The sequence below is a fragment of the Streptomyces sp. NPDC057623 genome (assembly GCF_042800355.1).
Classification (GTDB): Bacteria; Actinomycetota; Actinomycetes; order Streptomycetales; family Streptomycetaceae; genus Streptomyces.
The window spans coordinates 1-57671 of the sequence record NZ_JBHVGZ010000062.1; the positions used below are offsets into that span (position 1 = coordinate 1).

The following is a 57671-nucleotide window of genomic DNA, read 5'->3' on the forward strand; positions in this document are numbered from 1 at the left end:
CAACGGACCGCAGACCTCATCCCGACACCGCAGAAGTGAACAGCCAGCCCCACCGAGGTCCTCGACGTCTCACCGCTTACCGTGCACGAGCTCGTTAGTGCCACCTCGCACCGGGAAACCAACCGGCAACACCCCCGAAATCAACAATCTGTGCAAGGAGCCTACGGTCTCGCCCATGACAGAAACCGCGCCCGTACACCCCGTCGACGAGATCCCTCCCAAACGCCAGTTGGCCGCCTTCGGCCTCCAACACGTCCTCGCGATGTACGCCGGCGCCGTGGCCGTACCCCTGATCGTCGGCGGCGCGATGAAACTGCCGCCCGCCGACCTGGCGTATCTGATCACCGCCGACCTGCTGGTGTGCGGCATCGCGACCCTCATCCAGTGCGTCGGCTTCTGGCGGTTCGGTGTGCGGCTGCCGATCATGCAGGGCTGTACGTTCGCGGCCGTGTCGCCGATGGTGCTGATCGGTACGACGGGCGGCGGACTGCCCGCGATCTACGGCTCCGTGATCGTCGCGGGGCTCGCGATCGTGCTGCTGGCGCCGGTCTTCGGGAGGCTGCTGCGGTTCTTCCCGCCGCTGGTCACGGGCACGGTGATCCTCGTCATCGGTCTCTCACTGCTGCCGGTCGCGGGCAACTGGGCCGCGGGCGGCGTCGGTTCGGCGGACTTCGGTGAGCCGAAGAACCTGGCGCTGGCCGCCTTCGTCCTCGCGGTGGTGCTCGGTGTGCAGCGGTTCGCGCCGGCGTTCCTGAGCCGGATCGCCGTGCTGACCGGCATCGTGGTGGGGCTCGCGGTGGCGGTGCCGTTCGGGTTCACGGACTTCGACGGGGTCGGGGACGCCGACTGGGTCGGGATCAGTACGCCGTTCCACTTCGGGGCGCCCACCTTCGAGTTCTCGGCGATCCTCTCGATGCTGGTGGTGGCTCTGGTGACCATGACCGAGACGACCGGCGACTTCATCGCGGTCGGCGAGATGACGGACCGCAAGGTCTCGCCGCGTTCCCTCTCCGACGGCCTGCGCGCCGACGGCCTGTCGACCGTGCTGGGCGGCGTCTTCAACACCTTCCCGTACACGGCGTACGCGCAGAACGTGGGCCTGGTCGGCATGACCCGCGTACGCAGCCGCTGGGTGGTGGCCGTCGCGGGCGGCATCCTCGTCCTGCTCGGCCTGCTGCCCAAGCTGGGCGCGGTCGTGGCGGCCATACCGGCACCGGTGCTGGGCGGTGCGGGTCTGGTGATGTTCGGGACGGTGGCGGCGAGCGGCCTCAGGACCCTCGCCCAGGTGGACTTCAAGGGCAACGACAACCTGACGGTGGTGGCCGTTTCCGTGGCCGTGGGCATGCTGCCGGTCGGTGTGCCGACGATCTACGAGAAGTTCCCGGACTGGTTCCAGACGGTGATGAACAGCGGGATCAGCGCGGGCTGTCTGACGGCGATCACGCTGAACCTGCTCTTCAACCACCTGCCCGCCAAGGGGGGTGGTTCAGGCGCCGCCGAGGCGGGTGGCCTGGCGGGCGGCGGCGTCGAGAAGGCAGTCGAGAAGTCCCGGGAAGACGCCGTCTAGGTCGTCCTTGCGCAGGCCGTTCATCTTGGCCGTGCCCCGGTAGACCTGCTGGAGCACACCGCTCTCGCGCAGCACCCGGAAGTGGTGCGTGGTGGTGGACTTGGTCACCGGCAGGTCGAAGTGCGAACAGGAGAGCTCGTCGCCGACGGCGGCGAGCTCTCGCACGATCCGCATCCGCATCGGGTCGGACAGCGCGTGCAGCACGCCTTCCAGACGGATCTCCTCGCGCGTCGGATGCGGGAGGTCGCGGCTGCTGACAGCTGGGCTGGTCACGGCGGCTCCACTTCGTCGGATTCCCGCACCCGGGATTCCCCGTGCTCGGGCCCCCTCATTGTACGAGACCTCTCGTAGTTTGACACTTCCCGTACTACGATGCCTATCGTACGAGTCGACCGCTGGTCCCCGTGACGAATGGAGTCTGCCGTGAGCGCGCTCTTCGAGACCTACACCCTGCGCGATGTGACCATCCCGAACCGGGTGTGGATGCCCCCGATGTGCCAGTACTCGGCCGCGCCGGAGGGCCCCGAGGCGGGCGTCCCCGACGACTGGCACTTCGCGCACTACGCGGCCCGCGCGGCCGGCGGCACGGGCCTGATCATCGTCGAGGCCACGGGGGTCAGCCCCGAGGGCCGGATCTCCCCGTACGACCTGGGGATCTGGAACGACACCCAGGTCGAGGCGTTCCGCCGGATCACCCGCTTCCTGGTGTCGCAGGGCACCGTGCCCGCCATCCAGCTGGCCCACGCCGGCCGCAAGGCATCGACCGACCAGCCCTGGCGGGGCGGCGCGCCGGTGGGCGCGGACGCGCACGGGTGGCAGCCGGTGGCGCCGAGCCCGGTCGCCTTCGCCGAGGGGCACCCGGTGCCGGGCGAGCTGACGGTCGCCGGGATCCAGGCGATCGTGGGGCAGTTCGCGGACGCCGCGCGCCGCGCCCTCGCCGCCGGTTTCGAGATCGCCGAGGTCCACGGCGCCCACGGCTACCTGATCAACGAGTTCCTCTCGCCGTACTCCAACCACCGCACCGACGAATACGGCGGCTCGTACGAGAACCGCACCCGCTTCGCCCTCCAGGTCGTGGACGCCGTACGCGAGGTGTGGCCGGACGACAAGCCGCTGTTCTTCCGCATATCGGCGACCGACTGGCTGGAGGAGCAGGGCTGGACCGCCGACGACACGGTCCGCTTCGCCGCCGACCTCCGGGCCCACGGCATCGACCTGCTGGACGTCTCCACCGGCGGCAACGCGGCGGGCGCCCGCATTCCGGTCGGGCCGGGCTACCAGGTGCCGTTCGCCGCGCGGGTGAAGGCCGAGACAGGGCTGCCGGTCGCCGCGGTGGGGCTGATCACCGACGCCGAACAGGCCGAGAAGATCATCGCCAACGGGGAGGCGGACGCGGTCCTGCTCGGCCGGGAGTTGCTGCGCAGGCCGTCCTGGGCGCGAGAGGCGGCGCGGGAGCTGGGCGGGGACGTGCATGTGCCGGACCAGTACCACCGGTCCGTTTGATCGCCCGCTCCCAAGGGACTCGCCTCGGCCGGGATCATCCGGTCGGCAGGTGGTGCGGGACAGCCCGCTCCAGGTACGGCAGGGCGCGCTGCCCCGCCACCGCGAGTGCGATCGACGCGGCGACACCCGTCCAGGCGACCGGGCCGAGCGGGGTGCAGCCGAAGAGGGTGCTGAGGCCGGGGGTCTCCACCAGTACGAAGAGCACGGCCGCGGAGCCGAGGGCGGTGACGCGGACCAGGGGGCTGCCCCGGCGGTCGGCCAGGGTCTGGGCGAGCTGTGTGCCGACCACCGCGCACAGGGCCATCGTGGTGGAGCGGCGGGCGGTGCCCGGGGTGAAGCGTCCGAACAGCCAGGCGGACGTGGCGCCCAGCGTGGTGGTCACGGCGCGGTGCCGGATCTTGCTGATCAGCGGGGCACCCAGGAGTGAGGTGCCCAGGGGTTCCGTCGCCTGGACGGATTCCGCCTCCGCCCCCTCTGCCTCGGCCCCCTCCGGCTCCTTCGGCGTCACCGCCACCGCCATGGCCGGGAACAGGTCCGTGAACAGGTTCACCAGCAGCATCTGGCGGGTGGACAGGGGCGCCGCACCCGACAGCAGCGTGCCGAGGAGACCGAAGCCCACTTCCCCGGCGTTGCCGCCGATCAGGATGGCGATGGCGTCGGCGACGCTGTGCCACAGGGCCCGGCCCTCGGCGACCGCCTCGATGAGGACCGTCATGTCGTCGTCGGTGAGGACGAGGTCGGCCGCGTTGCGGGCGGCCGCCGAGCCACGGGCGTTGATGCCGACGCCGATGTCGGCGGCGCGGATGGCCGCCGCGTCGTTGGCTCCGTCGCCGACCATGCCGACCACCCGCCCGGCGTCCCGCAGCCCCTCGACGACCTGGAGTTTCTGCTCGGGCGCCACCCGGGCCACCACACCCATGTCGCTCAGCATCCGGGCGCGTTCCTCCCGGCCCGCGGACGCCAGTTCGTCGCCCGTGACCACCCCGGTGTCCTCGGGCCAGCCCAGTTCCGCGGCGATGGCGCGCGCGGTCTGCGGATGGTCGCCGGTCAGCATGACGGGTCGTACGCCTGCCTTGCGCAGGCCCTCGACCAGGGCCGTGGAGGTGTCGCGGGGGACGTCGGCGAGGGCGAGCAGGCCCGTGAACTCCAGCTCCTCCAGCGGCTGTTCCAGAACGCCGGCCGCTTCCGCCGTCGCGTCCAGCCGCCGCCGGGCCACCGCCAGAACGCGCAGTCCGTCCCCGGCCAGCTCCTGCGCCGTCTCGGATGCCGACGAGGGCAGGCCGGCGCAGGCCGGCAGCACCGTCTCCGGGGCGCCCTTCACCACGAGTACGGCGGTGCCGTCCTGTGCCTCGCCGACGGCGGCGGCATAGCCGCGGCCGGCCTCGAAGGGCAGGCCCTCGGTCTGGGACCACTCGGGGTCGGGACCGGCCGCGTCCAGCACGGCCTCGTCGGTGGCGTGCACGGGCCGGTCCGCGCCGCCGTTCAGCTGGGGGCAGGCACGCGCCGCGACCCGCAGCGTGGGGTCGTCCCCGTCCGGCCTGCGGACCGTGCCGTCGGCGTCCGCCACGCGGACCAGCCGGAGCCGGTTCTCGGTGAGCGTGCCGGTCTTGTCGAAGCAGATGGTGTCCATCCGGCCGAGCGCCTCAAGGGTGCGCGGGGCCCGGACGAGCACTCCCCGGTGGCTCAGCCGACGGGCGGCGGCCAGCTGCGCGACGGTCGCCACCAGCGGCAGCCCTTCGGGGACGGCGGCGACGGCCACCGCCACCCCGCCGCTGACCGCACGGCGCACCGGTGTGCCGCGCAGCAGGGACAGCGCGGTCACCCCTGCGCCGCCCGCGAGGGTCCACGGCAGCGCCTTGTCGGTGAGTTCCCGGAGCCAGGCCTGGACTCCCGCGGACGGTGGCGTACGGGCGGCGAGGGCCACGGCCCGGGATGCCTCCGTTCGCTCCCCGGTGTCCACCACGACGGCCCGGGCCTGTCCGGCCACCACGGTCGTCCCCTCGAACACCATGCAGCTGCGGTCCGGCACGGCGGCGTCCGGCGTCGGGTCGACCCCCTTGTCCGCCGCCAGGGACTCCCCGGTCAGCGCGGACTCGTCGACCTCCAGACCGTCCTCCCACACCAGCCGGGCGTCCGCGGGCACCACGTCGTCCGCGCGGAGCTCGATCACATCGCCCGACCCGAGCTTGGTGGCGTCCACGAGGTGCGGCCCGGCCTCGGGCTCCTCGCCCGTGACGCGCGCCTTCTGCTTCTGCTTCGCCAGCAGTCCGGACAGCGCCCGCTCGGCCCGCATCCGCTGGACGCCGCCGACCAGCGCGTTCAGGTCAAGGGCGCCGACAACGAGCAGCGCGTCGACGACGGAGCCGAGGATCGCCTCGGCCGCCGAGCCGACGGCCAGCACGGGGGTGAGGGGGTCGTCGAGTTCTCCGCGCACGGCCCGGGCTAGTCGCAGCGGCCCGGTCAACGGGGCGAACACCCGATGCCGTCCCATCGCCTGGACCGCCTCGCGCGCACGGCTCGTCGCCTGCTCGGGCAGGGTCGGTTGCGGGCCCTGCTGATGCTCCAGCCGTTCGCGGACCTCGGTGTGTTCCAGTTCGTGCCAGGCCACGCGCGGCCGGGGGCGCGGTGCACGGGTCACCGCCACGCCGAGGGCGGCACGCGCGCCGGTCAGCAGGGCCCATGCCGCGCTCGCGTCGACGGGCGTGTGCCGGAGCCCGGGCCACGGGGTGGGACGGCCACGCCGGGACCTGCCGATGGCCACCATGAGCCCGGACAGGGCGGCGCCGGACCGGGCCAGGACCTGCGACCTGCGGCCGACCCCGCGCGCGGCGGGGACCGCCCGCAGCAGCCGCCACACATCGGCCAGCCCGTGCAGGGCCAGCACATCCGCGCCCCAGACCACGGCCCCGTCCCGGTCGGTGAGGGCGACGGCCACATCTCCGGCGAGCAGCCCGGCGAGGATCTCCTCGTCGACCTCCGCCGGCCGGGCGACCGTGACCACCACACCGTCGTCCTGGGCGCGCAACGCGTTCACGACATCGCTCAACGACCGTTCGTCGCGCACCACTTGGTCGGCGAGATTGGCGAAGTCGGCCAGGGCGGGGTCGTCCACCATCACGACCCGCAGGCCGGCCCGCCGCGCCGCGTCCAGCACCGTCTCCGCCCACGGGTCCGCGTCGGCACCCGGCGTCCGCAGCGCGCTCGGATGCAGGACGACCGTGTCGGCCATCTCCAGCTGGCGCAGCCGCTCGGTGTCGCGCACCAGGACGCCCGCGCGGGACAGCGTGGAACTCAGTACGGCGTGGAAGGCGGCGGGGCCATAGCGGGCGGCCTTGGGGGATCCGGCGAGCACCGCCTCCGCCGCCTCGGTGCCGTCGTGCTTGACCAGCAGCGTGGCCAGCGCTCCCAGGAGGCTGCCGGTCTCGGCGTGCGCGGCGTAGGCCTGGGCCGGGGAGGCGCGCAGCGGCGGACGCGGCCACCGCTCTCCGGCCACGCTGCCCCGCTCCGGTGCGCAGACGTCGTCGTGGACCATGTCGAACGCCGCCGCGCGGGCGACGGTCTCCCCCAGCTGGAGCGAGCGCAGCGCGCCGTCGAGCACGAGGGAGGTCGGGGTGCGTCCGGCACCGTGGGCGGCCGCGTTCGCCATGGCCAGCAGGATGTCCATACGGGAGCGGCCGACCCGCGCCCTCAGCCATCCACGGAAGCGGGGGTTCTCCCGCAGCAGCGTCACCAGGGCGGTCAGCGACCGGGGTGAGGCCGGCAGCCGCAGACCGTATCCGATGAACGCGGTCGCGATGCCGGCCCCGTCGGCGGCGAGCGTCACGGCGGCGTCCCGTACTCCGGCCCGGTTGGCCGGGTGCGGGATCTCCTCGACGTCCTCGTCCGTCCGGGCCAGCCCGTGCCGGGCCGCGATCTCGCTCGCCTTTTCCAGCACCCGGTCGCCGGCGGACTCGTCGACGGCCGTCACCACCAGCCGGCGCAGTCCGCCGTCCCAGTACGCGAGGGCCACGTCGGGATGGGCGGCCAGGGCCGAGGCGACCTTGCGCGCGGCCCGCTCGGTCCCGCCTTCGCGTCGTACCCGGTCGGGCGCCTCGGGCCGCAGGGCGAGGTGGGTCCGGGTGCCGGACCGCCAGGGGTGCGGCCCCTGGGGCAGCGTGTCGCGGGCGACGCGCACGAACCGCGCCGCGGTGTCGGCGCCGCGTACCCCCGCCCGGGCCGTCCCGGCCAGCGCCCCCGCGGCGGCTCCCACCGCGGGGGCGGCCCCTCGGGCGAGCAGCCGGGGCCCGGCCGCGACCAACCCGGCCGCGGCGGCTGTCGGACGTGTGAGCAGTCCCAGAACCATCGCTCGCCCTCGCTCCACCTCGTTCGACGTGGCCTTCGGTGGGGCCCGGGTTCCCGCAAAACGGCATGTCATCCGTCTACGGGCGCCCGGTGACGCCGCGAGGTCGGGAGGGTCAACCGAGCGTGCAGGCCGTTGTGCCGAGTGTGAAGGCGCCGGGCGCCGCGCTGTTCCCGGTGTGGTTCGCCTGGTAGCCGATGCTGACGCTCGCCCCCGGTGCGAGCGCCGCGTTGTACCCGGCGTCGGTCGCCGTCACCGTGCCGGAGGCGGGGGTGTACATGGCTCCCCAGCCGTTGGTGATCGTCTGGCCGGCGGGCAGGGTGAAGCCGAGCCGCCAGCCGTTGATCGCCGTCGTACTCGTGTTGGTGATCGTGACGGAGGCGGTCAGGCCCGTGTTCCAGGCGTTGGTGGTGGCGGTCACCTTGCAGGCGCCGGGCTGCGGCTGGGGTGCGGGGCCGTCGCTGTCGAGGCCGAAGAAGGTGAGCACCCGGGCCGCCATGCCGGAGCTGTACAGGTTGTGGCCGACGCCCTGGAGGCTGATCGCCTCGACGGGCGCCCGGTCACCGGTGCCGCCGTAGCGGGTGCGGGTCCAGCCGGACTGGGGCGTGTCCGTGGCGGCGGGGGTCTGGCCGACGCCCTGCACGTTGGTCCACTGCTTGATCATCTCCCCGAAGTTGGGGTAGCGCAGGACGTCGTCCTGGGTGCCGTGCCACAGCTGCATACGGGGCCGGGGCCCGGTGTAGCCGGGGTAGGCGGCGCGGGCGATGTCGCCCCACTCCTGCGCGGTACGGGTGACCGTGCCCTGGGCGCACGCGCTGTTCCACTCGGAGCCGTCGGTGGTGGCGAAGCAGCCGAAGGGGACGCCGGAGAAGGCGGCGCCCGCGGCGAACACGTCGGGGTAGTCGCCGAGCAGGACGTTCGTCATCATCGCGCCGGAGGAGATACCGGTGGCGAAGACCCGGCCGGTGTCGGCGTCGTAGGTGCGGGTGGCCCAGTCGACCATGGACCTGATGCCGACCGGGTCGCTGCCACCGTCGCGCTTGAGCGCCTGCGGCGAGGCGACGTCGAAGCACTTGCTGCTGCGGGTGACGGACGGGTAGAGCACGATGAAGCCGTACTGGTCGGCGAGGGTGTCGTACTCGGTGCCGTTGTACATGTCCGGGCCGGAGCCGGTGCACCAGTGCACGGCCACGAGGACGGCCGGGTGGGCGGTGACGCTGTCCGGCACGTACACGTACATGCGCAGAGCGCTGGGGTTGGCGCCGAAGTCGGTGACCTCGGTGAGGGTGGCGGTGGGGACGACGTCGGCGGTCTCGGTGCGGGCGGAGGCCGCGGGGGCGGCCACGAGCAGGGCCGCGAGCAGCGGCAGGAGCGCTCCGAACAGGGCGACGAGTAACGCGTGGAGCGGTCTTCTCGGGGTGGTTCCGGTGCGGGTGGGCACGTCCTTGTCCCTTCTGGCGCTGAGAGTTCGGTCAGCAGGAGCTGTTCGTCCGGGTCACCAGGCCGAGCCTCCAGGGGAGTCGGGCGTGGTCGCCACTGGAGGCCGTCCACCGCGGGGTCCTCGACCGGGACGGCCGGATGTGTGGCCTCCAGTGAGCAGCGGGCCGCTGATCGACGTACGCATACGTGGAATCGGCATTGACTCGCCCTCTCACGGGGGAAGCATCCGGAGGGCATCGTGGCATGGACACGCTCATCATGGAAGCGCTCCCACATTCAGCTGGAAGAGAGCCCTTACCCCCTACCAGCACTGACGGAATTCTTCTGCGCAAAGCGTTGACCAGAAAGCGCTTGCCCCCTACGTTCCGTTCAGCAGGGTGACCGAGCCGCACGACCGCACCCCCCACATGGCCGCTCTGCCCGCTCGCGGTGTTCAACATGAAGCACATCGTTCACGTACATGATCGATAGGTCCTTCTGAAGGGACGCACCCGCATGCGCACTCTCCCCCCACGTGCACGGCCGCAAAGAGCCACTCTGGTGGCGGCCGCAGCAGCCGCCCTCGCCACCGCGGCCGTTCTGGTCCTGCCGCAACCCGCCGGGGCGGCCGAGAACTCGCCGATCGGATTCGGCGCCGGGACGACCGGCGGCGGCGGTTCCTCGGCGGTCACCGTCTCGACGCTGGCCGCCTTCAAGTCGGCGGTGACCGGCAACTCGGCCAAGGTCGTCCGGGTCAACGGCCTGATCTCACTGAGCGGTCAGGTCGACATCGGCTCCAACACCACCGTGCTGGGCGTGGGTTCGTCGTCCGGCTTCACCGGCGGCGGACTGCGACTGAAGAACGTCACCAACGTCGTCGTCCGCAACCTGAACATCAGCAAGCCGGTGGCGCCCGCCGACGGCATCACGGTCCAGGCGTCGACGAAGGTGTGGATCGACCACAACTCCTTCTCGGCCGACCGGGACCACGACAAGGACTACTACGACGGTCTGCTGGACATCAATCACGGCTCGGACAACGTCACGGTGTCCTGGAACACCTTCAAGGACCACTTCAAGGGTTCGCTCGTCGGGCACAGCGACAACAACGCGAGCGAGGACACCGGGCACCTGAAGGTGACGTACCACCACAACCAGTTCAGCAACGTCTACTCGCGCATCCCCAGCCTGCGCTTCGGCACCGGGCACTTCTACAACAACTACGTGGCCGGCGCGGACACCGCCTGCCACTCGCGCATGGGCGCCCAGATGCTCGTGGAGAACAACGTCTTCCGCGACACGAAGATCGCCGTCACCACGAACCGCAGCAGTGACGTGGACGGCCACGCCAATCTGCGCGGCAACGATCTCGGCGGGGCCGCGACCGAGATCTCCCAGGTCGGCACCTTCACCTCGCCGCCCTACAGCTACACCCCGGAGTCCGCGTCCACCGTCGTCGCCTCGGTGACGTCCGGCGCGGGCGCCGGAAAGATCTGACCACCCCCCAACTGGAGGAAGGCATCCGGGACATGACTTCACCAGCAAAGCCCCGCTCCCGCCGGCGCGCACTGACCGGCGCCCTGACCGCACTCGGCCTCTCTTCTGTCATGATCACGACAGTCGGTGCACCACCGGCGAGCGCCGCAACCTGGCCGACGCCCACCAGCAGCCAGCCGGTGAGCTCCACGATCTCCGTCTCCGGCGTCCGTGACGGCGGCATGGTCCGCTACTACGGCAGCGGCGACCTGGCCGGCGACGGCCAGGAGGAGGGCCAGGACCCGATCTTCAAGCTCGCGGCCGGCGCGACACTGAAGAACGTCATCATCGGCGCCCCCGGGGCCGACGGCATCCACTGCGAGGGCAACTGCACCCTCCAGAACGTGTGGTGGGAGGACGTCGGCGAGGACGCGGCCACCTTCCGGGGCGGCTCCACCTACACCGTGACCGGCGGTGGCGCCAAGAAGGCCGCCGACAAGGTCTTCCAGCACAACGGGCCCGGCACGCTGAACATCTCCAACTTCGCGGTCAGCGAGTTCAAGACGCTGTACCGCTCGTGCGGCGACTGCTCCACGCAGTACACACGCAAGGTCAACCTCAGCAACATCGAGGTGACCGGCACGGGGTCCACCGCGCGCCTCGTCGGCATCAACGTCAACCGGGGCGACGTGGCGACCCTGCGCGGCATCACGATCCTCAACGACTCCAGCCGCAAGGTCGTCCCCTGCCAGAAGTACAACAACAACACCGCGGTGGGTACGGGGCCGGACAGCACGAACTGCCTGTACTCCACGTCGGACATCACCTACAGGTAGGCCGCGCCCACATGTGGGTCCCGCATATGTCGATCCCGGACATGTGGTTCCCGCACATGTGGGTCCCGGACACCGGTAGCCCCCCACGGGGAGGGCGGCCGTACGGAGCGTCCCTGCACGGCGCTTCGTACGGCCGCCGCCGCATGTGGCGGCCACACGCGCGTGGGTCCCACAGCCGCCTCTCGGCCATCACGCGCGCGGATGCCCCGCAGCCTCCTCCCGGCCGTCACGCACGCGTGCGTCCTCGGCCAACTCCCGCCGGTAGTCGGCGTACACGTCCCGCAACCTCGCGCCCGGCCAGTCCGCCGGGAGGAGTTCGGGCGGCAGCACGGGGTCGGCGAGCAGGTGCCGCACGACGGCGGCGAAGGCGGTGAAGCGGTCGGACGGTCGCCGCGCGTGGGCGACACGGGCGAGCAGGGCGCGTCCCGTGCCGGCCCACGCGTCCAGCGGCCACAGGTTCGCGCTCAGCTCGGGTGCGGCGCGGTCGGGTCGGGCCGTGCAGCGTTCGGCGACCTGCCCGAGGTCGTCCGGCAGGGCGCGGAGCAGATTGGCCGGGCGCAGCCAGACGCCCTCCCGGAGCTCGGCGAGCCTGAGCCGGGTCAGCTCGGTGCGCAGTTCCGCGCGTTCGGCGGGGCCGCGCCCCGTGGCCGTGATCACGACCATCTCCCAGTCGCCGCGCCAGGGCCGGGTCTCGGGGTGGACCGCGTCGTCCTGCCGCAGCTGGCGTTCCAGCAGCCGGTCGCTGAGCCGGTACACCGAGTCCGCGCGCCGCAGATCGCCGGCCGTCACCATCCGGCTGAGCGCGGCACGCAGGGTGGATCCCGCGATCCCGAACGGCTCCACGCTGCGCACCAGGTCCCTCACCGGCAGCTCGGGCGGATGCAGACCCAGCAGCAGGCTCAGGACGACCGACCGGGCGGACAGCGGGCGCAGCTCCACCTCGTCGGCCTGCGGTGACGTGTTGTTCGGCATGGCCACGACTGTACGGGCCCGGACAGTGGCGCCGTATTACAGGATTGCTGCGACCGCAGCTGTAGTGCAACATGGACGACATGGTCTCGATACCCGCGCAGGAACAGTCCGCAGTCACGCCGCGGCGGCCCGGAACGACGCAGGAGCTGTCCGGGCAGTACGCCACCCACGACGTCACCAACCAGCCCCCGCCCCTGGCTCCGTACGACGCCTCCGAGGACACGGCGCTGCTCGAAGGGCTGCGGCGCGAGGGGGCCGGGTGGGCCGAGGAGGACATCCGCCGGCTCGGCCTGCGGGCGGGGAGCGTCGAGGCGCAGGAGTGGGGCGAGCTGGCCAACCGGCACGAGCCCGAGCTGCGTACGCACGACCGGTACGGCCATCGCGTCGACGAGGTCCGGTTCCATCCGAGCTGGCACCACCTGATGCGGGTCGCGGTCGCCGAGGGGCTTGCGGGGGCACCCTGGGCGGACGAGCGGCCCGGAGCTCACGTGGCCCGGACCGCGGGCGGGCTGGCGTGGGGGCACACCGAGGCGGGACACGGCTGCCCGACGTCGATGACATACGCCGCCGTCCCCGTGCTGCGCCGGCAGCCCGAGCTCGCGAAGGTCTACGAACCCCTGCTGACCAGCCGTGAGTACGACCCGGAGCTGCGCGTGCCGACCGAGAAGCGGGGTCTGCTGGCGGGCATGGGGATGACCGAGAAGCAGGGCGGCTCCGACGTCCGTACGAACACCACCGTGGCGACGCCGACCGCCGAGTCCGGCGTGTACACGCTGCGGGGGCACAAGTGGTTCACCTCGGCGCCGATGTGCGACGTCTTCCTGGTGCTGGCGCAGGCCCCCGGCGGTCTGTCCTGCTTCCTCGTGCCGCGTGTCCTGCCCGACGGCAGCCGCAACACCTTCCGCGTCCAGCGCCTGAAGGACAAGCTGGGCAACCGTTCCAACGCGTCCTGTGAGCCCGAGTTCGACGGGACCGTCGCCTGGCTGGTCGGGCCCGAGGGGCGCGGGGTCAAGACGATCATCGAGATGGTCAACTGCACCCGGCTGGACTGCGTGATGGCGTCGGCGACGCTGATGCGCAAGACGCTCGTCGAGGCGGGGCACCATGTGCGGCACCGCAGCGCGTTCGGTGCCCGGCTGATCGACCAGCCGCTGATGCGCAACGTCCTGGCCGACCTGGCGCTGGAGTCCGAAGCCGCCACGACTCTCACGCTACGGCTGGCCGGCGCGGCCGACCGGGCGGTGCGCGGAGCCGACGCGGACGGTGCGGAGACTGCGTTCCGCCGCATCGCCACCGCCGTCGGCAAGTACTGGGTCACCAAGCGCGGTCCGGCCTTCACGGCGGAGGCCCTGGAGTGCTTCGGCGGCAACGGCTACGTCGAGGAGTCGGGCATGCCCCGCCACTACCGGGAGGCTCCGCTGCTCTCGATCTGGGAGGGCTCGGGGAACGTCAACGCCCTCGACGTACTCCGGGCGCTGGGCAAGGAGCCGGACACCGCGGAGGCGCTCTTCGCCGAACTCGCCCTGGCGCAGGGAGCGGACGCCCGGCTGGACGCGGCCGTCACCCGCCTGAAGAGCCGGCTCGCGACGGGTTCCGAGGCCGGCGCGCGCCGCCTGGTCGAGCTGATGGCCCTGACCCTCCAGGCATCCCTCCTGGTCCGCCACTCCCCCGCGGCGATCGCCGACGCCTTCTGCGCGACCCGGCTGGGCGGCGACTGGGGGCACGCGTTCGGGACGCTGCCGGAGACGGCCGACGTGGACGGGATTCTGGGGCGGGCACTGCCGGGTCGGGGGTGAGGCCGACCAGGGAGGCCGGTCGCCAGTTTCACGGTGGCGGCGTTCCCGCGTTCAGCCGTCACCCCGTCGTCCGCCCACCCCACAACGGTCCGAACCGCGCCCACTCGTAGCCCCACTGGTCGATGCGCCGGCTCTCCAGACGGCTGCGCAGGGCGCGCCCGGCGACGAAGGGGACGCCCGCCGCGCAGACGCCCGCCAGGCCGCCGACCAGGTTGGCCCGGGTGCGGGCCTCGGCGGGGGTGGCGGGCTGGGTCACCAGGCGGCCCTGCGGATCAGTCCAGACGGTGACCGGCGTGCCGACGCCGCTGCCGGGCCGGACGCGGGCCTGACCGGTGTGCGGGGAACCGTCCCGCGCGCTCCAGCGGACCTTCGCCCACACCTGCTCGCTGCTCGACGTGCCGACGCGGGAGTCGGTCCTGCCCGGCGCCTGCTCGGTGAGCAGGGCCACCACGGGCCGCCACTCGACGCGCTCACGGGCCATGCCCCGCTCCACCGTGCCGGCCGTCGCCAGAGCGGCGAGCACTCCGGCGAGGACGGTGACCGCCCAGGCGGCGAGCAGCACCCATGCCTCCACCGCGTCGGCCCGGCGCTTGAGCGGATTGCGCCGCCATCGCCACAGCCACACCTTCGGACCACGCAACGCCATCGAAGGCTTCCTCCTCATGAGCGCACGAACAAGCCGGACCCACCCCCCTCCCATACGAAAGACGGCAGGCGGATGCTCACGGCACCTACCGGGATCGACCGTGGCACGGGTCACGCGACGCCCGCGAGCGTCTTCGCGAAAGCGCCCCGCCGCCCGCCTCGGCGCGTTATCCTCGCCGCCCTGACCTGCGACGCAAGCCTTTCCAGAGGTGACTGTCAGTGCCGAGGTGCAGACTGGCCGGTACCTGAGACAGAGCCGCAAAGGCACAGCGGAGGTGATCGGCATGACCGAGGTACTGCTCACCGTGGGGACCCGCAAGGGCCTGTTCATCGGGCGGAGGCGAGGTGGCACCTGGGAGTTCGACGAGAGCCCGTACTTCAACGCCCAGGCCGTGTACTCGATCGCCATCGACACCCGGGGCGAGCGTCCGCGTCTGCTGGCCGGCGGCGACAGCGCCCACTGGGGTCCCTCCGTGTTCCACTCCGACGACCTGGGCCTCACCTGGACCGAACCGGCCCAGCCGGCCGTCAGGTTCCCGAAGGACACGGACGCCTCCCTGGAGCGGGTGTGGCAGCTGCACCCGGCGGCCGCGGAGCCCGACGTGGTGTACGCGGGCACGGAACCGGCCGCGCTGTACCGCTCCGAGGACCGCGGCGAGACCTTCGACCTCGTCCGCCCGCTGTGGGAGCACCCGACCAGGTCGAAGTGGGTGCCGGGCGGCGGCGGCGAGGGGCTGCACACCGTGATCACCGACAAGCGCGATCCGCGGGCCGTGACGGTCGCGGTGTCGACCGCCGGTGTGTTCCGCACCGCCGACGGCGGTGCGAGCTGGGCGCCGTCCAACTCCGGGGTCTCCGCGGTGTTCCTGCCGGATCCGAACCCGGAGTTCGGCCAGTGCGTGCACAAGATCGCGCAGGACGCGACGACCGCGGACCGCCTCTATCTCCAGAACCACTGGGGCGTGTACCGCAGCGACGACGCGGGCACGCACTGGACGGACATCGGCGAGGGTCTGCCGTCCACCTTCGGCTTCGCGGCCGCGGCCCATCCCCACCGCGCCGAGACGGCCTACGTGTTCCCGATCACCGCCGACTCGGACCGCGTCCCGGCCGACCACCGCTGTCGCGTCTTCCGTACCGCGGACGCGGGCAGGACCTGGGAGCCCCTGTCGGCGGGGCTGCCGCAGGAGGACCACTACGGCACCGTGCTGCGCGACGCGATGTGCACCGACGACGCGGACCCGGCGGGCGTGTACTTCGGCAACCGCAACGGCGAGGTGTTCGCGTCGGCCGACGACGGCGACAGCTGGCGGCAACTGGCATCGCATCTGCCGGACGTGCTGTGCGTCAGGGCCGCGGTGGTCGGATGAGCCTTCGCGGCTCACGGTCCGGCCCCGGCCACGGGCTGATCGTCGCTGCCCCGGGGCAGCACCGACACCCGGTCGCCGGGCCGCCGGCCCGCGCAGCCTGCCCTACGGCAGTCGCCACTCCACAGCCTGTCCGCCCTGCCGGATCAGCAGGTCGTTGGCCCGGCTGAACGGACGCGAACCGAAGAAGCCCCGGTCGGCGGACATCGGTGACGGGTGCGCGGACTCGATCGCCGGAAGATCCCCCAACAACGGCCGCAGATTGCGCGCGTCCCGCCCCCACAGGATCGACACGAGCGGCTTGCCACGCGCGGCCAACGCCCGGATGGCCTGCTCCGTGACCTCCTCCCACCCCTTGCCGCGGTGCGCGGCGGGCTTGCGCGGGGCCGTCGTCAGCGCCCTGTTGAGCAGCAGCACACCCTGCTGCGTCCACGGCGTGAGATCACCGTTCGACGGCCTGGGCAGCCCGAGGTCGGAGTGCATCTCCCGGAAGATGTTCTCCAGGCTGCCCGGCAGCGAGCGCACCTCGGGCGACACCGCGAAGCTCAGTCCGATCGCCATCCCGGGCGTGGGGTAGGGATCCTGACCCACGATCAGGACACGGACGTCGTCGAAGGGCTGCTGGAAGGCCCTCAGGACGTTCGCCCCGGAGGGAAGATAGGTCCGGCCCGCCGCGATTTCGGCCCGGAGGAAGTCGCCCATGGCGGCGACGCGTTCGGCCACTGGCTCAAGAGCGTTCGCCCAGCCGGCTTCGACAAGTTCATGCAAGGGTCGTGGTGCCACGGCGCGTCACTCTACTGGCACACACAGGCGCCCCGCACAGGCACGCAAGCCGCCACCCGCGGGCGGCACCTCAGGCGCTACCCTTCCTCCTCGTCGAGATCTTCGAACCCGTCGAGCCGGTACCGCAGCCGGTCACCGGGAAGGAGGGGAGCTTGTTCCGTTCCGCGCACGCGTCGCAGGAGCCCGCGTCCCCCTCCCCCTTCGGCCCCGGTGGGCAGCCGGTGGACCGGCGGCGGCTGCCGTGACCGGCGGCTCCGGGTTTCTCGCTGTCGACTCCGGGGGGTCCGGTGTGCGGGTCGTCGTCGGAACCGTCGGCGGTGGTGCTCTGGCCCGGCGGGAGTCCCGTGAACCGGTGCGGACCGGTGACCGGGGTATCGACCCCGGTCATCTGATGGAGCAACTGGTCCCCATGGTGCGGGCGTCGGTGGCCGAGGCGGGTGTGGTCGGGCTGGGCGCGGCCGCGGTCGGGGCCGCCGGGATGGCCAGCCTGGGGGATGCTCTGCGCGCCGAACTGCCGGGTGCGCTGGAGCGGGAGTTCGGCATCGAGCGCGTGGCGCTCGCCGCCGACGCCGTCACCGCCTATGCCGGCGCGCTCGGGGCGCGGCCCGGTGCGGTGGTCGCCGCAGGTACGGGACTGATCGCGATCGGCACCGACCTGGCGCGCTGGACCCGGGCGGACGGCTGGGGGCATCTGCTCGGCGACTGCGGCAGCGGTGCCTGGATCGGGCGGGCCGGGCTGGAGGCCGCGTCGCGGGCGTACGACGGGCGGCCCGACGGGTCGGTCGGGTTGCTGGCCGCCGCCGAAGAGCTGTTCGGGCCGATGCCGGGGCTGCCCGGGAAGCTCTATCCGCGCCCGGACCGTCCCGCCGTCCTCGCCTCCTTCGCTCCGCAGGTGGGTGCCCGCGCGGACGGCGACCCGGTGGCCGCGGGCATCCTGCGGGCCGCCGCACGGCACATGGCCGACTCGGCGGCCGCCGTCTGCCCCGCGACCGGGGAGCCCTTGGTCGCGCTCACGGGCGGCCTGTTCAAGATGGGTGCCCCTCTTCTCGTACCCCTGGAAGAGGAGTTGTCGAGGCGGCTGCCGCACGCACGGCATGTGCCGGCCGCCGGAGATCCGCTCCAGGGAGCAGTGCGCATCGCGACCGGTCTGGCGACGGGCGGGCTCACCCTGCCGAGTGATGATGTGATGCTCTGCGTGGTGAGCGGAAAGCGGGACTGATCCACCTGCGCCGCCCGGTTCCGCACCGTAGGTAACTCAATCCGACAAAAGCGGACGGATACCGCTCACCTGCACCCTCCCCGAACAGGGGAGCCCAAGAAGCCAGTAACATGCGTCGCCATGAGCTCCCCCACTGGGCCCGCGTCCGGCCTGCCAGTACGAATGCCGCGACCTCGTCAGCCCGGGCGGCACCGCCGACCCGAGCCCCTGGCGGCTCCCGACGGCGCACCCGCGCTCGTTCTCGCGGTGCCGGGCACGCCGAGCGCCGCCACCCGCGGCCTCGCCGAGGAGGTCGTGAGCATCGCCCGCTCCGAGCTTCCCGGCCTCGACGCCCGGATCGGGTACGTCGACGGTGACGACGTGGAGTTCCCCACCCTTCAGTCGGTGCTGGTGAACGCGGCCGAGGAGCGCGCCGCCCGCTACCAGCAGGCGATCGCCGCCGGTGTGGAGGCCAAGGAGCCGGAGGGCCCCGTCGCCGTGGTCGTGCCGCTGCTCGCCGGCCCGGACAACGCGCTGCTGCGCGTCATCCGCCAGGCCGTGATGGACAGCCGCGTCGCGGCCGAGCTGACCGATGTGCTCGGCCCGCACCCGCTGCTGGCCGAGGCGCTGCACGTGCGCCTGTCGGAGGCCGGTCTGGCCCGCGCCGACCGTGCCCGGCTGTTCACCGTGGCCACGGCCGCGGACGGCATCATCCTCGCCTCGGTGGGCGGCGAGGAGGCCGTGCAGGCGGCCGGGATCACCGGCATGCTGCTCGCCGCGCGCCTGGCCGTGCCGGTGATGGCGGCGGCCCTGGACCAGGAGGGCTCGATCTCGGCCGTGGCCGACCAGCTGCGTTCCTCGGGCTCGCAGCAGCTGGCGCTGGCGCCGTATCTGATAGGGCCGGAGATCGACCCGAGCCTGGTCGCGGAGGCCGCCCAGGAGGCGGGCTGTTCCGCCGCCGAGGCGCTCGGCCCGTACCCGGCGATCGGCAAGCTCGCCCTGTCGAAGTACACGACGGCGCTGGGCATCGCCCCGCAGCCGCAGGGCACGCCGGTCCGCTGACGCGCACCGCACAGCCGTAACGCCGAAGGGCCCCTCCTCAGCCAGGAGCGGGCCCTTCGGCGTGCTGGTCAGGCCCCGGCGGCCTCCGGGCCGATGACCACGCAGGACGCCGCGGGCACCTGGATCGAGCCCTCGTAGCGCGGGAGTCCCGTGTCCGGGTCGACGGCGAACCAGGAGACGTCCCCGGAGCGCTCGTTCGCGACGTACAGGAACCCGCCCGCCTCGGTGAGCGCGCGCGGCCAGTGTCCGGCGCAGGTCACCGTGCCGGTCAGCCGCAGCTCCTCGCCCTCGACGGCGAACGTCGACAGCACGTCCTCGCCTCGCGTCGCGGTCCACACGAAGCGGCCGTCCGGCGAGGCGACGATCCCCGAGGGATAGGCGTCGCCGGCCGGCGCACCCGCCAGTACCGGCACCTCCGCCAGCGGCTTCAGCGTGCCGTCGTCGCTCTCCCAGTGGCAGACGGTGACGGTGGGGGTGAGTTCGTTGAGGACGTACACGTAGGGGCGGTGCGGGTGGAAGGCCAGGTGGCGGGGGCCCGAGCCCGGCCGCAGGGCGATCTCCCGGTGGACGTCGAGGGTGCCGTCGGTCAGCGTGCACACCCGCAGCGAGTCGGTGCCGAGATCGACGCTGACCACCCAGCGGCCGCCGGGGTCGGGCTGCACCTGGTGGGCGTGCGGGGCCTGCTGGCGTGGCGTGTGCGGGCCCGAGCCGGTGTGCCTGAGGACGGCGGACGGAGCGGCCGCGAGGGTGCCGTCGCGGCGGACGGGCACGGCGGTGACGCTGCCGGAGCCGTAGTTGGCGGTCAGGACGTGCCCGGCGAACAGGCTGAGGTGCGTGGGTCCATTGGCGTCCACCGGCACCGGTGATCCGATGAGCTCCGGCTTGTCCCCGCTCACGCGGTACGCGGCCACCGCGCCCTCGGCCGTCTCACTGACCGCGTAGAGCGTGTCACCGCCGGGCGCCAGGGCCAGATACGCGGGATCGGGCACGTCTCCCGTGCCTCCCAGGACGGTCAGCGCGCCGCTGTTCGCGGCTACGGACGCCGCCACGATCCCGGGGCCGCCGGCCGCCGTGAACGACCCGATGTAGGCCCGTGCCGCCCGCCTGCCACCGTCTGTCACCGCTGTCCCCTTTCGGTCGGGTGCCGTTCGGGGTGACGGTAGCAGCGGATCATGATCGGTCTAGACCAAGGGCGCCGAGTCGTCGGCGTGGGGTCGCGCCCCGCCTCGCGCGCGGGCCGCCCTGGCCTCGGGGCGATGCGCATCGGCGGAGCGCCGCTCCACCGTCTCCCGGCCGATGGAGGACCGGCGTGGCGCGCTGCGCAGGTGTGCGTACGACGGCGCGTCGTACGGCTCGGGGCCCGCGGGCCGCTCCCGCGCGGCTCGCGGACTCGTGGGGCCGATGGGTGCGGGGTTACCCGCCGGACGGCCTGATCCACCCTCCAGGTGGCCGATGCAGGCGACCGGGCGGCCTGAGGACCGTTCCGACCTGCGGTCTCAGGCGCCGACGAGCGGCGACCCGGACGGTGCGCGCAGCGGCTTGGCGAGTTCCACGAGAGCCCGCTCCAGGCCGTGCAGATGGGCGAGCGCCGGGTCGGACTCCGTCGGACGCGCGGTGGGCGCGGTGACGTCCGCGCCGCCGGTGAGCGCCTCGACCGCGGCCTCGACGCGCCAGCACGCGGCGGCGAGCCGGGCGTCGTGCGAGGCCACCGGGTCGGCGGCGACGGCGACCAGGCCGCGGATCTCCCGGGCACAGTCGTCGAGCAGGGCCAGGACGTGGCGGGCGCGGCGCTTGCGGGCCGGCACGGGGTGCAGCGGGTGCACCAGCGGGGCGACGGCGAGCCGTACCCGGCCGAGCAGCTGCTCCAGTTCGGCCACCCGCGGGGCCGGGTCGGCGCGCTCGTCGCCGGCGAGGCGTGCGGCGGCCTCTGCGGTGGCCGCGTGGACACAGCGCAGGGCCCGCTGGATCCAGGCGTCGGTGACGGTGTGGGTCGTGACGGGCAGCACGAACAGCACGGCCAGCACGGCGCCGAGCGCCCCGACGCCGGTCTCGGCGAGCCGCAGGGCCAGCAGGGCCGGATCGAGGACGCCCAGGAGGCCGTAGAGGAGCTCGGCGAGCACCGTGACGCAGAGCATCATCCAGGTGTACGAGACGGCGGCCGTGTAGAAGATGCCGAAGACGCAGACGGCGAGGAGCGCGGCAGTGGGGACCGCCGCGCCGTGCAGCGGGACGGCGACGAGCAGGCCGAGGCCGATGCCGATCACCGTGCCGAGGACCCGGCGGAAGCCGCGGACCAGGGTCTCCCCGCGCGAGGTGGTGTTGACGAAGATCCACCAGGTCGCGCCGACGGCCCAGTACCAGCGCTGCCCGGACACCAGTTGGCCCATGACGAGGGCGAAGCCCGCGCCGGTGGTGGCCTGGACGGCCTGGCGCGTGGTCACGCGGGCCAGACCGCTGCCGCCCGGCGGTGCGGGTACGGGGGCCGGGGGCAACCGGCGCTCGTAGCACCACAGCCCGAAGCGCACCGCGGACGCGGTGAGCAGGGACAGCAGTACGGCGGCGTACAGCTCGGGCAGCTGCCGTGGGGTCGCCTGGAGGAACTGCGCCACGAAGAAGGTCATGAAGGCGAACACGCCGAGGCTGTGTCCGCGCGGCCCCCAGCGGCGGGCGTACACGCCGGCGCCGACGACGGCGAGGAAGGCGAGGTCGCGGGCGACCGGGTAGTCGTGCAGCTCGGCCGCCGCCGCGAGGACGGGGAGGCCGACGAGGGGCAGCAGCGCGGTGGTGACCGCCTGTCCGCGGACCGTGGCGTCGGTGACGGTGAACAGGGCGAGCAGCGCGGCGAGCCCGCCGGTGACGGCACCGACGAGGGAGTGTCCGGCCATCCCGCAGACGACGACCGCGAGCCCGATGCCGAGGACGGCCCGCACGGCGAAGCGCAGCCGCGTCCGGCCCGGGTCCGACGCGACGAACACCCTCTTCAGCACTGTTCCCGCTCCTTGGCACCGGCATGAGAAAGGCGCCGCGGGGTCCGCAGCGCCATCGACGGGTTCATTGCAGCATCAAGAGGCAACCTGGCTCAAGCGGTGCCTAGAATGCTGAGCCATTGGCACAGACATCACGGCCCCCGTACGTCCACCGGCGAGCCAACGGACCATGACGGGCGAGGGGCGAAGGAGGCCGGACGCCATGGCCGTGGACGAGCTCGACACCCGTATCCTGCGGCTCCTGCTGGAGCAGCCCCGTACCAGCGTGCGCGAGTACGCCCGCGTCCTCGGCGTCGCGCGCGGCACGCTCCAGGCCCGGCTGGACCGGCTGGAGCGGGACGGCGTGATCACCGGCACGGGGCCGGCGCTCTCGGCCGCCGCTCTCGGCCACCCGGTGCTGGCGTTCGTGCACATCGAGGTCACCCAGGGTCACCTGGACGACGTGGGCGACGAGCTCGCCGCCGTACCGGAGATCGTCGAGGCGTTCTCGATCACGGGCGGCGGGGACCTGCTGACCCGGGTGGTGGCCCGCGACAACGCCCATCTGGAGGATGTGATCCAGAAGCTGATCAGCCTGCCCGGCGTGGTCCGCACCCGCACCGAGGTGGCCCTGCGTGAGCGGGTACCGCACCGGCTGCTGCCGCTCGTGGAGTCGATCGGGCGGGCGGCGGTCCGTAAATGACCTTTGACATGCTGAGGCCATGAGCGGTCTGGGCAACACTTCGGTCATCTTCGATCTCGACGGAACACTCGTGGACAGCGAGCCGAACTACTACGAGGCCGGGCGCCAGCTCCTCGCCGAGCACGGGATCCCCGACTTCACCTGGTCGGATCACGAGCGGTACGTCGGGATCAGCACGCTGGAGACGGTCACGCGCTGGAAGCGGGAGTACGGCCTTCGGCCCTCCGTCGACGAGTTGCTCGCCGGCAAGAACCGCCGCTATCTGGACCTCGCCCGCACGGCCACGCGCGCGTACCCCGAGATGCGCGCGTTCGTGGAGCTGCTGGCGGCCGAGGACGTCCCGATGGCCGTGGCCTCGGGTTCGTCGCTGGAGGCCATCACGGCGATCCTGGCCGGCACCGGCCTGGACGCCCGGCTGCGTACGGTCGTCTCGGCCGACGAGGTCGAGCGCGGCAAGCCCGCCCCCGACGTCTTCCTGGAGGCGGCCCGCCGACTGGACGTCGTACCCGGCGACTGCGTGGTCATGGAGGACGCGGCCCCCGGTGCCGCCGCGGCGCACGCGGCCGGCATGCGCTGCATCGCGATCCCGTACGTGGCCGCCCAGGCGGACGCACCGGAGTTCGCGACGGCCGGGCTGCTGCTGCGCGGCGGCCAGGGAGAGTTCACGGCGAGCGCGGCCTACGACTGGCTGTGCCGGACGCGATAGCGCCCTGTCGGCCGACGGGCCGAACAGCCGAAGCCCCCCACCGGAATTAACCGGAATTCAAACGCTCCAGACCCGTTGACCCCCGGTCGTCCCCTCTTTATCGTCTGGTCGATTGTTCGTACGCCGTTCGCAATATCGAACACCCCCCACGCGTGGAGGCACCCATGGCACCGCCCCTCTCCAGACGATCCCTCCTCCAGGCCGCCGCCCTCGCCGCGGCGACGCCCGCGATCAGCTACACGGCGACCGGCCGGGCCTCGGCCGCTGTTCAGGAGGCCCAGGCCGTGACCGCCACCCCCTCCACCTGGACCGTCCAGCCCTTCGCCCTCGACGATGTGGCCCTCAGGCCCGGACTCTTCGCCGACAAGCGGCAGTTGATGCTCGACCACGCCCGTGGCTACGACGTCAACCGGCTGCTGCAGGTCTTCCGCGCCAACGCCGGACTCGCCACGGGCGGCGCGGTGGCGCCCGGCGGCTGGGAAGGACTGGACGGTGAGGCGAACGGCAATCTGCGCGGGCACTACACCGGGCACTTCCTGACCATGCTGGCGCAGGCGTATGCCGGCACGGGCGAGCAGGTGTTCATCGACAGGATCCGCACCATGGTCGGAGCGCTGACCGAGGTGCGCGCGGCGCTGCGCAAGGATCCCGCCGTGCTCAGCGTGAGCGGGAAGTTCGGTACCGCCGCCGAGAACGTCCGCGGGTCCTATCAGTACGTCGACCTCCCCGCCGCCGTCCTCGGCGCCGCCTCGGCGATCACCCTGTCCGCGTGGGTGAAGCCCACCCACGACGGCAACTGGGCGCGGATCTTCGACTTCGGCAACAACAGCACCCGGTACCTGTACCTGGCCGCCCGCAACGCCGCCGGCGTGCCGCGCTTCGCCCTGACGACCAACGGGCCGGGCGGCGAGCAGGGCATCAACGGCACCGCCGCGCTGCCGCTGAACCAGTGGAGCCACCTCGCGGTCACGATCGCGGGCGGCACCGGGACGCTGTACGTCAACGGCGCCGCCGTCGGCCGCAACACGGCGATGACCCTCACCCCGGCCGCCCTCGGAACTCTCACCAACAACTGGCTCGGCCGGTCCAACTTCGCCACCGACCCCGTCTTCGCGGGCGCCTACGACGAGTTCAACGTCTGGTCGCGCGCCCTGACCGCCGAGGAGATCACGGACCTGCAGAGCCGCCGGGCGGCCGACGCCTCGGCCGGCCGCGGCGACCTGGCGTCGTACGCCATCGACGAGACCGCCGGCGGCACCTTCGCGGACGCCTCCGGCCGTGGCCTCACCGCCACCCTGCGTCGGACCTGGGGCGGGCCCAGCCACCCCGGGTTCCTGGCGGCATACCCGGAGACACAGTTCATCGACCTGGAATCGAGGACGGCCAGCGACTACACGAAGGTCTGGGCGCCGTACTACACCGCGCACAAGATCCTCAGGGGAGTGCTGGACGCCTACCTCACCACGGAGGACGACCGGGCCCTCGACCTCGCGTCCGGCATGTGCGACTGGATGTACGCACGGCTGTCGAAGCTGCCGGAGGCCACTCTTCAGCGCATGTGGGGGCTGTTCTCCAGCGGCGAGTTCGGCGGCATCGTCGAGGCGATCTGCGATCTGCACGCGATCACCGGCAAGGCCGAACACCTCGCGCTGGCCCAGCTGTTCGACCTCGACCGGCTCATCGACAACTCCGCCGCGAACACCGACATCCTCGACGGGCTGCACGCCAACCAGCACATACCGATCTTCACCGGGTACCTGCGGCTGTACGACGCGACCGGCGAGGCCCGCTACCTGGACGCCGCCCGCAACTTCTGGGGCATGGTCGTGCCGCACCGCATGTACGGCATCGGCGGCACCAGCACCGCCGAGTTCTGGAAGGCGCGGGACGTGATCGCGGGCACGATCAGCGACACGACCGCCGAGACGTGCTGCGCGTACAACATGCTGAAGCTGAGCCGCACGCTGTTCTTCCACGAGCAGCAGCCGAAGTACATGGACTACTACGAGCGGGCCCTCTACAACCAGGTCCTCGGCTCCAAGCAGGACAAGGCGGACGCCGAGAAGCCGCTGGTCACGTACTTCATCGGGCTGACTCCTGGCCATGTCCGCGACTACACGCCCAAGCAGGGCACCACCTGCTGCGAGGGCACCGGCATGGAGAGCGCCACCAAGTACCAGGATTCGGTGTACTTCAAGGCCGCCGACGGCAGCGCGCTGTACGTCAACCTGTACAGCCCCTCCCGGCTGAACTGGGCCGAGAAGGGCGTGACGGTCACTCAGGCGACCTCCTTCCCCCGGGAACAGGGCACCACGCTCACCATCGGCCGGGGCAACGCCGCCTTCGCCCTGCGACTGCGCGTGCCGTCGTGGGCCACGGCCGGGTTCCGGGTGACGGTCAACGGCAGTGCGGTGAGCGGCACTCCGACGCCGGGGAGCTACTTCACGGTCTCGCGGACGTGGCGCAGCGGGGACACCGTGCGCATCTCCATGCCCTTCCGGCTGCGCGTGGAGAAGGCGATCGACGACCCGTCGCTGCAGACCCTGTTCTACGGCCCGGTCAATCTCGTCGGCCGCAACGCCGCCACGAGCCATCTCCAGCTGGGCCTGTACCGCAACGCCGGCCTCTCCGGCGACCTGCTGCCCTCGCTCACCCCGGTGAGCGGCAAGCCGCTGCACTACACCCTGGCCGGCACCGAGTTCGCCCCCTTCTTCGAGGGCACCGAGGACCCCACCCACGCCTACTTCAAGCGCTCCGAGCCCCGGGTGGTCTTCGGCAACTCCGACTCCGGCGTCGCCAACCCCGCGAAGTCCGACGGCACCACGCTGCTGGACGAGATCTGGGCCGGGGCTCCGTTCGCCACCAAGGGCGCCCTGGTCACGCGCGTGCAGTCCACCGTGAACGCGTGGGTCACCGCCGGTCGGCTGAGCCAGGCCGACGGGCAGACGGTCCTGCGTACGGCGGCTCAGGCGACGTACGCCCCCTGAGCCGGCGCCCGCTAGGACCGGCGGCGGGGCTTGCCTCGCCGGGCGCCCTTGGTGCCCTTGGCCCCGCCCGAGCCGCCGGAGCCGCCACGGTGGCTCCGGCCGGTTCCGGCCTGCTTCCCCGAGCCGCGGCCGCCGTCGGGGCGCTTGCGCCTGGGCTGTTCCTTGGCGGCCGGGGCCTGGGACGTCGTACGACCCCGGGTGCTGTTGAGGGTGCGGCCGCGGACGACGCCGATGAGGTCCTCGACCAGGTCGGTGGTCGCCTCCTCGGGCCAGGACAGGGCGACACTCGACTGGGGGGCGTCCACGAGCGGCCGGTAGGTGAGGTCCTTGCGGTGGTGGAGACGGGCCAGCGACTGGGGCACGGCGAGCAGGCCGACGCCCGCCGCTACGAGCTCGACGGCGTCCGCGGTGGTGGCGGGGCGCTCGAAGGCGGGCTGCCCCGGCGGGCGCTCCCAGTCGAGGACGTCGTCGAGGGGGTGGAAGACGACCTCGTCGGCCAGGTCCTCGGTGCTCACCTCGTCGACCGCCGCGATGACGTGGTCCTTGGGGACGACGACGACCGTGGCCTCGGTGTAGAGGGGGATCGCGCTGAGGACCGTGCGGTCGACCGGCAGCCGTACGAAACCGGCGTCCGCGTCACCGTCACGGAGCACGCCGGGCGCCTCGGCCGCGGTCACCGGGTGGAGCGTGAGGGGGACGTCCGGGAAGCGCTCGTTCCAGATCCGCACCCACTTCGAGGGCGTCACTCCCGGGACGTACGCGAGCCTGAACGAGGGAGGTACTTCCGAGCCTGTCACCTGGCCAGGTTACCGGCCGTGGTCGGCGGCGGTTCACCCAGTCGATACCCTTGAGCCCATGACGTCGCACCAAAGCACCCAGACCATGAAGCCCGCGACCGCGGCGAAGAAGCTGGGTGTGTACCTCGAAGCCACCCCCGCCGAGTTCCGGGAGGGTGTGGTCACGCGCGCGGAGCTGAACGCGCTCCAGGCCGACCCTCCGCAGTGGCTGCGCGACCTGCGGCGCGACGGCCCGCACCCGCGCCCCGTCGTCGCGCAGAAGCTGGGCGTCTCCATCGCCGGGCTGGCCCGCGGCGGTGTCACGGAGGCGCTCACCACCGAGCAGGTCGAGGCGCTGAAGCAGGAGCAGCCCGAGTGGCTCCAGAAGGAGCGCGCGACCCAGGCCGAGGTCCGCAAGGAGGCCGCCCGCCTGAGGCAGCGGGACGCGGAGCGCACGGCAGAGGACTCCTGACCTGCCCGTCCCACCGGGCGACGCCCGCGCGCGTGCGGCCCGCCGCCCCGGTCGGAGGCGGATTCCGGGCCGGTGACCGTGCTCACGTCCTTGTGGGCTCTGCCGCACCCGGAAATCCGCATGCGCCCGTTCGCCCCGCTCTGCGACCATCCCGGAATGGTCCACCGCCTCGAACCCCTGGTCATCCGGCACACCCACCGTCTCCCCTCCCCCACCGGGCCCGCCGGGCAAGGCGCCGTCGCGGCACGGCAGTTCGACGCCGCGCTCATGTCCGTGGGTTTCAAGCTCTCGGCGGAGCTGCTGGCGCGTCTGTCGGAGCTGTCCGAGGGCGCGGTGGTCGACACCGCCGTACGGACGCTGGACACGGTCCGCGAGCTGGTCGGCGACCATGTGCGGCACAACGTGTACTTCATCGACTTCCCGGCCCATGTGCCGGACACGTACGACTTCTGGATGCGCTGCGTCGCCGAGGCACTCGCCGACGACGCGACGCGCGCGAGCACACTGGAGCAGCTGAGCGACGGCGTGGTGAACCTGCTCACCCTGCCGTCGTACGGCCGCTACCAGCACACCTACGCGGAGATGCTCGGCCACCACGAGGAGCTGATCGCCGCGGCGGGCGACCGTATGACGGTCCTGCACCTCGGTGGCGACGTGGGCGCCGAAGTCACGGCCCTGTACGTGGCGTTGGGGGGCAGCGGCACGCCGCTGGGCGAGGACGGCCTGCGGGATCTGGAGGCGCTCGCCGAGGTGTGCGTGGACGGGCCGCAGCCCGAGAGGATCCCGGTCCGGGAGAACCGTGCCGTGATCAACCGGGCCCGGGTGCGGGCCGGTGCGGCGCCGCTACTGGACACGGTGACCGATGTGCTGCGGCTGGCCTGCGCGCTGTCGGGCGGTGACGTCACGCTCGTGGAGCCGACGCGGTTGCGGGGGCTGTCCCGGCCGGTGCGCCGTGCGCTGCTGGCGGGCCTCGACGCGGTGGTCGCGGCCGCGCCCGCCAAGCTCGCGGACGTGCACGCCCACCGCGAGGAGTTCAAGCGGCTGGGCGAGCGACTGCATCCGCACGAGTATCCCCAGTGGCCGCACGCCGCCGACGTGTTCGCGGTCGCCCGGGGCGAGAAGGAGGCGCGTTCCTTCGACAGCCTGGTCGAGGAGCTGCTCGGCATGCATGACGTCGCCGGCGCGGTGAAGCTGCTGAAGTCCGCGCCCGGAAAGCTGTTCCGCTCCCTGGACCGGTTGCTGCGGATGGCCCTCGACCAGGAGGAGCGGGACGCGGTCGCGACCGCCGCCGAGGAGGTCCTGGCGGAGGTCTCGGGCCGGGTCCTGCTGTCGGTTCGCGAACACCTCGCCAACCGCGCGGGGGACACCGGCGAGGCCCGTGTGTTCGTGAACCGGCTCGGCCGTGCCTGGGTCACCGAGGACGAGCGTCCGCCGGTCATGCCGCCCGAGCGTGAACGCCTGATCGCGGTCGTGGACGCGGAGCTGCGGCGCCGGTTGGCGGCACCCGGCCATCTGCTGATCGACCCGGACGTCCTGGACGTCGCGCTGCCGCTGAGCGGCCGTGCGGCCCCGGCCGGGCTCGGCGTGCTGCCCCGTGGCTCGGTGTCGCCGGTGGAGGGCGAGCTGTTGCGCTTCTTCGTGTACTGGAAGCAGGCCGCCCACCGCACCGACTTCGACCTGTCGGCGCTGATGCTGAACGCCGACTACTCGACGGTCTGCTGGCTGGCGTACACCAACCTCAAGGACCTGGAGGGCGAGCACTCCGGCGACATCACCGAGGCACCTGACGGGGCCTCGGAGTTCATCGACCTGCGTCTGGGCGCCGTGCGTGGCGAGTTCATCGTCCCGCAGGTCAACATCTTCGCCGGGGAGGGGTTCGAGGAGGCCGAGGAGTCGTTCTTCGGGTTCATGCTGCGGGAGGCGGAGCAGCGGGGCCGTCCGTTCGAGCCGCGCACGGTGCGCATGAAGTCCGGTCTGCGCGGGCCGGGCCGGGTCGCGCTGCCGCTGGCGTTCCGGCGCGGTGCGGACGGCCGGTGGCGTGCCAAGTGGCTGCACCTGTATCTGAGGGGGACTCCGGCGGCCAACCGCGTCGAGGCCAACCAGGTGTCGGTGGCGACGCTGCTGCGCGGCATCGTGGGGCGCGAGCAGCTGACCGTGCGCTATCTGACGGGCCTGATGGACGCCACGACGACCACCGTGTGGGACGGCGAGACGGTCCCGGAAGGGCCCGTCACCTTCATCGGCCTCCAGCGGCCCGAGGGACTGCACCCCGAGTCGCGGGTCGTCGTACCCGAAAATCTGCGCGACCTGATCCCCGCGTGACTGTTAGGGTCGACCGTGGCGAGGCCATGAAGGGACTTCCTTCTCAACTCCTTCTTGAACTAGTCCTCTCGCTCTCCTCGCCACCCAACTCTTCTCGTCGGCTCAGCTGTCGTAGTCGACCGTCAGCGTCTCCGACACCGGGTACGACTGGCAGGTCAGGACGTAGCCGGCGGCCACCTCGGCCGGTTCCAGGGCGAAGTTGCGGCGCATGTCCGCCTTGCCGTCGGTGACCAGGGCACGGCAGGTGCCGCAGACCCCGCCCTTGCAGGCGAACGGAAGGTCGGGGCGGGTGCGTTGGGCGCCGTCGAGGACGCTCCGCTCGCGCGACAGGGTCGCGGTGGTGGAACGGCCGTCGAGGGTGATGGTGACCTGGCTGACGGGCCCCTGCGGTCCGGCCTCCTCGTGGTGCACTTCCCGGACGGGCTCGTCGTCGGCGAAGAACAGCTCCTGGTGCACCCGATCCGCCGGGACCCCGAGCCCCTCCAGCACCCGCTGCGCGTCCCGGACCATGCCGTGCGGGCCGCACAGCCACCAGTGGTCGGCGGTCGGCACGTCGACCAGCGCGTCGACGAGGGCCGCGAGCCGGTCGGCGTCGATCCGGCCGGAGAGCACCTCGGCCTCGCGGGGTTCGCGGGAGAGCACGTGGGCGAGCTGGAACCGGGTCGGGTAGAGGTCCTTCAGGTCCGCGAGTTCGTCGGCGAACATCACGGTGCCGCTTCGGCGGTTGCCGTAGAAGAGGGTGACCGTCGAGCGGGAGTCGGCGGCCAGGACGGACTCGGCGATGGACATCATGGGCGTGATGCCGGAGCCCGCCGCGATGAGCACATGATGACCGGCGGTGGTGAGGTCGGGGGTGAAGGCGCCGGTGGGGGCCATCACCTCGACGGTGTCGCCGGGGTGGACGTCGTTCACGAGCCACGACGAGAACAGGCCGCCGGGCACGACCCGTACACCGATCCGCGGGCTCGAACCGGCCGGCGAGCAGATCGAGTACGACCGCCGCTCGTCCCGCCCGTCGATCTCACGCCGCAGCGTCAGCGACTGGCCGGGCTCGAAGGCGAACTCCCCGGCCAGCTCCGCCGGGATGTCGAAGCCGACGGCGACCGCGTCCGCGCACAGGGGCGTCACGGCGGCTACGCGCAGGGCGTGGAAGGCCGGACGGCGGCGGATGCGCGGGCGCACCGAAGCAGCCGTCCGTGCTTCCCTCAGGCCTTCCATTCAGATCTCCTTGACGTACTCGAACGGCTCGCGGCAGGCGCGGCAGCGCCACAGGGCCTTGCAGGACGTGGCGGCGAAGCGGGAGGTCTCCTCCGTGTGCGCCGAGCCGCAGCGCGGGCAGGTCACCGCGTGCCGGGTGGGTGACAGGACGAGCGGGACGGAGCCGCCGTTCCGCGGGGCGGGGCCGGGCGGGGCGATGCCGTGTTCGGTGAGCTTGCGGCGACCGGCCTGGGTGATCCAGTCGCTGGTCCACGGCGGGTCGAGGACCGTGCGGATCTCCACGCGCGTGTACCCGGCGTCACGCAGCCGCGCCGCCACGTCGGCGCGCATCTCCGCCATCGCCGGGCAGCCCGAGTAGGTCGGGGTCAGGCTCGCGACCACCGTGCCGTCCTCGGTCAGTTCCACGTCGCGCAGCACGCCCAGGTCGGCCAGGGTGAGCATGGGCAGCTCGGGGTCCGGCACCTGCTCGGCGACGTGCCGGGCGCGCCGTGCGTCGGGCAGTGTCGTCACCATGTCGCCCCCGGGTGGGCGCGGGCCACGCCCTGCAACTCGGCGAGCAGCGGGGCGAGATGCTCGGTGTGCTGGCCGTCGCGGCCGGATCCGGGCAGCGGGCGGTACACCGGCATGGGCAGTCCGGCCTCGTGCGTGACCTGGCGCAGGACGGCGACGACCTCGTCCCGTACGTCGCACGCCGTGAACAACTCGCCCAGGTAGGGGGCGACTTGTTCGAGGGCCCGGCGCGTGCGGCGGTGCGACTCGTCCGTGCCGTCACCCAGGCGCACCGTCCACTCGGCCGCGTACTGCCGGTGGTAGGCCAGCTCCTTGACGCCTTTCGCGGCGATCGCCGCCAGCACGGGGTCCGGGTGGGACGCCAGTCGCTCGAAGTGGGCGAGGCGCCAGCTGGCGAGCGTCAGGAGCCGCACGATCGAGAACGCGAAGTCGCCGCACGGTACTTCGGCCAGGCGTACGTTGCGGAAGTCGCCGGGGTCGCGGAAGTAGGCGTAGGCGTCCTCGTCGCGTCCGGTGCCGTCGGCCTGGCCGGCGCGGGAGTAGAGCAGGCGGGCCTGGCCGAGGAGGTCGAGGCCGATGTTGGCCAGCGCCACCTCCTCCTCCAGTTCGGGAGCCCGGGTGATCCACTCGGCGAGGCGCTGGGCCGAGACCAGGGCGTCGTCGGCCAACGCGACGCACACGGCGGCCAGTTCACCGGCGTCGATGCCCTCGGGCACCGTGGTGTCCACGCCGTGCAGCGGGTCCTCGAAGCCGGTGCCGTAGGCCCAGCGGGCGTCGTCCTCGTGTCCCTCGGCGAGGGTCAGATAGACGTGGTCGTCACTCATGCCCTCTCCTTCAGATGTGCGGGACGTCGTCGGGGATGTCGTAGAACGTCGGGTGGCGGTAGACCTTGTCGGCGCTCGGCTCGAAGAACGGGTCCTTCTCGTCGCGGGTCGAGGCGGTGATGTGCTGCGAGCGCACGACCCAGATGCTGACGCCCTCGTTGCGGCGCGTGTACAGGTCGCGCGCGTGGGTGAGTGCCATCCGGTCGTCGGCGGCGTGCAGCGATCCGACGTGGACGTGGTTGAGCCCGCGCTTGCCGCGCACGAACACCTCGTACAGCGGCCAGTCCTGCTTCCCGACGGTCATGCCACCGCTCCCTTCTCCGTGCGGGCGGCCCGCTTGGCCGCGTGGGCGGTGGCCGCCTCCCGCACCCAGGCGCCCTCCTCGTGTGCGGTCCTGCGCCGCTCCATCCGCTGGTCGTTGCACGGGCCGTCGCCCTTGATGACCCGCATCAGCTCGGCCCAGTCGGGGGTGCCGAAGTCGTGGCGCCCGCGCTCGGCGTTCCAGCGCAGCTCCGGGTCGGGCAGGGTGACGCCGAGCTTCTCGGCCTGCGGGACGGTCATGTCCACGAACCGCTGACGCAGCTCGTCGTTGCTGTGCCGCTTGATCTTCCAGGCCATCGACTGCGCGGAGTTGGGCGAGGCGTCGTCGGGCGGGCCGAACATCATCAGCGACGGCCACCACCAGCGGTTCACGGCGTCCTGCACCATCTCCCGCTGGGCCTCGGTGCCGCGCGTCATCGTCATCAGCAGCTCGTAGCCCTGGCGCTGGTGGAACGACTCCTCCTTGCAGATCCGCACCATCGCGCGCGCGTAGGGCCCGTACGAGCTGCGGCACAGCGGCACCTGGTTGCAGATCGCGGCGCCGTCCACGAACCAGCCGATCACGCCGACGTCGGCGAAGCTCACGGTCGGGTAGTTGAAGATCGACGAGTACTTCTGGCGGCCCTCGATGAGCCGGTCCGTCAGCTCCGCGCGGTCGGTCCCCAGGGTCTCCGCCGCCGAGTACAGATACAGTCCGTGCCCCGCCTCGTCCTGCACCTTCGCGAAGAGGATCGCCTTGCGCCGCAGGGAGGGCGCCTTGGTGATCCACTCCCCCTCCGGCTGCATGCCGATGATCTCCGAGTGGGCGTGCTGTGCGATCTGGCGGATCAGCGTCCTGCGGTAGCCGTCCGGCATCCAGTCCCGCGGCTCGATCCGCTGGTCGCGCGCGATCGTCGCGTCGAAGTGCTCCTGCAGCTGCTCCGTCATCGATACCAGCTTCCGGCTTTCCACTCACCAACCGACCATTCGTTCGGTTCCAGTGTGACTTGTTTTCGGGTGCCGGGCAAGACCCGTCGCACAAGTCGGAGCCGCCCCGGATACCTGGGCGAGGTATCCGGGGCGGCTTCGGGAAGGATCGTTCACTTCCCCCCGTCGGGCACCTTCAGCCTGTCCCAGCTGACCTTGCCGGGGATACCGTCCGCGTCCTTGCCCTTGAAGTGGAGCTTCTGCTGCCAGGCGGCGTAGGAGCGGCGGTCGGCCTCGGTCCACTCCGGGCTGGGGCCCTCCTCGTAGCGGCCGCAGCCCTCGGCGACCAGGCGGTGGCCCATGGCCGTGATGATCGGGGACTTCTGGCCGGTGTGGAAGAAGCCGCTGCCGGGGAACGGCACGTGCTTCGGCTTGGGTACGGGCTTCGGGTCGGGGGTGGTGTCGCCGCCACCGCCGCCGCCCTTCAGCCGCTGCGCTATGCGCTTACGCATGCCGTCCATGGTGAAGCCCCGCGGGTCCTGCTTGCCGGGCTGCCACTCCTTGTGGCCGATGACCGAGCGCTCGCTCCAGCCGTGGTGCCGGCAGATCGCGGCCGAGACCTTCTCGATGGCCTCCTTCTGCGCCTCGGGCCAGGGGTCCTTGCCGTCGCCCAGGTTGATGCACTCGAAGCCGTAGAAGCGCGCGTTGCCGTCGGTGTCGGCCTCGTTGTCGTGCGGCAGTCTCGACTCGTTGATCACGGCGCGCAGGACGTCGCTGTCGCCGAGGCCGGCGTGGTTGGCGCGGCCGTTGCCGACGAGGTGGATCTCGCCCTTCTTGTCGATGACACCGTGGCACAGCGGGCCGGGCAGGCCGGAGTAGCCGTTGTAGCAGATGTTCACCGAGGCGTCGGTGCCCTTGGTGACGGTGTGGTGGATCATCACGCCGTTCACCGGGCCCCAGGCGCCCTTGCTGTTGCGGTTGTGGGTGCGCCAGCTGCGCACCTCGTGGACCGTCAGGCCCTCCGCGCGGAGGATCTCCACCATCTTGGACGCACTCAGGGGCTTGGCCATCAGTTGTCTCCTTCCGCCGCCGCCTCCGCGTCCGCGGTGGTCTGCGACCTCCCGCCGGACGGGTCCTCCGCCAGCTGTTCCTCGCGCCGCGCCTGCTCCTCCGCCGCGAGCGTCGCCTCGTCGGCGGCCGGGATGCTGCTGGCCAGCGGGCTGAAGGCGAGGCGCAGATCGACCGTGCCGCCCTCGCCCTTGACCAGGGCCAGCGGCGCGAAGCCGCGGACGATGCCGGAGGGGGCCTGGAGCAGCGGGCGGCGGGCGGCGTCCGTGGGCCACTCGACGCGGCCGGTGGCGGTGCGGGCGGGGATGATCCAGTGGTCGCCGGTGCGGTAGGCCGCGCCCTTGGCGAAGTACACCTCGACGCCGTCCTCCAGCGGCAGCCACTCCCCCTCCGCGAGGGGGACCGCGCCGCCCTTCAGGGCGGTCGTACGTCCCTTGCGCCTGGGTCCGCCGTGGTGGTCCCAGCGGCGCAGGAACGGGTTGAGGTGGGGCAGCCGGCCGACGGCCGGGTCGGGCTCGGCGCTGAGGCGGACGCGGCGGCCCGGCAGGTCCAGTTCCTCGACCCGGAGCAGGGGCAGGGGTTCGAGGCGGGAGGCGTACGCGGTGTCGGTGAACTCCACGTGGTCGCCGACGTCCAGGTCCAGCTTGTCGTCGTGTCCGAGGGACGCCAACTGCACCCAGGTGCCGTCGAGTTCGTCGACCGGGAAGACCACGGAGCCGTTCTCGCGGGACCACTTGAACGTGGCGTCCTTCGCGTCGCCGCCCGCGTGCACCTCGACGCGGTACAGCTGGTTCTCCGGGCCCCGGTAGCGGGCGTCCGGCTTGACCAGGCAGGGGTCCTCGTCGGCGTGGTCGGGCCGCTCGCTGCGCGCGGCCAGGCGTGCGGTGGGCGCGGCCTGCTTCTGCGCCCACTTGTCGAAGGCGGCGCGGACGACCTCCTTGGACGGGTCGGTCTCCTCGATGTCCAGCGCGCCAAGCGACAGCGGCAGCACCTGCCAGACGACCTTCACGCGGGCGGCCGTGTCGGGCATCGCGGCGCCGAGCGCGACCTCGCGCAGCGCCGGGTCCTCGGCGGCGGAGACCGCGCGCTCCCACACGTTCAGGTAGACCACGAACGGCGATGTGGCGGGCGAGGGCAGCCGGTCGCCGGGCTTCTCGGGGTCGCGAAAGCCGTCGGGCTGGTCCCAGTAGGTCCAGTACGCGGGCGGGGCGGTGGCGTCCTGCTCCTGTTCGCCGGCGTCGCCGTCCGGGACGGGCACGCCGGGCGCCGGGCGGGTCGCGTCGAGAAGGATGCCGTCGACGTAGTAGCGGCCGCCGTGGATGAGGAGGGTGTCGATGTCGTGCTTGCCGCCCACATAGTCGATCTTGAAGCCGGCGGCGTCGCGCGGCCCGCCGTGCCGGCCGATCAGGTCGGCGGCGAGGGTGCGGGCCTGGTGCAGCTGGATCGCGGTCTGCTCGTTGAGGTCGGCGTCGAGCTGGACGCGGCCCTGCTGGGCGACGACCGCCGAGTAGTGCCGTTCCGGACGGAACGTGAGGCGGGAGAGGTCAGCGTGCATGAAGGGGGTCCCCCTGGTTCAGGAAAGTGCGGATGCGCGAAGTCGGTGGGTGCCGCTCACGTCGCGGTTCATGTCACGAAGAAGATCCCGGCGTCCGTGCCCGCCGGGGTGTACTCCGCGAGCCGTGCCCTGAGGCCGTCCTCGCGCTGCGGCCGGTACAGGTCGTGGAAGGCGCCCATCTCGGCGCCGTCGTCGGACCCGCGCCGGATCTCCTCGGCGCACCTGTCGGCGAGCAGCCCGTACCAGGGCGTCCCGTAGCGCTCGGAGGTGAACAACGGCCGTACGCGACCGGCCTGTTCGGGACCGGCCAGGTCGGGCTGGCAGCGGTACCGGCGCGGGGTGCGCGACCCCGCCGGAACGTACGAGTACCGCAGGCAGCCGATCCCGCGCCGGGCCACGTGGAGCCGGCCGGTGAGGACCGAGTTCTCGGCGATCTTCACGGCGTGCGTGTGGATCTCGCCGATCACGGTGGTGCGGTGCAGGTGCAGTACGGCGTGGGCGTGCCGGCAGTCCGGGGCCGACAGGGCCTCGCGGTCGCTGCCCGTGGCGTCGAGGATGCTGTCGCGCAGGTGGATGTCGAGGGGGTCCTCGCTCACCTCGTCGCCGATGACCTCGATCGTGCCGAGGATGCTGTGCTCGACCTGGAGGCACGCGGTGGTGCGCTCCAGGACGATGCTGGGCTCCTCCGGCGAGTGCGGGTCGCACTCGGGCTCCAGCGACCAGCCGGGGACGAGCGTGGAGTGCCGTACGACGACGGCGCCCATCGGGCCGGTGACGTTGATGCCGCGTCCGGCGACCAGCAGGCCGTCCAGGACGATGCGCGGACGCTCGTGCGGGGCGCAGTCCTCCGACACCGCACGGATGTTGAGGGCGTCGGGGCGGTTGCTGTACCAGTCGAGCAGCCGTATCACCGGCCGGGTGCCCTCGGCGGCCCGCACTTCGAGGCGGTCGCCGGGGTCGAGGTCGAAGTCCAGCTGCTCCTGGTAGGCGCCGCTGTGCGTGATCTCGATGACGCCGTCGGGGCCGGTCCGGTCGGCACGGCGGTCGTGCTGCCAGGCCCGGTAGGCGTCCATGATCTGGCGGTACGGGTGCCCGGGGCCCACCCGGTAGACCTCGGCCCCGGGACGCGGCTCGCGGTCCTGGCGGTCGTACTCGCCGCCGCCCATGTCCGCGGCGAAGGCGTGGTGGTAGTCCACCCAGACGCCCTGCCGGGGCGCCGATCTCGACCCGAACGCGATGCGCCCGAGCTCCGGGTCGACGGCGACCTGGCCGCGCTTCGGCCGGTAGCGCCAGTCCGAGAGGTCGGCGACCACGATGTCCGACGGCGGTACGGGCTGGTCCTCGCCGTCGCGCCGGATGACGAGGCTCTTGCCGGGGCCGTAGTGGTCGGCGAGCCGGTCGTGCAGTTGGCGGCGGGTGATGAACGCCGGGACGTTGTCGATGGTCGCGATGTGCGTGGGCGACGGCTCCGGGAACGGCTTGGTGACCAGCGGGGTGTCGTTGCCCAGGATCGAGAAGGTGTACAGGTTGCGGGCGCGGTCGATGCAGTACGCCGGGGACTGGGTGAGCGCGTGGGCCTTCAGCCGCCAGACGAAGAGCGCGACCCCGGCCGGGGTCCAACCACCCTGTCGATGACGGGAGTTGGCGCGGCGAACGTCGACCGTGCGGGCCGTGGCGCCGAAGGGGCCGCCCGCGAGGTCGAGGGCGGAGTTGTCGCGCAGGTCGACGAGACGGCCGCGCCGGCCGCGGTGGACTGCGGTGTCGCCGTACAGCTTCACGGGCTGGGTGTGGGAGACCTGCCGGGACAGCTCGACGGCGCGGGCGGGCCAGCCGGTGACCTGGTCGGAGAGTTCCTCCAGGAGGTGAAGGGTGCCCTTGCGGCGGCGGCTCGCGACTGTCGCGGCCACGTCGGCGCGCGGGGCGACGGCCTCGGCGAGGGCTGCGCGGCCGCCTTCGTGCAGGCCGGTCGTGAGGACGCGCTCGTAGCCGGGCAGGGTGCGGTAGCCGACCAGGTCGCCGAGGTACGGCAGCACCCAGGGCGCCGCCGTCTCCACGAACAGGTCCTCGTAGCCCTGCTGGACACCGTCGCGGACCCGGTCGAGCTGCTCGGCGATCACCGCGAGCAGCGCGCGCAGCGCCTCGCCCTCCTCGGCGTCGCGCAGCAGGTGCCAGCGGGGCAGCAGGGCGGCGAGTCCGTCGGGTTCCCTGGACGTGCTCGCCGGGGCGATCGTCTCCAACTGGGCGTCCGGGGACATCACTTGGCCTCCGTCAGAATCAGGGTGTCCGCGGCCCTAGGCGACAGCAGCGCAAGCTGGGCCGGGCGGATTCCGCGGAGGACGAACACCGAACGGCCCTTGGCCAGGCGCCGTGTGTCGGTGATGTCGGGGTTGAGGCGCAGGAGTTCGGCGAGCGGGACGCCGTACTTCGCGCAGATCTCCGACAGTGTCTCGCCGTTCGCGGCGCGCACCGTGTGGATCTTCTCGTCGTACGTCGCCTCACGCGCCGGTACCGATGCCCTGGGCGGTCCGGGGTCGGTGAGGATCGCGGTGAGCTCCTCCGGCGTGGCGGACGCGGGGACGCCGGTGAAGACGTCGACGTCCACGTAGTCGACGCCGGGCACGGAGTGGGCCGTGGCCAGGACGTCCGAGAGGCGGGCGGGCCGGCCCAGTTCCCTTCCCTCGTAGCCGAGTCGGCGGAGCAGTGCCTGCCGCAGCCGGGGTTCGACGGTCTCCCAGGCGTGGTCCTCGGCCACCTTCACCTTGGCCGCGACGAGCAGGAGGACCAGTTCCCGCACGTCCACCCGGACCGTGAGGTTGAGGTCCCCGTACTCGCTCAGCGCTCCGCGCAGGGCCCTGAGGGTGTCCGAGTCGCCGTCGATGGGCACGTCGTCGGTGCCCGCGACCGTCACGTGCAGCACGCGTCGCCGTCCGTCGAAGAGTTCGCGCGCGGCGGCCCGGCCGATGCCGGCGCGGGAGCGGGCGAAGTCCTCGTAGTCGGACGCGGAGACCAGACGGTCCAGCGCCGACACCGCGAGGGGGACCGTGCGGCGGGTCAGGCCGGGGCCGTCCGCGTCCGCGCCGCCCTTGGCCGGGCGCGGGTTGGTCACCTGGCTGACGCCGAGCGGCCGGGTGAGGGGCTGGGTGACGCGGTCGGCGGCGACGTTGGCGGCCTTGCCGGTGCCGAAGCGGTAGCGGGCGCGGATGTTCTCGTGGCCGGAGGGCAGCCGGGCGCCGTTGATTCCGTCGCCGAAGGTGACCGTCGTGCGGCCGTCGGCGGTGGAGCCGGTGATGTAGACCGGCTCGCCCGGGCCGCGGCCCGCGAGGCTGTCGACCTCGTGCCACAGGACGCCGTCGACCCGGAGCTCCAGCACCGGTGTGGCCCCGAGGGGGTTGTCGTCGGCGAGCCAGGTCAGCGGGGACTGCCACAGCGCGAACGTCTGGTTCACCCGGTCCGAGTCACCGCTGCCGATGGCCTCCTCGCGGCTCTCGCCGTGGGTGGCCTCGACGACGTTGCCGAGGATCCTGACGGTCTCGCGCCGGTAGCGGTGGGCCAGGTCGGCGGTCAGGGTGAGCCTGGTGTGGACGTGGTCGCCGGGCAGCCGGGGGTCGACGGCCGGGTCGGCGGCGGCGACGGTGACGACCTCGGTGGCCGGTACGCCCGCCGTGCCGGGGATGTCGCCGCGTTCCCCGGTGACGACGAGGGTGCGGCCGGGGCGCAGTCCGTCGTACAGCTCGGCGAGTTCGATCTCGTTGCCGTGGACGTCCTCGCCGAGCGGTTCGTCGGCGAGGCGGAGGGCTTCGCCGGCCGCGTGGACGGTGGTGTCGCGGATGTGCGAGAGCAGGACGTCGAACTCGTCCAACCACGGTTCGGCGAGGGTGAGTTCGGTGCCGCGTCCGGTGATGCCGTAGTTGGTGTACGCCGCCGTACGAGCCGCCACGACCTGGGTGGTGACGAACGCCAGCTCGGCACCGCCCGGCACACCGCCCTGGCTGCCCTTGGCGGGGCGCTGGACCGCGACCCAGCTGCCGACCGTGATGCCGGTGTGGACCGTGTCCAGCTGGAGGACACGGCGGTTGAGCGGCTCGGGCTTGCTGGCGATGACGACCTCGACGTTGGGCTCGGTGGTGCCCACCGTGTACTTGAGGCTCACCTCGTACTCGCCGTGGGTGAACTGCTCGCTCGTGTTCGGCCGCAGGGCGATCTGCTCGGAGGTGCCGTTGTGGACGCCGACGTGGACCAGGCCCTCGTCGTCCGGCCGGGACACGAAGAGGGTGCGTTCGGGCAGGCCCGACAGGAGCCGGGCCGTGACGCCGGGCTCCTGGGAGTCGGAAGGGCGCCGGTTGAGCCAGTTGAGGTCGCGGTCCTGGCCGGAGCGCACCGACAGCTCGACCTGGCCCGTGCCGAGCGGGAAGGTCAGCGGCTGGAGGACGGGCAGGTTCTCGGCGCGCTGGTCGGAGCTGCTGCCCTCGACGTACTGGAACTCGGCCCGGACCGGGGTCCTGCCCGACGTGTCGTAGACGACGCGCATGCTCGCCAGCACGGCGCCGGTGAGCGGCCAGTCGGCGGTGCGGATGACCCGGCCGCGGTCGTCCTGGACCGGCTTGAGCGGGGCCGTGGCACCGAAGGGGGCGGCGGTGACCCGCATGGCGAGCAGTTCGCGCAGGAGCTGCGGGGTGCCGGCCGCGGCGGCCTTCCGCCACGCCGGATAGAGGGTGCCGAGCCGGGGGTTCAGGGCGGCGAGCAGGCGCGCGGTGTCGCCGCCCGGCAGCTGGGAGCCGGTGCCGCCGCGGGGAGCGGGGGTCGCTCCGCGCAGGGCGGGGAGCACGGCGCCCAGGGTGCGGAGGGCGGCCGCGCGGGGGTCGGCACCCGTCTGCCGGGCCTGTTCGCCCTCCTGCGCGTTCCGCACCGCCGGCTCGTCCTGGGCGTTCTGTGCGGGCGCCAACTCCAGTGCCCGCTCGGCGAGTTCACCGAGCACCGCCGCCAGCTGCCCGAACCACGCCGCCACGTCCTCGTAGGGCTCGGCCAGCACCTGTGCCTCACCCAGCCGCGCGTGGGGTTCCGCGAGGCGGGCCGCGAGCCGCTCGGGGGTCTTGATGCCGTCCAGGTCGTCCCGCAGGGGTGCCAGGACCTGGTCCTCGAAGTCCTCGATCAGCCGGCTGACCGGGCGCGGGTTGGGGACCTCCGGCGTCGGGGGCTCGTCGCCGGGCTCCCCCGGGGCCGCGGGGGCGGCTGTCCAGCGCCGCACCTCGTCGAGGAGTTCCTTCAGGGTCGGCGGGGCCGACTTCGGCAGGGAGATCGCGGTGATCTCGTCCTCCCGGTCGACCCGCGCCCTGGCGACGGGCAGCAGCCTGCGGTCGCCGCCCGCCTGTTCGCCGAAGACGAAGAGCAACTGGTCGCCGGTCCGGAGCGAGTTCGCGGTGCCCTGGACGAAGAGCTCGGAGCGGCGTTCCAGGTCCGCGGGAGTGATGAGGGAGGGGCACCGGCGGCGTACCTTCAGCTCGTTCCAGTCCCAGCGGGCCGTCAGGTCACGGCTCGTCTCGAAGGTCAGGGACTGCTCGTCGGCCGAGGCGGGCACGCTGTGGCTGCGGGCCCCGCGCGGGATCAGCACCGCCAGCGCCTCGGCGCGCGGGTCGCGTTCCAGCGTGTACGCCAGGTGCGTGGCGGCGGCGACGCCGGGGCGCGGGCGGTGGCCGACGAGACGGCCGAGCAGGACCAGCGAGCGGTGCTCGTTGGCCGTGCGGATGTAGGCCTCGTCGGCGATGCGCTCGGAGTGGAAGGTGAGCAGGTCACCGAGGACGGCGGTGGCGTCGAGGAGGCCGATCGCCGGGTCGTCCGGGGTGCGCACGGTGAGGCCGTTCAGGGCCGGATAGGCCGGTGAGGCGAGGCGGTCGAGCAGGGCGGCCAGGAAGGAGCCGTACTCGCCGACGCGGTAGTCGAGGGCCGTGCGGCCGGGCGGGTTGTGCACCGGAGCCGGAGCGAGACGCTCGTCGTGGCCGCCGCGGCAGGCGCCGCCGCAGGCGCACTCGTCGGTGCTCGTGCTCTCGGTCATCGGGACCCCGGTCATCGGGCACCTCCCAGGGAAATCGCCAGCCGGCCGTTCTCCGGCCGGTCCGGGTCGTTGTCGCAGGTGGCGATCTCCAACGGGCCGAGCCGCAGCACGCCGTCCTCCTTCTCTCCTCGGTCCGGCTCGAACACCCTGCGCAGTCCGGTGACCTGGACGCTCTCCACGCCGGGGACCGCGGCCGCGACGGCGACCAGACGGCTGAGCCGCACGGGTTCGCCGAAGGTCAGCGCGTCCGGGTGGAAGAAGCCGAGGCGCCCGTCCGCGAGGCGGCCGTTGCCCAGGACGCGGTACAGCTCGGCCAGGATCTGCCCGTGCTGGTGGCCGGGCCTGGCGCACACGCTCAGCGCGATGTCCAGCGGGACGAGGCGCGCCGCGCCGACCACGAGGTCGTGGCCGATGCGCCGGTACGACTCCAGGGACTGGGCGACCGAGGCGAGCAGCTCGGCCGACGGGACACCGGTGCCGTGGGCGTCGATCGCGATGTGCGCCTCTCGCACGCTGCCGGTCCAGCGCAGCTCCGCCGCCGCCCGCTGGACGCCGGGCAGGGCGGTGGCGAGGGCCGCGTAGTCCTCGGCGGTGACCGCGCGCAGCCGGGTGCGGCGCAGGTCGAGCGGGGCCAACTGGCGTACCTGCTCTACGGGTTCGGGTGCCGTGCCGCCGACGGCCGGCAGCGGGTTGCGTACCGCCGCGGCGGGCGGCGGCTCGCAGTCGGACTGGACGACGAGGTGGTTGATGGCCTCCGCGCCGACGTTGCCGGCCGTGCCGCCGCCGAGGCGGTAGTGCAGCGCGAGCCGGGATCCGGGCTTCGGCTGGGCGCCGTGCCGTCCGTCGCCGAAGCGCAGGGCGACACGGCCGTCGTCCTCGAGCTCGCCGACGAAGTGCCGGTCGCGGGGGCCGCTGTCGAGCAGGTCGCGGCGCGGTTCCCACACCGAGGTCCCGCCCTCGTCGACGCGTACGGCGGGCAGGGCGTGCCGCGGGTCCTGGGCCAGCGCGTCGGTCGCGGAGCCGCGCAGCACCGTCTCGTCGGGGTGCAGTCCGGTCGCGTAGGCGGGGCCCCAGCTGTGGGCGATCTCCCAGGCGATGTGCCCGTCGAGCACGGTGCCCGCGCGGGCGCGTGCCGTGAGGACCTCGACGCGGCGCAGTTTGGCGTCGAGCAACCGGTCGCTGCGGTGCAGGAGTTCACGCAGGGCGCGGACGGGATGGCGGTGCAGTTCGATGTGCTCCAGGATCCTCAGGCCGTAGATCACGGTGAGTTCGGCGATCTCCTGCTCGGAGAGTCCGTCCCGGTCGCGGGCGCTGCGCCACAGCTCGACGAGCCGCTGCCGGACCCGTCCCGGGATCGCGGCGATCCGCTCGGCCTGTCCGGCGGCGACGGTGGCCGGCTCGGGGAACGGCACCGTCTGCGCGACGGGCGCGCGACCGAGGACGGGACGAAAGCGGGGCCGGATGCCCGGGTAGACGGACTGGGCGAGCAGGGTGCGCAGGGCGCCGGCCTGGGCGTACGCCGTGCCGGGCACGACGCGCTCATGGTGCTGACCTGCGCGTTCCAGGCCGAGTCCGGCGCGGTTGGTGGCCGACTCGCCGACGACCTCGAAGAGTTCGCGGATGTCGTCGGGGGTGAGGGAATCGCCGGATTCCGCCCGGTCCGTGAGGGAGTTGATGAGCCGGGCGGGGGCGTTGCCCTCGTCGCGGTCGGGGCAGCCGAACGCGGGAGGGTCGCAGGGGGCGACCTCGGCGGGGGCCTGCGGGACGGTGAACGTCTCGGGGAGCCCGTGCAGGGTGCGGCCGTGGTCGACGAGGACGACGTTGCCGCGGGCGAGGGTGACGTCCTCGACGGGCAGGCAGTCGCGGCCGCCGCGGGTGGTGAGGCAGAGCGGGAAGCGCAGGGCGTCCTCGGTGGCCCAGGTGACCTCCAGGACCGGCTGGTCCTCGATGCGGTCCACGGCCGGGGTGACGGAGGTGAGGCGGACGGCCTGGCGGTGGCTCGGGTCGGCGTCGCCGGGGGTGCCGGTGCGCGGGCCCTTGACCTCCTCCAGGACGAGCACGTCGCCGGGCTTCAGATCGAGGCGGCGGTCCCGGCAGGTCTCCGGGTCGACCCACGCGTCGCGCAGGGTGGCGCAGGTGGCGCCCTTCGGCAGGGTGCACACCTCGCCGCCCCAGCTCCACAGCCGGATCGCGTTGTGGGCGACGCGCAGCTCCAGCGGGTCGGCGGTGACGACCGGTTCGAAGACCTCCACCGAGCCGCGCTCGTCGAGGTCGCCGAGGTCGGCCTCGTCGATGACCGTGCCGGGCTCGGGCCGGTCGTGCGGGTCGAGGGTGCGGACGTCGACGGAGGCGAAGCGGTAGGTGCCCGGCGCGAGCGTGTGGTCACCGGCGGTCTCCACGGCGACGTAGGCACGCGCCGCGCACCCGTCGTGCATCGCGTAGTCGATGAGCCGGACGTGCCGGCGTACGGAGACGCGGCGGCGGGCGGTGTCGAGGTAGGCCTCGGTGGCGACGGCGTCCTGCTGGTAGCTGATCTGGTCGCCGGTGTACGCGAGCAGCTCGACGAGGGCCACCCCCAGGTCGGCGGGGTTGCGCTCGGCCCAGTCGGGCGTGGTGAGCGCGAGCCGGTCCAGGAGCAGCTTGCGGATGGTGTCGTAGTCGCGGGCGGTGTAGTCGACGACGGGCGCGGCGGGGAAGCCCGGCTGCTCCGGCTCGTCGTCCTTGCAGTCGAAGGGCGTGGGGCAGTCGGGCCGGAAGACGAAGGTGGCGCTGTGGTAGCGCTGGTCGAAGCCGCGGAAGGGCTCGGTGCCGGGGCGGCCGTACGGGTCGGTCTCGACGAGGGAGAGCCGGTAGCGGGAGGTGTCGCCGGCCTGGTCGAGGGTGACGTAGAGCCGGTCGTCGAGCTCGGGGTCCTCCTCGCGCTCCACGCTGACGTCCACCGCGGTGATGCCGGTGATCCGGCGGCCGCCGTCGATGCGGACGTTCTCGGGGCCGAGGCCGTGCGGGGCCTTGCCGAGGAAGGTGACGGTGAGGAGCAGGCCGTCGTCACTCACCTCGACGGCGTCGACACCGCCCAGCTGGGCGGCGCGGACCTTGGCCCGGCGGGAGGTGGCGGTGGTGCCGGTCATGCCGTGGCCCTCCCTTCGAAGACGTCGTCGCGTCGAGCGCCGTCGGCGCGTACGACGTATGCCAGGTACACGCGCACGACGTTGTCCTCGCTGATCACGTCGAGGGCCTCCACGTCGATGAGGTCGCCGAGCCAGCGCTGCAGCGAGGCCTGCACGGAGAGTTCGAGGGTGCTGATCAGCTCGGGGCTGGTCGGGGCGAAGACCAGGTCGAGGAGCCCGCAGCCGAAGTCGGGGCGCATCACGCGCTCGCCGGGGCTGGTGAACAGCAGCTGCTCGATGAGGTCGTGGACGTGTTCGCCGTGGGTGGCGTGCGCGGTACGGCCGCGGCGGTCGGCGCGGAAGGGGAAGGCGATGTCGGAACGGGGCCTGGTTCCCCGGCTGGTGGGACTCATCGGACGGTGACCTTTCGCTGCGCGGCCTGGACGACGGCCGGTCCCTGCGGCACGAGGGCCGCGCTGAAGCACTCGGCCGCGGAGGTGTCGAGCAGCACGGGCGCGCCGTCGACGGTGATGCCGGAGCTGTCGGCGCTCCAGCGGACCGTCACGCACGGCGAGGGCACGCCGTGCACGGTGTGCGGGCAGCCGGTGATCACATAGCTGTGCGCGGCTGTGGCGACGGCGGCGCCCGCGAGGCGTACGCCGCCGGAGGGTGTGGTGGCGGGCGCGGCACGGCCGCCGTGCGGACAGCCGATCACGGCACCTGCGTCGAGCAGACTCCCGGACATGGTTCTCGGTCCCCCGTCTTCCTTCGTCGATCTCATCGCTTTCATCGCCTGGAGAGCACGGTCAACTGGCCCTCGTTGATGGTCACTTCGTTGCCGCGCAGCAGGATTTCGGCGCCCGCGCCGGTCGAGATGACCACGGCCTCCTTGGTGATACGGATGTATGCGCCGCCCTGGGCCTGGAGCAGAATCCCCTGCTCGGCGCCGGGCGTGTCGTTCATGACGAGCTTGTGTGCCTGCGGCGTCTGTACGACGACGGGCTTGTTGGGCGAGTTGGCCTGGAGTTCGCGGCGCGCGTCGGGCGGCAGCTCCTCGGCGGCCCCGTACCAGCACCCGGTCCACACCGGGAAACTGGGATCCCCCTGCTCGAACTCCACCCATACGCCCGCCCCCGGCGGCGGCACCACGAACTGCCCCGACTCGGGCCCGGTGAACGGCAGGCAGGGCAGCGCCCACGTCGACGGCTCGTCGCCGAGGACGTCCGGGACCTCGACGGTGATCCGGCCGATGCGCAGCGGGTCGTCGTTGTTGACGACCCGGCCGCGGAACTTGCCGAGGTAGCGATTGCTGGGTGCCGCCATGGTGGGGTTGCTCCTGGTTGATGGGACGCGGGGGTGGTGCGGGTGTCGGCGCCGGACGGGTCAGGGCCGGACGTGGTCGCTGCGTGCTTCCAGTCCCTCCCTGGAGAGGGTGAAGTTCTGCTGGTAGGAGCCCGGACGCAGGTTGTGCGTGACGGACTTGACGAAGTAGTCGCCGTCGTACGCCCGTCCCGAGCCGCGTACGCCGACGAGCTGGCGGGGCTGGAGGATGTAGCCGTGCCGGATGACGTCGAGCGAGCCGGAGCCGGAGACGACGTCGGCGGACACGGCGGCGCGCGCGAGGAGCTCGGCCTCGGCCTGCTCGCGTTGGTGCTTGGCGGTGCCGGAGAGGGTCCTGCGCTTCAGGGCGGGGGTCGGCCGCTTGCCCAGTGGCGGGCGCAGCGGGCTGATGGACGGCTGCGGAAGCAGGTCCGACTGCCGGGTCAGCGGGTTCTGCCAGCGGGCCTGCGGCTCTTCGCGCGCGGTGCCGTCGTAGGCGAACGTCAGCTGGTCGACGGTGGAGTTGGCGTCCATGTTGACGTTGAGGGCGTGCTGACGGATGCCGAGGCGTATCTCCGGTCCCCAACGGGCGGAGGACTGACCGGGGTTGGGGCCGGGTTCCAGGTAGAAGGTGTATCCGTTGGCGCGGGCGAGTTCGGTGACGTACTGGAGATCGGTGCTCGTCTGGTAGTGCACGCGGAGGTCCTGGTGGGGCGGTTGGGCCACCTTCTCCTGGTAGACGTCGGGACGGATGCCGTATTCGGAGTACCGCCGGACGATGGCGAGCACGCGCTCGGACGGCGGCAGGTTCGGGTACCTGGCGGTGCGCTCCTCCAGGTCCATGAGCAGCGTCAGGTCCTCGCCGGTGACGGTGAGGGTGGAGTGGCCGGGCTGGTTGCTGGCGCCGACCTCGTGGCGGACGACGAGCCCGTCGAAGAGGACGGCGGAGGTGCCGCGGACGGTGACGCTGACGATGAGCCGGGTCTTGGGATCGAAAAACCCCTCGGGCAGCAACCGTCGGCTGATGATGCCGTTCTTGGTGAGGTCGAACGCGAGCTGGAAGCCGCTGCGCTCTCCCGCGGTGGCGGTGATCTGCGCGGACAGCAGGGCCTCGGTCACCTCGGCCGGTACGGGCCGGGCGAGCTTGGGCCCCATGAGGAGCGTGATGTGGACGGGGCCCTGCCCCACGGGCAGATCAAACACGCCGGTCTCCCCTGCCGCCCGGGAACCCGCCGGCGAGCGGGATGTCGATGACACGGCCCGCCTCGTCGGTCAACTCCCGTGGGTCGAGTACGGGGTTGGCGTCGGCGATCTGCCACCACTGGGCGGGGTCGCCGAAGTAGCGCTGCGCGAGCAGGTCGGGGCGCTCACCGGCGCCGACGGTGTGGGGCTGGGTGAGGTCGCCGTCGGGGGTCTGGTCGAGCGGGGGCAGCAACCGGCGCTTGGTGTACCGGACTTCGGTGCCGTCGGGGCGGCGATGGATGCCGATCTCGGCGTCGTGGTAACGGCTGGTGCGCGGGTAGGGGTGAGCGCCCGGGATGGCGTCCAGGGCGTTCTCGTACGGCTCGATGTCGGCCATGGTGTTCTGCTCAGCCCCTTCCGATCACGACGTTGTTTCCGGCTCCGGTTCCGGTTCCGAATCCGCCTCCGCCGAGCCCGAGCGAGCCGAGGCTGCCGCCGCGTGCGGCTGCGGCGAGGCGTTCCTTCTGGGCGAGGTGCGCCATGTAGAGGTCGGCGCCGCGGTGACCTGCGGGGAGGTCGCTGACGGTGAGGATCTTCATGCCGATGCTGAGGGAGGCGCGGATCGGGTTGAGGTTCACGTCGAAGGCGGACTCGTTCACGGAGAGTTCGGTGAGCCTGACCGGCATGACCCGCTTGCTCCCCCAGGTGAACAGGGTGAGCGGCATCTCGATCGGGCTGATCTCGATGGCGCCCTTCTGGGAGAGCTTCATCGCGGCACGGAGCTGGGCGGTGGTCGGCTGCACCAGCATTTCCAGGGTCGCGAGCTGGGGGTGGATGCCGTCGGGGGCGGCGACCTCGAACTGGTCGGTGGCGTCGATCTCGGCGGTGAACTTCCAGGTCTCCTGGGCGGGGCCCTTGAGGCGGAGGGCTTCGTTGCGGTCACCAGTACCGGTGCCACCACTGCCGGAGTCCCCGCCGGCCCCGGCCGTCTGGGGGGCGACGCTGCGCTCCAGGGTGTCCGGGTTGAACTGGAGGACGATGATCCGCTGGGGGGTGCCGGTGTCGGGGTTGACGACGACTATTCCGGAGCGGATGGGTTTGGGGATGTCCTGATACCTGGTCACAAGCGCTCCGAAAGTCGCTGCCGAAGGGGCTCGTAGTCGTGTGCGGGAAATACTTCGGGAAAGACTTCGAGCATGGACTTCAGATTGGTGACGGGCCCCACGAACTCACGGGATGCAAGCGGCGCTTCAGTGAAGAGGTACTGCCATCCGGAGGTGCCCTTGGTGACCAGGATCGCGTCGAGATACTGGCAGTAGTCGACATCCATCTTGAAGGTCCCGCGCGCCGGGTCGTAATACCAGATTTCCGGGCTGTCCACGCTTGGCTGAAGCCTGATGGCCGCCAGGGCTCCCGTGCCGCTTTCTGGACGATCGTCCAGAACTCGCAGTTGTTCGTAGAGTTGCCGCTCGGACGTCGAGGAACTGGCGCCGGCCAGTGGTGGGATGGGCGTGCCCAGGGCGGCAAGCAGATAGGACATGCGCATTTCGCCGGGGAAGGCCACGCCTTCGGCCTCGTATCGCCAGTGGCACCAGAATTGCGAGAAGCGCATGTAGCAGCGCTGCAGCGACGGGCGCAAAGGCATGTCGAACCAGTCGGCGACCAGCTGGAAGGCGCTGTCGGCATCGCCGAACTCGTCGGCGATATCACCCTGATTGTCGATGTCCACCTCGACACCAGGAGCGCCCCTCAGCTCATCCAGCATCGCCACCAGATTCTCTTCGAATTCTGTCACTTTCCTCACCTTTCCTCCTTGGCGACTCCTCAGTAATCGATATTACCAAGTTTTTCCTGGTTCTCGATTTCCTTGATGACCCGTTCGAAATCATCCAGCGGGCGCCCGGTCTTCGGCGGATACGTGATTCCTGAGCCCGGCGCCGGCTTCCCCTCGTACTGCCTTAGCCTGGCAATCAGATCACCGATTCCAGTGGAGTCCCGTTCGGCTGCCAACTTTCTCAGTGCGGTGACGTACCCCGGGGTCGCCTTGAATTTCTCCATAATGTACGCCGGAGACTCACGCACGTCATTCACTCGAACCTTGCGCGCTGCGCCCGAAGGAGGCGGGATGACTTCGGAGTGGCGCTTCTTCCCCCCTGCCACTTCGGGCATCTCCTTCCAGGTATTCCCGTTTTTGGGATAGTAGAAGTTCCAGCTGCTGGTGATGAGTTGCGGGAAATTATCAAACGGTGCGGAATGAAAATTGACCACCGTCTTGTACCAGATCATTTTCCGGTCGCCCAGACGTGCGTTGTCTGCGGGTTCCTCCACCTCGCTCTTGAAGTTGTTGTTGACTCGAAGCGGAGCAGGAACCAGATTGGATCCGGAGGCGAGACCGCCGAACCGTTCGGTGAGCAGGTGCATCCTCAGGACATAGTCCGGGGCCGCATACAGCGAAGTGCTGTAGCCCAGCGGATTCCCCGGCCGGTGCGCATCCGATTCTTCCCCACGAGGTGTGCTCTTGCTGATGTAATGCGTCTTGGTCTCTTTCGGGGCACGGACGTTGTCCGCGAACGGGGGGAAGATCGTCGGGGGGAGGTCGTCTTCGCTCGCGTTCCTGATCGCCATCACTTCGGCCAGCTTGGTCATCTCTCCGCGTAGGAGGTTCAGTTCGGCTGGAGAGGTAGCGGTTGTGAACCTTCGCTTACCAGACGCCTTGTTGGACCTGTCTGGCGACATTCCGTCCTGCAGTCCGTTGACACCATCTTGGAGTTCCTTGGACCTGTTGAGGGCCCACTCCTGTCGTTCTCGTTCCGGGCCGTCCGGCATGGTGTCGATTTCGTTGCCCCAAGCCTGGAAGAAGAGGCGCAACGATTGGGTGACACTGTGCACCTCAAGATCCGCGCTCTTGCTCCGCCCGTTGAAGGAGAGAGTGTGGACCTCGCCATTCGCCATACGGAACCGCACCCGCGGTAGCGGAGGTTCCTGCTGGGACAACTGGGACTCTTCCTCTTCCCTTCTCTTCTCCTTTGCTTCCTTGCTCTTCGGTCGCCCGGGTTCGTCCTTGTCCTTGCCGTCACTGTCGGGGTCCTTGCGTCCCTGGCCTTCTCCGTCGGTGTCCTTCTTGCCCGGCCTGTCGTTGTCCGAGGGGTCCTTCTTGGAGTCGGGATCGGGACGCTTGTTCTTGGGGTCTGGGCTCTTGTCCTCGTTGCCCTTGTTCTCGTCCTTCTTCGTGCCGTCCGGCCCGTCCTTCTTGCCCGGGTCCTGCTTGGGCTTCGCCGGTGGAGTCGGCTTGGTGTCCTGCTTGTCCTTGTCCGACTGCTGGTCCTTGTCCTTCGGCTTGCCGTTCTTGTCCTTGGACGTCGGGGGCGTCGGCTTCGTGGACGTGTCACTCGGGGTGTTGTTCTTCTTGTCGTCGGGCTTGCCGTTGTCCTTGCCGGGCTTGTTCGTGGGGCCCTTGGGGTTCGTCGGCTTGGGGGACGGGGCGCCGGTGTCCTTGTCCTTCGGCTCTCCGGGCTTCGTCGTCGCCGGCTTCTTGTCCTGGAGCCTGCCCGGTGCGTCCTGGTCCTTGGGCTTGGCGGGCGCGCCCTGGTCCTTGGGCTTGGCGGGCGCGCCCTGGTCCTTCGGCTTTCCGGGGCCGCCCGTGTCCTTGGGCCTCGTCGGGGGCGTGACCTTGGCCGGGGGCGTCTGCGTCTTTTCGGGAGTCGACGAGGGCTTGTCCCTGTTGGAAGCCGGCGGGTCGCCCCCGCCGTCCTTGCCCTTGTCGCCGCCCGAACCGCCCTTGTCCTTGCCGATCTTCGCGGCGACACCCTTCAGCCGCTGGCCCACCTTCGACACGTACTTGCCGATGCCGCTGAGGATCAACTCGTAGGCCATCTCCAGCAGGACCACGATGCCCGCCGCGATCGCCTTGGCGAACAGGACGCCCGCGCCGCCCTGGCGCACGGACTTCAGCCAGGTGATGACGGCGCCGATGGCCTTGAGGATCTCGCCCAGGGAGCCGATCGCGGCCTGGATGGCCTCCAGGATGGCCGCGCCCCAGCCCGCGCCGGGAATCAGCTTGGCCAGGACCTTGGTGATGACGATCTCGCCGATGATGAAGGGGAGTTGGGGGACGATCGCGTCCCACACCTCCTTGGCGATCTTCTCTAGGGTCCAGCCGCCCTTCATGAGCTTGTTCCAGACGGCTTCGGTCAGGCCGGTGATCTCCTTGACCTTGTCGTTGAACCACTGCTTCACGGCGCTCTTGACCTCGTTGAAGAGGTGGTTCTTCGCGCCGTCGTACGCGGAGTTCTTCGCGCCGCTCAGCCAGCCGCCGGGGTCGGACAGGATGTCGACCAGGATCATCATGAACTCGCCGAAGGCGGCGATGAACTTCGTCGCGAAGTCGAGGACCGCCTTGAGGGCGTCCTTGCAGGCCTTGAGGACGTCGAGAAGCATCTTCTTCAGGACGTTCAGGATGTCGCTGAGCAGCTTCGCGATGGACTCCAGCAGATCCTTCATGATCTGCTTCAGCGCCGCGGCGAGCTTGGTGACGAACGCAAGCGCCGCGTTGATCAGGTCCGTGATGAACTTGCGGATGCGGCGGGCGATTTCGATGACCGCCGCGACCAGGGACACGACGAACTCGATCAGGTCCTCGATGAACTTCTTGATCATCGCGACGATGCCCTCGCGGGCCGCGTTGATCCAGCCCTCGACCGTCTCCTTGAAGTTCTTCAGAGCCTCGACGATCGCCTCGCGGGCGTCCTTGATGATCTGGACGACCTTGTCCCGCAGCTCGATGAACTTCTCTTTGATCCAGTCGAGCGTCTTGGACAACCAGCCCTTGGAGTCGTCGACCTTCTCGTCCTTCTTCTTCTCCGCCTCCTCCTCGGCCTTGGTGCCCTTGTCCTTGACGTCCTTGTCGCTGGTTTCCTTCTCCTTGCCGACGTCCTTGTCGGTGTCCTCCTCTTCCTTCTTGACGTCGTCGCGGATCTTCTTCTCGCGGTCGGACTTCTTCGTGCCGAGCTGCTTGAGCTCCTCGTCCTGCTCCTTGGTCCAGTCGGAGCGCTGCTTGTCCACGTCGGTCAGGACGCCCTCGCGCTTGCCCGTCTGCTCCTTGGTGTTGGACTGGACTTCCTTGTCGACCTGCCGCTTGTGCTTGTCCTGGGACGTGCGGGTGTCCTGGGTCTTCTTCTCCCGGCCCTTGCCCATGTCCTGGCGGCCGTCACTGAGCGCCTTCTTGAACTGCGGCTTGCGCTCGTGCTCGGCCACTTCCGAGGCCGCCTCGGGTGGTACGGCGCCGGTGCCCGCACCGCCCCCGCCCACACGCGACTTGCCACCCTGCTCGGCCGGCACCTTCCCTTCGAGCCGTTCCTTCGGCGCGTCCGGGTAGACTTGGTCCTCGCCCATCCCGCGACCGGCGTCGTCGGCGCCGGTCTCGGCGGCCTCCTGGCTCTTGTCGTCGGTGTTGCCGCCCTGCTCCTCGGTCTTGTCGTCGGCCTGGCCCTTCATGTCGACGCCCGGCGCGGTGCCGTTCTGTGCCTCCTTCATGGCCTCGTCCTTGGTGGGCATCCCGGCGAACTGCGCGGCCAGGTCCTCCGCCGTCACATCGAAGCCGAGCCAGTCGCCGATCCCGCCGATGGCGTAGCCCACCATCATCCCGACCTGGTCGAAGAAGTCCGGCTCCTCCATCTCCTCGGCGTCGATCTTGCCTTCCGGCTTCTTCTCGCCCTTGACCTCGGCCTTCTCGTCCTTGGCGTCCTCGGCGCGCTCGGCCTTGTCCTCGTTGTACTGTGCCGCTTCCTCGGCACCCGGCTTGCCGTGCAGGGTCTTCGGGGCGCCGGTGGGACGGTCCATGGCGGGCGGCTTGGACGCCAGCTGCTTGTGTTCCTTGCCGACGTCCTTGTCCACGGCGCCGCCGACGCTGTCCATCGCCTCGACGGCCTGGTGCGGCTTGAGGTTCGACGCGGCGGAAAGGCCCTCCTCGGGGGTGCCGCCGGAAAGGTCCGGCGCCGCCTTGGACGCCTTTTTCGCCTTGGCCGCGGAGCCCTTGCCCCCACCCGTGGAGCCGCCCTTCGGGGCGCCACCGCCGCGGGCCGGCGCGGGAGTGGCCCGGGAGCCGGAGTCGGCCCCGCCCCCTGAATCGGCCCCGCTGTCCGCCTTGCTCTCCGGCTGCGGAGCCTGCTCCTTCGGCTTTTCCGTCCGCGCTTCCTGGGCCCTCGGGCCCGGCTTCTCCGTACGGGAGGACGAGCGGGACTCCGTACGCGAGCCTGAACTCTGCGTGTCCGAGCCGGAGTTGTCACTGCCCGAAGACTGGCTGGAGGTCGAGCCTGACGACGGTGTCGTACCCGTATCGGCCGAGCTGTCGGAGTCGGTCGTCCCGCCGCCGGACGCGGACCCGTCCGAAGTGCCGCTCCCGACCTGGTCCTTGGGCCCCTTCGACTCCTGTGGGCCTGGGGACTCCTCGGCCTTCGCCGCTCCCGTGACGCCCTCGGTGGAGGCCGCCTTCTCCCCCTCGGCGCCCGTCTTGGCGGTGCCCGACGGGGACTCCTTGGCCGAGGTGTCGGACCGGGACTGCGCGGAGTCCTTGTCGCCGCCGGACGCCTTGTCGCCCGGCCCGCCCGCGGTGGGCGTGCCCTTCTCGTCCTTGGCGGCCTGCTCGGCCGTACCGCCGCCGGTCTCCTTCGAACGGTCCTTGGCGGCCTGCGTGTTGGCCTCGGCGGCGACCGGACCCGCCTTGGGGTCGTCGCCCTGCTTGGGGTCCTTGGAGGCGACGCCCGGCGCGGGCTTCGGCTCGTTCCTCTCCTCGGGGTCGAGCTCGCTCTCCGTACGGCGGCTCTGCTCCGCCGCCTCCTCCTCGGCGCCCGGCACGGGCGGGGAGTCGTCGGTGCCCGGGTCGTCCTTCTCCGCCGCCGCCTCGCGCTCGGCGTCCTCCTGGTCCTCCTGCTCCCGCCGCGCCTGCACCTTCTCGGCCCTGGTCGGCGGCGGCGCGGGAAAGGTGGGGGTGGGCGGGGCGGAGTTCCCGGCAGACTCGTCGATCTGCTCCGAGGTCGCAACGTTCGACAGGTCGAGGTCCTGCTCGGGAAGGAAGTCCTCCGGCCTGAGTTCGATGTCCCAGGCGCTCTCCTCCCCGCCGCCGACCTCGACCTCGGAGTCACCGCCCTGAGGGGCGGACTCCTCCTTCTCCTCCTCGCCCTCCTGGTCCTGGGCGCGGGCCCCGTCCAGCGTGCTGGTACGACCGGGGAACCCGTCGGCCTTGCCCGCGACATCGGGGGTGCCCTCTTCGCGACCCGCCGCGTCCTGCTTGGCCGCCTCGCTCGCGGCAGCGCTCTCGCGTGCCTTGGCGGCCTCGTCCTCGGCGTCGGCGCGCGGGCCCGCCGCCTCCTCCTGGCCGGCTTCCTTCTTGGCCTTCTCCTCGGCCTGCTTCGCCCCTGCCCGGTCGCCGTCCTTCCCGCCGCCCTGCTTCCCCTTGTCCTGCTGCTGCCCCTGCTGCCCTTGCTGTCCGCTCTTCTCCGCACCGGACTTCTCGCCCTGCTTCCCGGTGGCCTGCGCACCGGTGTTCCCGCCGGCGGCGGCCTCGTGCTGCCCCGGCTTCTGCTCCGACTGTGCGGCGGGCGAGGTGGGCTGCTCGCCGTCCCCCTTGGTGCTGGACGCGTCTCCACCCGTCCGAGGGTCGGACTCCTGCTCCTCCTCCGCCTTCCCGGAGTCCGCGCCCGGAGTGCCGCCCTGCGGGATGGTGCCGCCCGCGTTCTCCGGCGTACTGCCCGCGGCGAGAGCGGTGTCCCCGGCCTCGTCCACGGACTGCTTCTCCGGGCCGGGAGCGGGCCCCGTCCGCTCGGTGCGCCGCTGCTCCTCCTGGGTGGCCTCCTGCTCCTTGTCCCGCTCCGCCTGTACATCCTCGGCGGTGTCCTCCTCGACCTCCGGAGCGAGCAGGCCGCGCTGTCGGGCGGTGGCCTCGCTCTCCGCCCGGCCGTCCTCGTCGATCTCCGTGACCAGGTCCACCACGAAGTCGTGCTCGGAGGTGAGCAGCCGGTGCTCAAGGCGGTCCAGTACGCGCTCCTGCAGCTCCTCCGAGAGCGGGGCCAGGGAGGCGCGGACGCGCTGCGTGCTGTCTTTCGGGTCGGTACGGAGCGACCGGATGACCGTGTTGGCGAGTCGGTCGACCAGCGTGGCGGGGTCGAGGTGCTCCAGCCGGTTGCGGTCGGCGTGGACGGTGGTGAAGCGCATCCACGCCGGGGTGTTGGCCTCCGGGGCGACCTCGGGTGCCTGCTCGCCGCGCGCCACGGCCTGGGCGGTGTCCTCGGCGGCGCGCTCGGCCGCCTGGTGCGGCGCGCTGACCTGGCCCAGGTCGCGGCCGGCCGCCAACGTGCCGCTGGCGAAGGGGTGTTGGATCGTGTGCAGCAGTTCATGCGCGAGCAGGGCGCGGCCCTGCGCCGTGCCCGGGTGGTACTGACCCTCGCCGAAGAAGATGTCCTGGCCCACCGCCACCGCGTCCGCGCCGAGCATGCCGGTGAGAGCGTGCGCGTCGCGGTCGGTGTGCAGGCGCACGGAGCCCAGGTCGTGGCCGAGCTGCTCCTCCAGCTCCCGGCGCACACCGGTGTCCAGCGGCTGCCCGGCCCCGCTGACGATGTCCTTCGGCTCGGGCGCGCGGTTCTTCGCCGCGCGCTCCTTCCGTTTGCGGCGGCGTTCGGCGGCGGCCTGCTCGGCGGCCTGGGAGTCCTGAGCGGCGGAGGACGTCATCGGGTCACCTCCCCACGGCCCGAGAGCCCCGCGTGCACCGCGCGGGCCAGCTCCTGGCCGAGGCGGCGCGCGGACAGCCCGGCGGGCATCGGGGGCAGCCCCGACACCCCGTCCACCGACACGGCGCCGTCCGCGGCCAGCGGCACGCCGTGTTCCCGTACGAGACGGGTCAACTCCCGCTGGAACGACGCCGATACGCGCCGCGGGTCCACGGACGGGCCGAAGCCGTCCAGGACCAGCTCGCCGATGTCGACGTGGATCTCGCGCGGCTCGGGACGACCGGCCCCGCTCTCCCGGTGTGGCCCGTTCACACCCATCCGCGGACCTCCGGCGGAGTCAAGGAGCGTTCCAGTTTGACGTATTCGGTGCGGGCCGCAGCGAGCATGTGCCGCATCTGCAGCCGGTCGCCCTCCTCGGCGGCGAGGAACGCGCCGGACAGGGCGATGTTGCGGATCGAGCCGCCCGCGACGGTGAGTTGGGCGAGAAGCCCGGGGTCGATGCCCTTCGTCGGGGTCTGTGCCGGCAGCACCCGGCGCCAGATCTCCGCCCGCTCGTGCTCGGCCGGGAAGGGGAAGTCGACGACGAAGCGGATGCGGCGCATGAAGGCCGTGTCCAGGGCCTTCTTCATGTTGGTGGTGAGGATGGCGAGGCCGCGGTAGGCCTCCATCCGCATCAGCAGATAGCTGACCTCGAGGTTGGCGTACCGGTCGTGGCTGTCCTTCACCTCGCTGCGCTTGCCGAAGAGCGCGTCGGCCTCGTCGAAGAGCAGGAGGGCGCCGCCGCGTTCGGCGGCGTCGAAGACCTTGCGGAGGTTCTTCTCCGTCTCGCCGATGTACTTGCTGACCACCTGCGACAGGTCGATGATGAACAGATCCAGGCCCAGCTCCTTGGCCATGACCTCGGCGGCCAGGGTCTTGCCGGTGCCGGAGCCGCCCGCGAACAGAGCGGTGACGCCGAGGCCGCGACGCAGCGTCGCCGCGAACCCCCACTCCTGG

The 57671-nt window shown here is 71.8% G+C and carries 42 protein-coding genes (1 of these 42 running past the window's edge); 13 read left to right on the top strand and 29 right to left on the bottom strand.

What is annotated here, in order from left to right:
- Positions 1-175: 175 nt before the first annotated feature.
- Positions 176-1567: a nucleobase:cation symporter-2 family protein gene (locus tag ACFU95_RS39395; RefSeq protein WP_383838715.1), complete on the top strand. Its 1392-nt coding sequence runs from the start codon at positions 176-178 to the stop codon at positions 1565-1567.
- Here ACFU95_RS39395 and ACFU95_RS39400 read toward each other — a convergent pair.
- Positions 1487-1840, bottom strand: a complete 354-nt coding sequence (locus ACFU95_RS39400) for an ArsR/SmtB family transcription factor (RefSeq protein ID WP_383838718.1) — start codon at positions 1838-1840, stop codon at positions 1487-1489. The two genes, ACFU95_RS39395 and ACFU95_RS39400, sit on opposite strands and share 81 nt — an antisense overlap.
- A 150-nt stretch (positions 1841-1990) precedes the next feature.
- On the opposite strand from ACFU95_RS39400, the gene ACFU95_RS39405 reads away from it, so the two are divergent.
- Entirely contained in the window at positions 1991-3070 is a 1080-nt protein-coding gene (locus tag ACFU95_RS39405) for an NADH:flavin oxidoreductase/NADH oxidase (RefSeq protein ID WP_383838721.1), read from the top strand.
- A gap of 34 nt (positions 3071-3104) precedes the next feature.
- Here the strand turns inward: ACFU95_RS39405 and ACFU95_RS39410 are convergent, their stop codons facing one another.
- A complete protein-coding gene (locus tag ACFU95_RS39410; protein ID WP_383838724.1) occupies positions 3105-7412 on the bottom strand; it encodes an HAD-IC family P-type ATPase in 4308 nt (1435 codons plus the stop codon).
- A 112-nt stretch (positions 7413-7524) separates the two neighbouring features.
- Positions 7525-8850, bottom strand: a complete 1326-nt coding sequence (locus ACFU95_RS39415; protein ID WP_383838727.1) for a PHB depolymerase family esterase — start codon at positions 8848-8850, stop codon at positions 7525-7527.
- Positions 8851-9344: 494 nt separating this feature from the next.
- Between ACFU95_RS39415 and ACFU95_RS39420 the strand changes: the two genes are divergently transcribed.
- Positions 9345-10325 carry a polysaccharide lyase family 1 protein gene (locus ACFU95_RS39420; RefSeq protein WP_383838730.1) on the top strand — a complete coding sequence of 327 codons (981 nt, stop codon included), beginning with the start codon at positions 9345-9347 and terminating at the stop codon, positions 10323-10325.
- A gap of 32 nt (positions 10326-10357) precedes the next feature.
- Positions 10358-11140, top strand: coding sequence for a pectate lyase (locus ACFU95_RS39425; RefSeq protein ID WP_383838731.1), 783 nt, complete (start codon positions 10358-10360; stop codon positions 11138-11140).
- 189 nt (positions 11141-11329) lie between these two features.
- On the opposite strand, the gene ACFU95_RS39430 is transcribed toward ACFU95_RS39425, so the two are convergent.
- The gene (locus tag ACFU95_RS39430; RefSeq protein WP_383838734.1) at positions 11330-12112 is read right to left on the bottom strand and encodes a PaaX family transcriptional regulator C-terminal domain-containing protein; all 783 of its coding nucleotides are present in this window, start codon (positions 12110-12112) and stop codon (positions 11330-11332) included.
- An 80-nt stretch (positions 12113-12192) separates the two neighbouring features.
- Here ACFU95_RS39430 and ACFU95_RS39435 point away from each other — a divergent pair, with 80 nt between their 5' ends.
- The gene (locus ACFU95_RS39435) at positions 12193-13908 is read left to right on the top strand and encodes a DNA alkylation response protein (RefSeq protein WP_383838737.1); all 1716 of its coding nucleotides are present in this window, start codon (positions 12193-12195) and stop codon (positions 13906-13908) included.
- Positions 13909-13966: 58 nt separating this feature from the next.
- Here the strand turns inward: ACFU95_RS39435 and ACFU95_RS39440 are convergent, their stop codons facing one another.
- Positions 13967-14554: a hypothetical protein gene (locus ACFU95_RS39440; RefSeq protein ID WP_383838739.1), complete on the bottom strand. Its 588-nt coding sequence runs from the start codon at positions 14552-14554 to the stop codon at positions 13967-13969.
- Between the two features lie 283 nt (positions 14555-14837).
- Here ACFU95_RS39440 and ACFU95_RS39445 point away from each other — a divergent pair, with 283 nt between their 5' ends.
- The gene (locus tag ACFU95_RS39445) at positions 14838-15923 is read left to right on the top strand and encodes a WD40/YVTN/BNR-like repeat-containing protein (protein ID WP_383838742.1); all 1086 of its coding nucleotides are present in this window, start codon (positions 14838-14840) and stop codon (positions 15921-15923) included.
- A 102-nt stretch (positions 15924-16025) separates the two neighbouring features.
- On the opposite strand, the gene ACFU95_RS39450 is transcribed toward ACFU95_RS39445, so the two are convergent.
- On the bottom strand, positions 16026-16703 hold the full coding sequence (locus ACFU95_RS39450) for a uracil-DNA glycosylase (RefSeq protein WP_383838745.1): 678 nt from the start codon (positions 16701-16703) through the stop codon (positions 16026-16028).
- A 241-nt stretch (positions 16704-16944) separates the two neighbouring features.
- Between ACFU95_RS39450 and ACFU95_RS39455 the strand changes: the two genes are divergently transcribed.
- Both ACFU95_RS39455 and ACFU95_RS39460 read left to right on the top strand, forming a co-directional pair.
- Entirely contained in the window at positions 16945-17922 is a 978-nt protein-coding gene (locus tag ACFU95_RS39455) for an N-acetylglucosamine kinase (RefSeq protein ID WP_383838748.1), read from the top strand.
- A gap of 120 nt (positions 17923-18042) precedes the next feature.
- Complete coding sequence (locus ACFU95_RS39460; protein ID WP_383838751.1) at positions 18043-18963, top strand: sirohydrochlorin chelatase; 921 nt, start codon at positions 18043-18045, stop codon at positions 18961-18963.
- Positions 18964-19031: 68 nt separating this feature from the next.
- Here ACFU95_RS39460 and ACFU95_RS39465 read toward each other — a convergent pair whose 3' ends face one another.
- Complete coding sequence (locus ACFU95_RS39465) at positions 19032-20084, bottom strand: lactonase family protein (protein WP_383838756.1); 1053 nt, start codon at positions 20082-20084, stop codon at positions 19032-19034.
- Positions 20085-20459: 375 nt separating this feature from the next.
- Complete coding sequence (locus tag ACFU95_RS39470) at positions 20460-21950, bottom strand: FUSC family protein (protein WP_383838759.1); 1491 nt, start codon at positions 21948-21950, stop codon at positions 20460-20462.
- A gap of 202 nt (positions 21951-22152) precedes the next feature.
- Here ACFU95_RS39470 and ACFU95_RS39475 point away from each other — a divergent pair, with 202 nt between their 5' ends.
- The 3 genes from ACFU95_RS39475 to ACFU95_RS39485 all read left to right on the top strand — a co-directional run bounded on the left by ACFU95_RS39475 (position 22153) and on the right by ACFU95_RS39485 (position 26325).
- On the top strand, positions 22153-22632 hold the full coding sequence (locus ACFU95_RS39475; protein ID WP_383838762.1) for an Lrp/AsnC family transcriptional regulator: 480 nt from the start codon (positions 22153-22155) through the stop codon (positions 22630-22632).
- 19 nt (positions 22633-22651) lie between these two features.
- Entirely contained in the window at positions 22652-23338 is a 687-nt protein-coding gene (locus tag ACFU95_RS39480; RefSeq protein WP_383838765.1) for an HAD family hydrolase, read from the top strand.
- Positions 23339-23502: 164 nt separating this feature from the next.
- Complete coding sequence (locus tag ACFU95_RS39485; RefSeq protein WP_383838768.1) at positions 23503-26325, top strand: beta-L-arabinofuranosidase domain-containing protein; 2823 nt, start codon at positions 23503-23505, stop codon at positions 26323-26325.
- A gap of 11 nt (positions 26326-26336) precedes the next feature.
- Here ACFU95_RS39485 and ACFU95_RS39490 read toward each other — a convergent pair whose 3' ends face one another.
- Complete coding sequence (locus ACFU95_RS39490) at positions 26337-27122, bottom strand: LysR family substrate-binding domain-containing protein (protein ID WP_383838771.1); 786 nt, start codon at positions 27120-27122, stop codon at positions 26337-26339.
- A gap of 58 nt (positions 27123-27180) precedes the next feature.
- Between ACFU95_RS39490 and ACFU95_RS39495 the strand changes: the two genes are divergently transcribed.
- Positions 27181-27573, top strand: coding sequence for a DUF5997 family protein (locus ACFU95_RS39495; RefSeq protein ID WP_383838774.1), 393 nt, complete (start codon positions 27181-27183; stop codon positions 27571-27573).
- Between the two features lie 156 nt (positions 27574-27729).
- Entirely contained in the window at positions 27730-29895 is a 2166-nt protein-coding gene (locus ACFU95_RS39500) for a hypothetical protein (protein WP_383838777.1), read from the top strand.
- 102 nt (positions 29896-29997) lie between these two features.
- Here ACFU95_RS39500 and paaE read toward each other — a convergent pair whose 3' ends face one another.
- The 20 genes from paaE to ACFU95_RS39600 form a co-directional block, all read right to left on the bottom strand.
- The gene (gene paaE, locus ACFU95_RS39505) at positions 29998-31113 is read right to left on the bottom strand and encodes a 1,2-phenylacetyl-CoA epoxidase subunit PaaE (RefSeq protein WP_383838780.1); all 1116 of its coding nucleotides are present in this window, start codon (positions 31111-31113) and stop codon (positions 29998-30000) included.
- Positions 31114-31626, bottom strand: coding sequence for a 1,2-phenylacetyl-CoA epoxidase subunit PaaD (gene paaD / locus ACFU95_RS39510; protein WP_383838783.1), 513 nt, complete (start codon positions 31624-31626; stop codon positions 31114-31116).
- Positions 31620-32447 (bottom strand): 1,2-phenylacetyl-CoA epoxidase subunit PaaC, encoded by an 828-nt coding sequence (paaC, locus tag ACFU95_RS39515; RefSeq protein WP_383838786.1) that lies wholly within the window; start codon positions 32445-32447, stop codon positions 31620-31622. Before paaC ends, paaD begins: the two co-directional genes overlap by 7 nt.
- Before the next feature lie 10 nt (positions 32448-32457).
- The gene (paaB, locus tag ACFU95_RS39520; protein ID WP_383838789.1) at positions 32458-32751 is read right to left on the bottom strand and encodes a 1,2-phenylacetyl-CoA epoxidase subunit PaaB; all 294 of its coding nucleotides are present in this window, start codon (positions 32749-32751) and stop codon (positions 32458-32460) included.
- Positions 32748-33695: a 1,2-phenylacetyl-CoA epoxidase subunit PaaA gene (gene paaA, locus ACFU95_RS39525; protein ID WP_383838791.1), complete on the bottom strand. Its 948-nt coding sequence runs from the start codon at positions 33693-33695 to the stop codon at positions 32748-32750. The genes paaB and paaA overlap by 4 nt, the downstream gene beginning before the upstream one ends.
- Before the next feature lie 152 nt (positions 33696-33847).
- On the bottom strand, positions 33848-34744 hold the full coding sequence (locus ACFU95_RS39530) for a peptidoglycan-binding protein (RefSeq protein WP_383838794.1): 897 nt from the start codon (positions 34742-34744) through the stop codon (positions 33848-33850).
- The gene (locus ACFU95_RS39535) at positions 34744-36297 is read right to left on the bottom strand and encodes a DUF6519 domain-containing protein (protein WP_383838797.1); all 1554 of its coding nucleotides are present in this window, start codon (positions 36295-36297) and stop codon (positions 34744-34746) included. Before ACFU95_RS39535 ends, ACFU95_RS39530 begins: the two co-directional genes overlap by 1 nt.
- 68 nt (positions 36298-36365) lie before the next feature.
- On the bottom strand, positions 36366-38552 hold the full coding sequence (locus tag ACFU95_RS39540) for a hypothetical protein (RefSeq protein ID WP_383838800.1): 2187 nt from the start codon (positions 38550-38552) through the stop codon (positions 36366-36368).
- Positions 38552-42361, bottom strand: coding sequence for a putative baseplate assembly protein (locus ACFU95_RS39545; protein WP_383838803.1), 3810 nt, complete (start codon positions 42359-42361; stop codon positions 38552-38554). The genes ACFU95_RS39540 and ACFU95_RS39545 overlap by 1 nt, the downstream gene beginning before the upstream one ends.
- Entirely contained in the window at positions 42358-45474 is a 3117-nt protein-coding gene (locus ACFU95_RS39550; protein ID WP_383838806.1) for a putative baseplate assembly protein, read from the bottom strand. Before ACFU95_RS39550 ends, ACFU95_RS39545 begins: the two co-directional genes overlap by 4 nt.
- On the bottom strand, positions 45471-45866 hold the full coding sequence (locus ACFU95_RS39555; RefSeq protein WP_383838809.1) for a GPW/gp25 family protein: 396 nt from the start codon (positions 45864-45866) through the stop codon (positions 45471-45473). Before ACFU95_RS39555 ends, ACFU95_RS39550 begins: the two co-directional genes overlap by 4 nt.
- On the bottom strand, positions 45863-46198 hold the full coding sequence (locus ACFU95_RS39560) for a hypothetical protein (protein WP_383838812.1): 336 nt from the start codon (positions 46196-46198) through the stop codon (positions 45863-45865). The genes ACFU95_RS39555 and ACFU95_RS39560 overlap by 4 nt, the downstream gene beginning before the upstream one ends.
- 41 nt (positions 46199-46239) lie before the next feature.
- Positions 46240-46776 (bottom strand): phage baseplate assembly protein V, encoded by a 537-nt coding sequence (locus ACFU95_RS39565; RefSeq protein ID WP_383838815.1) that lies wholly within the window; start codon positions 46774-46776, stop codon positions 46240-46242.
- 60 nt (positions 46777-46836) lie between these two features.
- Positions 46837-47976, bottom strand: a complete 1140-nt coding sequence (locus ACFU95_RS39570; protein ID WP_383838818.1) for a hypothetical protein — start codon at positions 47974-47976, stop codon at positions 46837-46839.
- Positions 47969-48352 (bottom strand): hypothetical protein, encoded by a 384-nt coding sequence (locus ACFU95_RS39575; RefSeq protein ID WP_383838820.1) that lies wholly within the window; start codon positions 48350-48352, stop codon positions 47969-47971. Before ACFU95_RS39575 ends, ACFU95_RS39570 begins: the two co-directional genes overlap by 8 nt.
- A gap of 10 nt (positions 48353-48362) precedes the next feature.
- The gene (locus ACFU95_RS39580; RefSeq protein ID WP_383838823.1) at positions 48363-49079 is read right to left on the bottom strand and encodes a hypothetical protein; all 717 of its coding nucleotides are present in this window, start codon (positions 49077-49079) and stop codon (positions 48363-48365) included.
- Positions 49076-49750, bottom strand: a complete 675-nt coding sequence (locus ACFU95_RS39585; RefSeq protein WP_383838826.1) for a hypothetical protein — start codon at positions 49748-49750, stop codon at positions 49076-49078. Before ACFU95_RS39585 ends, ACFU95_RS39580 begins: the two co-directional genes overlap by 4 nt.
- Positions 49751-49779: 29 nt before the next feature.
- Positions 49780-56676, bottom strand: coding sequence for a DUF4157 domain-containing protein (locus ACFU95_RS39590; protein ID WP_383838829.1), 6897 nt, complete (start codon positions 56674-56676; stop codon positions 49780-49782).
- On the bottom strand, positions 56673-56993 hold the full coding sequence (locus ACFU95_RS39595) for a hypothetical protein (protein WP_383838832.1): 321 nt from the start codon (positions 56991-56993) through the stop codon (positions 56673-56675). The genes ACFU95_RS39590 and ACFU95_RS39595 overlap by 4 nt, the downstream gene beginning before the upstream one ends.
- A protein-coding gene (locus ACFU95_RS39600; RefSeq protein ID WP_383838835.1) for an ATP-binding protein crosses the window boundary here: on the bottom strand, positions 56984-57671 show its final stretch. Its footprint extends 1310 nt past the window's final position; the window shows 688 of its 1998 coding nt (coding positions 1311-1998); its start codon lies beyond the right edge, outside the window; the stop codon is at positions 56984-56986. The genes ACFU95_RS39595 and ACFU95_RS39600 overlap by 10 nt, the downstream gene beginning before the upstream one ends.

What these genes read in the sequence shown, in the direction of transcription:
- ACFU95_RS39395 (WP_383838715.1), top strand. Translation starts at nt 176, where the DNA reads ATGACAGAAACCGCGCCCGTACACCCCGTCGACGAGATCCCTCCCAAA.
- ACFU95_RS39410 (WP_383838724.1), bottom strand. Translation starts at nt 7,412, where the DNA reads ATGGTTCTGGGACTGCTCACACGTCCGACAGCCGCCGCGGCCGGGTTG.
- ACFU95_RS39420 (WP_383838730.1), top strand. Translation starts at nt 9,345, where the DNA reads ATGCGCACTCTCCCCCCACGTGCACGGCCGCAAAGAGCCACTCTGGTG.
- ACFU95_RS39425 (WP_383838731.1), top strand. Translation starts at nt 10,358, where the DNA reads ATGACTTCACCAGCAAAGCCCCGCTCCCGCCGGCGCGCACTGACCGGC.
- ACFU95_RS39430 (WP_383838734.1), bottom strand. Translation starts at nt 12,112, where the DNA reads ATGCCGAACAACACGTCACCGCAGGCCGACGAGGTGGAGCTGCGCCCG.
- ACFU95_RS39435 (WP_383838737.1), top strand. Translation starts at nt 12,193, where the DNA reads ATGGTCTCGATACCCGCGCAGGAACAGTCCGCAGTCACGCCGCGGCGG.
- ACFU95_RS39440 (WP_383838739.1), bottom strand. Translation starts at nt 14,554, where the DNA reads ATGGCGTTGCGTGGTCCGAAGGTGTGGCTGTGGCGATGGCGGCGCAAT.
- ACFU95_RS39445 (WP_383838742.1), top strand. Translation starts at nt 14,838, where the DNA reads ATGACCGAGGTACTGCTCACCGTGGGGACCCGCAAGGGCCTGTTCATC.
- ACFU95_RS39460 (WP_383838751.1), top strand. Translation starts at nt 18,043, where the DNA reads ATGAGCTCCCCCACTGGGCCCGCGTCCGGCCTGCCAGTACGAATGCCG.
- ACFU95_RS39475 (WP_383838762.1), top strand. Translation starts at nt 22,153, where the DNA reads ATGGCCGTGGACGAGCTCGACACCCGTATCCTGCGGCTCCTGCTGGAG.
- ACFU95_RS39480 (WP_383838765.1), top strand. Translation starts at nt 22,652, where the DNA reads ATGAGCGGTCTGGGCAACACTTCGGTCATCTTCGATCTCGACGGAACA.
- ACFU95_RS39485 (WP_383838768.1), top strand. Translation starts at nt 23,503, where the DNA reads ATGGCACCGCCCCTCTCCAGACGATCCCTCCTCCAGGCCGCCGCCCTC.
- ACFU95_RS39495 (WP_383838774.1), top strand. Translation starts at nt 27,181, where the DNA reads ATGACGTCGCACCAAAGCACCCAGACCATGAAGCCCGCGACCGCGGCG.
- ACFU95_RS39500 (WP_383838777.1), top strand. Translation starts at nt 27,730, where the DNA reads ATGGTCCACCGCCTCGAACCCCTGGTCATCCGGCACACCCACCGTCTC.
- paaE (WP_383838780.1), bottom strand. Translation starts at nt 31,113, where the DNA reads ATGGAAGGCCTGAGGGAAGCACGGACGGCTGCTTCGGTGCGCCCGCGC.
- paaD (WP_383838783.1), bottom strand. Translation starts at nt 31,626, where the DNA reads ATGGTGACGACACTGCCCGACGCACGGCGCGCCCGGCACGTCGCCGAG.
- paaC (WP_383838786.1), bottom strand. Translation starts at nt 32,447, where the DNA reads ATGAGTGACGACCACGTCTATCTGACCCTCGCCGAGGGACACGAGGAC.
- paaB (WP_383838789.1), bottom strand. Translation starts at nt 32,751, where the DNA reads ATGACCGTCGGGAAGCAGGACTGGCCGCTGTACGAGGTGTTCGTGCGC.
- paaA (WP_383838791.1), bottom strand. Translation starts at nt 33,695, where the DNA reads ATGACGGAGCAGCTGCAGGAGCACTTCGACGCGACGATCGCGCGCGAC.
- ACFU95_RS39530 (WP_383838794.1), bottom strand. Translation starts at nt 34,744, where the DNA reads ATGGCCAAGCCCCTGAGTGCGTCCAAGATGGTGGAGATCCTCCGCGCG.
- ACFU95_RS39535 (WP_383838797.1), bottom strand. Translation starts at nt 36,297, where the DNA reads ATGCACGCTGACCTCTCCCGCCTCACGTTCCGTCCGGAACGGCACTAC.
- ACFU95_RS39540 (WP_383838800.1), bottom strand. Translation starts at nt 38,552, where the DNA reads ATGTCCCCGGACGCCCAGTTGGAGACGATCGCCCCGGCGAGCACGTCC.
- ACFU95_RS39545 (WP_383838803.1), bottom strand. Translation starts at nt 42,361, where the DNA reads ATGACCGGGGTCCCGATGACCGAGAGCACGAGCACCGACGAGTGCGCC.
- ACFU95_RS39550 (WP_383838806.1), bottom strand. Translation starts at nt 45,474, where the DNA reads ATGACCGGCACCACCGCCACCTCCCGCCGGGCCAAGGTCCGCGCCGCC.
- ACFU95_RS39555 (WP_383838809.1), bottom strand. Translation starts at nt 45,866, where the DNA reads ATGAGTCCCACCAGCCGGGGAACCAGGCCCCGTTCCGACATCGCCTTC.
- ACFU95_RS39560 (WP_383838812.1), bottom strand. Translation starts at nt 46,198, where the DNA reads ATGTCCGGGAGTCTGCTCGACGCAGGTGCCGTGATCGGCTGTCCGCAC.
- ACFU95_RS39565 (WP_383838815.1), bottom strand. Translation starts at nt 46,776, where the DNA reads ATGGCGGCACCCAGCAATCGCTACCTCGGCAAGTTCCGCGGCCGGGTC.
- ACFU95_RS39575 (WP_383838820.1), bottom strand. Translation starts at nt 48,352, where the DNA reads ATGGCCGACATCGAGCCGTACGAGAACGCCCTGGACGCCATCCCGGGC.
- ACFU95_RS39590 (WP_383838829.1), bottom strand. Translation starts at nt 56,676, where the DNA reads ATGACGTCCTCCGCCGCTCAGGACTCCCAGGCCGCCGAGCAGGCCGCC.
- ACFU95_RS39595 (WP_383838832.1), bottom strand. Translation starts at nt 56,993, where the DNA reads ATGGGTGTGAACGGGCCACACCGGGAGAGCGGGGCCGGTCGTCCCGAG.